Below are 56312 nucleotides of genomic sequence, written 5' to 3'. Positions count from 1 at the left end.
GTCCGCGTTCATTTACAGCACCAGTTCCAGGGAATAAATATCGACCAGTTTCATGTAGTGAAATGGTGCATACGTTAGGATCGTCATAAAAAGACCACTGTACACCATCACCGTGATGAGCATCTGTATCAATATATAAAACGCGTAAACCGTATTTCTTTTGAATATATTTCATTGCGATGGAGCTATCGTTATAAATACAAAATCCAGATGCTTTGCCGCGGAAGCCATGATGTAAGCCGCCTCCTAAGTTAAGCGCGTGTTTTACTTTCCCGGAAAGAACAGCATCGACAGCTGTTAACGTACCACCAACGAGTAATGCGCTTGCTTCGTGCATATTTGGAAACATCGGCGTATCTTCTGTTCCGAGTCCATATGTCATCGCAATTGATTTTTCTAACTTACCTTCTCCAGCACGTTTTACCGCATTTATGTACTCTTCTGTATGAACGTAGGCGATCTCTTCATCTGTAGCCATCCTTGGTGAGATGATTTGAGAAGGAGAGATGAAACCACCCTTTTGTAATAAATCATACGTAAGTGTGACGCGCAGTTGGTTAAAAGGATGATCAGGGCTAAATGAATAGCCCCGAAAGTCATCCGAATAAATAAACGCGCTACTCATGCTTGCATCCCCATAATGTTCGGCCATAATACGCGGTAGCCTTCTGCCTCAAGTGCATCAATCACTTTTAGCGGATTCATCGTTTGAATGCGGAAAACGAGTACTTTATCATTCTCATCTTTTGCTGGGTAGACGAGAACGCTCACGATATTGATTTGTAAATCGCTAAAAATAGCAACGACTTTTCCAAGAATACCAGGTTCATTTTTTACTTGAATTTCAATTTGTGAACTCGGTTGATGAGCCCCTGTTAATTTCACTAACGTATGCAGTACAGTTGATTCAGAAATGATTCCGACTAACTTTCCAGCCTTTGTAACAGGAAGACAGCCAATTTTATTTTCAAAAAATAAAGTAGCAATTTCCTCAACGAAATCGAGAGGATGGCAAGTCATAACAGGATGTTTCATAATCAGTTCAAGCGGTTGCTTCAGCATATCGAGTGAAACTTGTTCATCTAAAATAGACGGACTTGCATCTCTTACATCCCGATCAGAAATAATGCCTACGACATGATTATTTTGATCGACAATTGGAATGTGCCGAATGCCTTTCGTACGTATCGTTCGGATTGCTGTTTCGATTGTATCGTTTGGATGTAATGTCACTACATCTTGATTCATAATTTCTTCTACAATCATTCCAGTTGCCCCCTTTATTAGTACATAAAACGATTGTGAAAACGTAGACGATCAAATGCTTGAATAGAATCCGTATCAACGCGTTTACCGATGCGGACCATTAAACAGTTAGCAGGATGTGAACAAATTTCAGGATCATCTGTAGCCATCCATTGTAACCCGCCAGCATTCATCATCTTTTCCATTACTTTTCGGTACTCCCAAACATTTAAGCCTGTTTGTTTTAAATCCCAGTGCCAATAATATTCAGTCGTCAATATAATGTAATCTTCCATATAATCGTCCATCATGGAAACTTCTAATAAGTTTTTTCCGACAGAGCAACCACGGAAGGCTGGGACAACTTCAATTGCCCCGAGTTCAATTAAGTTTTCCATTTTTCCTTCTGACCATCGTTCAAGTGGATCAGGATACAAGTATGTAACATACCCAACAATCGTTTGGTCATGTCTAGCAATAATGAGACGAGCTTCTGGCAATTTAGAAATTTCGACAATTGCTTTATATTGCTGCTCGGCAGGACGAAACGCAATTAAGTCTGGATGAAACTCATACATTTCTAAGTTATGTGTAGAGACAGGCCCTTCAATAATTAAAGTGCCTTTCGCTGTTTTTAAGTTTCTAGCATTATATATTTTTTTATGAATCAATGTATTGCTCACCACCTTGAGGGTTTGTGAATCTATTCATATCGTACTTTATAATATATGCGATGTGAATCGAAATTTGTCATTAAAAATTTGTCTAAAAATCAACAAATATACTGAAAATTTTAAATAATGTTATTATAATAGATAATAGAATACATAGGAGGGGGATGTAAAGTATGAAAGTAGAAACGCTTCCTGTCATTAAAGGAGAAAATAATTTGCCGAATTATGATGAGGCATACGCAAATTTTAACTGGGAAGAGGTTAATAAAAACTTTACTTGGAATGAAACAGGCCGAGTAAATATGGCGTATGAGGCAATTGATAAGCATGCGAAATCCGATCGAAAGAATAAAGTAGCCCTTTATTATCAAGATGGATCGCGAAAAGAGAAGTATACATTTAAGGAAATGAAGGATTTTTCTAATAAAGCAGGAAACGTCCTGAAAAATTATGGCGATGTAGAAAAAGGCGATCGCGTTTTTATTTTTATGCCGCGTTCCCCAGAGTTATATTTCGCCCTTCTTGGTGCAGTGAAATTAGGGGCAATTGTTGGTCCGTTATTTGAAGCATTTATGGAAGGCGCAGTTCGCGATCGTTTAGAAGATAGCGAAGCAAAAGTGTTAATTACAACGCCTGAATTGTTAGAGCGTGTACCATTAAATGATTTACCAGCTTTAAAAACAGTTTTCCTTGTTGGAGATCATGTAGAAGAAGGCGGTAAGACGGTAGCGTTCAATCCTTTATTTGAACAAGCTTCAAAAGAATTACATATTGAATGGTTAGGCCGTGAAGACGGTTTGATTCTACATTATACGTCTGGTTCTACTGGTAAGCCAAAAGGTGTGCTCCATGCGCAAAACGCAATGGTTCAGCACTATCAAACGGCGAAATGGGTATTAGATTTAAAAGAAGACGATGTATATTGGTGCACAGCTGACCCAGGCTGGGTAACTGGTACAGCTTACGGTATTTTCGCACCGTGGTTAGTCGGAGCATCAAATGTTATTTTAGGCGGACGCTTTAGTCCAGAGGCTTGGTATGAAGCACTGCAAGATTACGGCGTAACAGTTTGGTATAGCGCACCAACAGCTTTCCGTATGTTAATGGGTGCTGGACAAGATGCAATTAAAAAATACGATTTATCACAAGTGCGCCACGTGTTAAGCGTTGGTGAACCGTTAAATCCAGAAGTAATTCGATGGGGTATGAACGCATTTGGACTTCGTATTCATGATACGTGGTGGATGACAGAAACAGGTGGACAAGTTATTTGTAACTACCCTTGTATGGAAATCCGTCCAGGTTCAATGGGTAAACCAATTCCAGGTGTAAAAGCAGCGATTGTTGATAATGAAGGAAATGAAGTGCCTCCATACACAATGGGTAACTTAGCAATTGGTAAAGGTTGGCCAGCGATGATGCGTGGAATTTGGAATAACAAACAAAAGTATGAATCTTACTTTATGCCAGGAGATTGGTACGTATCAGGTGACTCTGCATACATGGATGAAGATGGATACTTCTGGTTCCAAGGGCGTATTGACGATGTAATTATGACGTCAGGTGAGCGCGTTGGACCATTTGAAGTAGAAAGCAAATTAATCGAGCATGCTGCCGTTGCAGAAGCTGGTGTAATCGGTATTCCTGATCCGGTGCGCGGCGAAATTATTAAAGCATTTATCGCGCTTCGTGCAGGTTACGAACCATCTGAAGAATTAAAAGAAGAAATTCGTCAATTTGTAAAGAAAGGTCTAGCAGCTCATGCAGCGCCAAGACAAATTGAATTTAGAGATAAATTACCGAAAACGAGAAGCGGTAAAATTATGCGCCGCGTATTAAAAGCGTGGGAGTTAAACTTACCAACAGGTGACTTATCAACGATGGAAGATTAAGAGAGAAAGGTCTGAACGAAATAATGTTCAGGCCTTTCTTTTTGTAAATAATAAAGGGGGAATGGAGATGAAGATACCTGTTTTAGAAGGAAACATAGTATGCTTACGCTCTGTGGAACCGGAAAAAGATTACAAACAGTGGTATGAGGTAATGAAAGATCCAGATATGCACCATTGGACAGGGAATGTGACTCCAAAAGATAGTAATGAAATTAAGGACTTGTTACATACTTATAAAAATTTAAAAGATATTATGGCTTGGGCAATCGTAATGAAACAATCAAAGGAAATGATAGGAACCTATTGGATTTCTATGCCAATAATGAATGAAAATAAAAAATTAATTGTAACTTCGGAAGCTCAGCGGATTGCGCGTAAGTATTGGCGTACAGGGGTCAATCGAGAAGCGAGAAACTTAATATATAATTACATATTTTTAACTTTAGACGTAGATGAGGTTCATGCACAGGCTTGGGATAATAATATCAATTCATGCAGGTCTATGGAACAAATAGGCTTTAAATTAGAGAAACAAGTGAAACGCTTATTCCTTAAATACAATGAACTATTTTTGGAAAACCATTATGTACTATTAAAAAAAGATTGGCTTGCATAAAAGATTATAGTTAAAAAACTAAAATAATATTTGAACGAAGTACCTTCCTCGTCTGTATACATTTATGAAAGAATAGATGAGGGAGGCTTTTTGTATGTCTAATAAATTCCTCTTTATGGCGTTATAAAGGATTGGCAAGAAGAGAAATCCGCCCCTTATTTGACACGCCTATATAAATGATGGTATAAAGAAAAGTATATGAATAATTGAGCGTGGAAAGGGAGAAGTAGTGATCATTTCCCTGTTTTAGAGAGCTGATGGCCGGTGAAAATCAGTACATAGATGATCGCGAATTACGCCCCTAGAGCATCTTTTTTCGATTGAAATGTATTCAAAAGGGAAGAGACGGTGCTAAGCCGTTATGTAAATAAGGTGGTAGGCTTTTTTTGGTCTGCAACTAGGGTGGTAATGCGATAATCAAAATCGTCCCTTATTTGAAGGGGCGATTTTTTTATGTTTTCAACCTTCACGCCAGTAATGAACTTAAAGGAGAGTATGTAGGATATGGGTATTTTACAAGATCTTGAATTTCGCGGTCTAATTAATCAGCAAACAGATGCTGAGGGCCTTGAGCAATTATTAGAAAAAGAAAGCGTTAAATTATACTGTGGTTTCGACCCGACAGCGGATAGCTTACACATCGGTCATATGTTACCAGTATTAATGTTACGTCGTTTCCAATTAGCTGGTCACCAACCAATCGCACTTGTTGGCGGTGGTACTGGTATGATCGGTGATCCAAGTGGTAAAAAAGCAGAGCGTACATTAAATACGAAAGATACAGTTGCTTACTACACAGAAAGCATTAAAAACCAACTTTCAAACTTCTTAGAGTTCGAAAACGTGGAAAACCCAGCAACAATGGCTAACAACTATGACTGGCTTGGTAACTTAGATGTCATTTCATTCTTACGCGATATCGGTAAAAACTTCGGTTTAAACTATATGTTAGCAAAAGATACAGTAGCATCTCGTTTAGAGACTGGTATTTCATTTACTGAGTTTAGTTACATGATTTTACAATCATACGACTTCTTAAACTTATACCAACACCATAATTGCCGCCTACAAATCGGTGGTAGTGACCAATGGGGTAACATTACAGCTGGTCTTGAATTAATCCGTAAATCAGAAGAAGATGCGAAAGCATTCGGTTTAACAATTCCACTTGTTACGAAATCTGACGGTACGAAGTTTGGTAAAACAGAAGGCGGCGCAATTTGGTTAGACCCAGAGAAAACAACTCCTTACGAGTTCTACCAATTCTGGATTAACACAGATGACCGCGACGTTGTTAAATACTTAAAATACTTCACATTCTTATCTCATGAAGAAATTCTTGAGCTTGAGAAACAAGTAGCTGAAGCACCAGAAAAACGTGCAGCACAAAAAGCATTAGGTGCGGAAATGACAAAACTTGTTCACGGCGAAGAAGCATTAGAGCAAGCGATTAAAATTTCAGCTGCATTATTCAGCGGTTCTGTAGCAGAACTGACTGCAAGCGAAATCGAGCAAGGCTTCAAAGACGTACCATCTGTAGAACGTACTGCAGAAGATACAGTATTAATCGACTTACTTGTAGAAAGCAAAATCTCTCCATCAAAACGTCAAGCGCGTGAAGATGTAACGAACGGCGCAATCTACGTAAACGGTGAGCGTACACAAGCATTAGACTACGTTGTAACAGAAAAAGACCGCATCGAAGGTAAATTCACAATCATTCGCCGCGGTAAAAAGAAATATTTCTTAATTCGTTACTAATCCGAAACGAATGTAAAACAAATAGTGCCCCGAATTGTAAACTGAAAAGTTTATCCCGCTTTAATGGGCAGTAAGACCCCCACCTCAAAATGCAGCGAAAGCAAAGAAGTTAGGTGGGGGATCAACTGCTCATAAAAGCCCGATTGGTTCAACTAATAATCAGTGGGGGATGAAGAAAACCCCCACTGATTAAAGTTTCACTTTATGATTCGGGGTTTTTATGTATGGATTTAAATCGCCGGATCTTTTCTTTTAAATAGAATATAAAGAACTAATATGAGCATATAAAGTAAACTAACTAACATAACGATAAATGCTGTTGGATAAAATTTTGCTGCATATATAAAGAAATCGATTTGATAAATATCTTCGTAATTTGAAACGGTGCCTTTGAAGTAATTCGTAAACTTAGCGCTATATTTCCATTCATCAGGATCATCTATTAAATTACTTCCTTGATACCAATTAATAAGCGCGGAAGTAATAAACAACATACATGCACTGCCTAACTGAACCATTTGGTTTATTGTCAAAATGAATCAACCTCCTATTTTATGGTTATTATAGCGTGCATTCATATACTTGTAACCATTTTGTTGTAATCTCCTTTTCGAGTTCATACGGAAATCACATGTAAGCGGTATGATAAATGTATAACAACTAGAAAGGAGTGGTAAAACGAAATGTCACTAGAAGCGCTCATTATTTTTTCTTTGCTAAACGCGGGTCAGCTTGCAGAGAATTCGAAGGTGGATGTACATAAAGAGCAGAAAGATGCTTATGTATATGTTCAGAAAGAGGAAAATAAATAACTTTAATATATATAAATAAAAGCTACTCGAAATAACTGTTTTAGTTGTCTTCGGTAGCTTTTTACATTATGAATAAATAGGAATTAATTCTCGCTTAAAATCTTCGTACATTTCAAAGGCAATTTTCATGATTTCTTTGAGTTCATCGTAACTGTGGAAGCATGGACGAAGTATTTTTTCTGTATCATTGGATAATACGTCTACAAACATAGCCCAAGATGTTCCAGTTCTAACTTCACCAGTGTGCCATGCCTCCCAAATAAATTCAACGAGTCCATATTTCAAGCTAATATTGAACCTGAAAGTATAGATATCTTTGTTTTTTACTTCTCCTACTCTAAAAAAGTTTTCTTTTTTCATAAAACGAGCTTTATAGCCAAGAGACTCAAATACTTCAATTGCTTTTTCATTTTCATAGTTTTCAAATGTATTTTCTCTATCTGGAAATTGTTTTGATAAGGACTTGTATCTCTCGGTAAAATTAATTTTCTCAAGTACTTCCTGTATTTCTGGTTTCAATGAATATGTCATTAATTATTCCTCCCTAAATCTAATCTCGATATCATATTTGTCTTTTGCTCGCTTTATATATTCATCTATTTTTCTGAAATTTTTATTAGATACTGGAATTTCTAAAATATGTTTTCCTTTTAGTAATTGCCCATCTATTTCTCTATACTTATTTGAACGAATCTTAGTGCCAATAGCATATTTATCCTTCATTTCTTTTAAATACTTCTCAAAAGTTTTAATATCAATATCTTCTAAATCTGTTGCTTTTCTAGAAATGATTTCCCCTTTACGTGGATTATATGAATCTAATCTTTTACCGTTACTTAGTTGAATCTCATCATGTGGATACCATTCGTTTTTTTGAGCAGTTTTATTAAACTTATTTCCTCTTGCCATAGGTGAATCTTTTGTCCAATAATCACTTGCTTCTTTCCAGTTCAATCTATCTTTAGGTACTTTACCGTCTTTTGCTTTTCTAACGCAATATTCCGCATATTTTAATTCTAAATCAGATTCGACAAACTTACCATCTTTTAAAAGATTTTTAGAGGAACCCCCAGAAGAAGACTGAAACCTTTGCAAAGTATCGATACTATTTTGAACGGTATTATACCATACAAAGGTACCATGTGTAGCAACACCTGCTCCAGCGGTTGTAAGAGCTAAATCAGCTGGGATAACAATTGGTGATGCTGCCCCGAAAGTTACTCCTTCTAACAATACGGTTCCAACATTTGATCCTGTTACAATAGCTATACCGCCCAAAATTTCAAAAATAGATCCTACCCCTGATACAAAATTCCCCACAAGATTTCCGACTTGAAAGGTTGTTTTGTTTTCTAATTCATTGCCCATTGGTAATTCTACGCCTGTAAAGTTTTCAGCAGCTGAATTACAAATTCCTTGGAAGAATTCCCAAGCGCCAATAGCTGTTTTTTGGTACCACGGTCTATTAGCTTCTTGTTCCTGCAAAGCCATTTTTTCTTCAATTTCTTTTTTTATTTCGGCTTCTTGAACTCTTTCCTCTGCAATTTTTTGAATAGAGGCTATCCATTCCATATTCAACCTTTGTGTACTAAATGTACCACTGACGGGACTAAAACCTTTTCCGCTTTGTACTTCAGCTAAACCTGTCGTGATACTAGCGGCTAATTGAATCGCTGTAATATAGTTATCACTAGATGTTTGATTAAATTCATATAGGTGCTCTAGCTTTTCTTGCAGTTTACGCCTCATGTCAGCAAATAGATTTACTATAGCATCCATGCCCGAGATTGGCATAGCTTGATTGATTGTTTCCGTACTTGCTATCATTCGGTCAATTTCTCGAATTTGTTCTAATATCTCCTGTTCGATAACATCTGTAGAAGCTACCTGTGATTGAAAGTCTCTTGGAAAAGCATCATTTTGACGGATTAATTCTTCGCATAAGTAAATGATTCCTTGTGCTAACGGACGAAAGGTTTGTAAGAAATATGCTTTTGCACTGCTATATGTTTGTCCTTGTAGAACAGTATCCAATGCAAAAGCGTCAATAGAATGAATAATTTGTTCCATACCTTGAATAGTAGTGCTACAGAAAGAGTTCATACTTTCTGTTTGAGCTTGTACTTCACCGAGATACATATTTAAAGACATGAACTTTCCCTCCTCTTACAAGAAAATAATACCAATTTAAGGAAGGGATTGTAAATGGAATATTCTAATAATTCGGCAGTTAAAGAGATAATTGTTCATTAAGTTTTTTTAATCTTATTCAGATGCTCGGGTGATGAAGAGGTTTTTAAGGTTGAATGTAAATAGAAAAAGGGAAGATATAGATTATGTACAAATAAATACGTTGTAAAAATAATGTTAACAAAAGGAGAGTACAGCAAAGAAAAATAAGTTATGGGATAGAATGTAGTGTTTTTAAGTGTTAGAAGAAGGGAGAGGTTTTTATTAATGTGGATAAAAAACAAATGAAATTCTAGAGAGAGGGTTAAGTTTTATTAACTATAGACTTGCAGTTCTTTTTTATTTTATTACATTAGTCTGTTTCTATACATATAATCGGTTATATTCAATAAAAAAAGCCCAGGCCCCTTGATAAACAAGGTTCCTAAGGCTTTTAATACGACTCTTTTCAGAGCACCGAGATTAACGAGAGTAGAACTCTACGATTAATGCTTCGTTGATTTCAGCTGGTAACTCAGCACGCTCAGCGTGACGAGTGTAAGTAGCTTCTAATTTGTCAGCATCGAAAGTTAAGTATTCTGGTACGAAGTTGTTAACTTCGATCGCTTCTTTAACAACAACAAGGTTGTTAGATTTTTCGCGAACGCTGATAGTTTGACCAGGTTTTACACGGTAAGATGGGATATCTACGCGAGCGCCATCAACCATGATGTGACCGTGGTTTACTAATTGGCGAGCTGCACGACGAGTGCGAGCTAAGCCCATACGGTAAACTAAGTTGTCAAGACGAGCTTCAAGAAGGATCATGAAGTTTTCGCCGTGCTTACCAGGCATTTTACCTGCTTGGTCAAATGTGCGACGGAATTGACGCTCAGTCATGCCGTACATGTGACGAAGTTTTTGTTTCTCTTGTAATTGTAAACCGTATTCTGAAAGTTTCTTACGTTGGTTAGGACCGTGAGGACCTGGTGCGTAAGGGCGTTTTTCTAATTCTTTTCCTGTGCCGCTTAGAGAGATTCCAAGACGACGAGACAGTTTCCAAGCTGGACCTGTATAACGAGCCATAGTTGACTCCTCCTTTAAAATGTTTTTATTTACGTAAAATAAAAACAGACGTAATCGATATTTACGGGCATTTTGTTTTCATGTACCTTCGCTCCAGCAGCAGGGAGTTACGAGATACACCTCCGCAGAGGAACAAAATACAAACGATAAACTCACATTACAAGGCTGCCTTTTTATTTTACACAAACGCTATTATATCTTTTACCCAGAGTTTCGTCAAGCGAGTACGTTTTTGTTTTATGCATATAAATTTTGGAAATAAACAAGAAGGAATTTAAAACGATATAAAAGAAGAGATAGAAACACAAATAAAACGCTTACATAAAATGTAGTAAAAACGTTCATCAAATTTTTGTTGGTGAATATGCGGCAATAAAAACATAAAAGGGGATGTTTTTATGAAAAAGAAGCATATGGAGACAGCGTTAATTCATCACGGTTATACATCAGAGGAACATAAAGGAAGTTTGACACCGCCTTTATTTCAAACGTCTACATTTACATTTGAGACTGCGCAGCAAGGAGAAGCGAGTTTTGCGGGAGTGGATCCATCTTATATTTACTCAAGACTTGGAAATCCAACTGTGAAATTATTTGAAGAACGTATGGCGGTGTTAGAAGGAGGAGAAGAAGCGCTTGCTTTCGGATCCGGTATGGCAGCTATTTCAGCAACTTTAATTGGTTTTCTAAAAGCTGGAGATCATATTATTTGTTCAAATGGATTATACGGATGCACGTACGGCTTTTTGGGAGTGTTGGAAGAAAAATTTATGATTACGCATTCGTTTTGTGATATGGAGACAGAGGGTGATATTGAAAATAAAATTCGCCCAAATACAAAGCTTATTTTCGTTGAAACACCGATTAATCCGACAATGAAATTAATTGATTTAAAACAAGTGATTCAGGTTGCGAAGCGAAATGGTTTACTTGTCATTGTTGACAATACGTTTTGTTCACCTTATTTACAAAGACCGCTTGAACTTGGTTGTGACGCCGTTGTTCATAGTGCGACAAAATATATTGGGGGTCACGGTGACGTTGTAGCGGGTGTAACAATTTGTAAAACGAAAGCGTTAGCTGAAAAGATTCGCCCGATGCGAAAAGATATCGGCGGTATTATGGCGCCGTTTGATGCGTGGTTATTGTTATGCGGATTAAAGACACTAGCGGTAAGAATGGACCGCCATTGTGATAATGCAGAAAAAATTGTATCGTTTCTAAAAAATCATGATGCGGTAGAAGGTGTTTGGTACCCAGAAGGAGAGTTAGCATCTCGCCAAATGAAACGTGGGGGCGGCGTTATATCTTTTTCAATTAAAGGTGGGAAAGAAGAGACGCAGGCGCTTATTAATGACCTTCACTTTATTACAATTGCGGTAAGTTTAGGAGATACAGAAACGTTAATTCAGCATCCGGCAACGATGACGCACGCTGCGATTCCAGCTGCGTTAAGACAAGAAATGGGCATTTATGATAATTTAATACGTTTATCTGTCGGTTTAGAATCTTGGGAGGATATCGTTTCTGATTTAGAGCAAGCGTTAAAGAAAATATCTACTGTTAGTAATCAATAAAAAAAGAGCCAGCTATCGGTTTTGTACGTCATGTACTTAATCGATAACTGGCTCTTTTTTGTTACATATGTTTTAGGAGTGTTTCCACAAACTTTTCTAAATAGCGCTGATCTACTTCGTCGAAACGATTTTTTTCAGGACTATCAATATCAAGTACACCAATGACATTCCCATCCTTAATAATCGGTACGACAATTTCTGAATTTGAAGCACTGTCGCAAGCGATATGCCCTGGGAATTGGTGGACGTCTGCTACAAGCTGCGTTGTTTTTGTTTCAGCTGCAACGCCGCAAACGCCTCGTCCAAATGGAATGCGCACGCAAGCAGGCATTCCTTGGAATGGTCCAAGAACAAGCTGATTTCCTTCTGTTACGTAAAAGCCAACCCAATTAACGCGATCTAAAAATTGGTTTAATAATGCGGACGCATTTGATAAGTTTGCGACTACGTTTGATTCGCCAGTTAATAATGCATCCAGTTGTTTTATTACTGTCTCATATTGTTGCACGCGAGATCCTGCATAACTTTCTTTAGTAAACATGGAAACAGCTCCTTTTTTATCGAGATGTGTAAAATATTAGCAAAATACGATGTATTTCACATGACTTTGTCGATAGAAAATTAAAGGAATTTGTCTTAAAAGTCAAGAAATTTACACTATAGCTGTTCAGTGAGAGGAAGTGAGCGCATGAAACAGACGAAACAAAAAGTAATTGATGCGGCAATATCGTTGTTTAACACGAAAGGGTATGATGGAACGTCGGTGCGAGACATTGCAAAGCGAGCGGATGTGAATGTAGCGAATATTTCATATTATTTTGCTGGAAAGAAAGGCCTATTAGAGCAGCTTATTACTAATTTTTTAGAAGGGTATATTCATGTGATTGAAACGTCCTTTGAACAGAGGGAGTATTTGTCGGCTAAAGATGTGATGGTACAAATGGTGCGCGGGATTTTACGATATCAATTTGATAATAGGGAGCTGACACGTTTCTTTTACCGAGAGCTGTCGCTTGATACGACATTAATTCGCAAAGTGATGACCGTTTATTTTTCTAAAGAAAGATATTATATAGAGCAAGTAATTAGACAAGGACAAATGAAACAAGAGTTTAAGAAGGTATCTTTTACAATGTTTATGACGCAATTAAAAGGCATGATGAATATGCCGTTTTTATATCCGCAATATATATCAGAAGTGCTGCATTCTTTTCCATCTGAGACCTTTTTCTTAGAAATGTACACGAAAGAAATTGAACAATGGATGGAACAAACATTATGTATAACGAATATGTATCAGGAATGGCCAAGAGCTGTTCATATGTGAGAAATCCCCACCTAACGAACGGAGGTGGGGATTTCTGTGCTTTCTTTTCTTTGCCATAAATTGTTGCATAATAGCGCGATAATTGTTAATGAAGCTCCGGCAATTTCAATTTTGTCGACTGTATAACCTTGAAAGATGGAACCGATAAGTGCAAGCACAGGAACTAAATTCATAAATAATATGCCGTTAATAGATGAAATATAGCGATTTCCTGCGTTCCAGCAAAATACTGCGATAACGCCTGCAATAATAGACATATATAAGAGTTCAAAACGAACGTTCATAATTGTAGATAGTGAAGGTACAGTGACAACGTTTGTATAAGTTAAAAAAGTGACGATAGTGATGAGTGAAATTGAGCCAAATAAACAAGTTAACGTCGTATACCTAAGTGGTGACCAAGATTGAAAACTAGCACCACCGTTTGTATAAATGACCCAGCAAGTAACGCCGCACAGCATAAGTATATTTGTTGAGAGGTGACTGGCAGCTCCAAATAATAAGTGAATATTTCCTTTTGAAATGACAAGCATAACACCGATAAGTGCAACGAACATACAAAGGAAAGTGTAGTTTTGTGGGCGTTTGTTTTTAGTTATCCACTGCAATAATAAAGCGATGAGTGGCATAAGAGACTGAATCATCGCGGCATGGATGGCTCCAGACGGTCCGGCAAGTTGTTGTCCGTAGAAAACGAGAAAACCATATCCTGCGAAACCGACTGTTCCGTAAAAAAGTAACGAAAGTGTTTTCTTTTCTAAGCGGAGTGACTTTGTCCCTTCGGTAAGTAATAACAGAATAAGAAAAATAATAGCTGCTGATCCATAGCGAATCGTTGTGAAGAAGAACGGATCGATAAACTGTAAGGCGTTTGCCATGACAGGAAACATAAATCCCCAAGCCGTTACGGCAAGTAAGCATAGGAGGGATCCGAGTAGCATTTGTTTTTTGTTCAAGAGTATCTTTCCCCTTTACATTTCGTTATAGTAAGTTGATGAAATAAGTATAAAGAGTAATTGTTTATAGAAGGAAATATCGATTTTTTATGACAGTTATAACTTTTTGTTAGAGGTGTGTACGATGGATTTAGAGGCAGTACGATCGTTTATTGAAGTGAAAAATACGCGAAGTTTATCAAAGGCGAGTAAAATTTTACATATTTCTCAGCCGGCGCTTAGTAAACAAATTCAAAGGTTAGAGGCCGATTTAGAAGTTACTTTACTGAAGCGTTCCGCGCAAGGAGTGGAGTTAACAGAGGCTGGAGAGTTATTTATAAAAAGAATGTTACCGATTTTGGAACACATACATGAAGTGAAAGCCGAAATGAAGAAATTTCAAGAGAAGAGGAACATTTCAATAGGCATATTGCCAAGTTTAGCAGCACATTACATATCAAAATGTAAAGATACATTAGGTGACGGGTTCGAAATAGAATGGAAAATTGAGCATACGAAAGTACTGATAGGACTTTTTAAAGAACGGAAGATTGAAGCGATGTTCATCGATTCAGTAGTAGAAGGTGCTACGTGTATAAAAGAAATACGAGAAGAAAAAATTGTGTGTGTCGTTTCAAGTGATCATCTTTATAAAGAGAAAACAGTAATTCGAATGGAAGATTTGCAAAATGAAAAGTTAATCGTATACCCAGAAATCTGTGATGTTAGAAAAATGATTACGAATCTGTTTCAAGGGATAGGTGCGAAACCGATTATTGCATTTGAAACTTCTTATGCAGAACCGATGCTTGCGATGGTCAGTGCCGGACTTGGCATCACATTACTTCCAGAAATATCAGTAGAGCAAGCGGTAAGGCAAGGAAATGTGCATGCGATTTCTATTGAACCGCCACTTGTACGTAAAATATATTTCGCATCTCATATGGAAGAAGGCCCTTTGCTGCATTCATTTGATGATGAGAGGTAATCCAAACGGAATATTGAGAAAGATTACAATTGCATTGAAAGAAACATGAAATTTTAAAAAAAACTAGGTCAAAAACAAACCATTACATGGTATGATTAGTACATTGTTAGTTGTTAAATATAGGGGGATTCCCTTTTTATACATAATGCCTTCCATTTCATAAACGGAACGGACAAAAAAAGAGATATAACTAGGAGGCTTTTTTGCATGGATTCTATCCTGACGATCGTTATCATTGTAGTAAGCTCTATTCTAGTGCTGCTCATGATAGAGCTTGTGATAAGAAATCGTTCATATAAAGATATTGAAGCACTTGAGCAGTGGAAACAAGAGATAAAAGATAAACCTGTGGCAGATGAACTGAAGCGGGTGAAAGATTTAAATATGACGGGTCAAACAGAAGAACTGTTTGGTAAATGGCGTGAAGAATGGGATGAAATTGTATCAACAACCATTCCGAAAGCTGAAAAAGATTTAGCGCAAGCGCGAAAATTCGCCTCGCAATTCTCCTTCCGAAAAGCAAAGCATGCGATGAATGAATCCATAAGTGGTTTAGATGACGCTGATAATCGTATTACAGACATTTTAAATGAATTACAGCAATTGTTAGAAAGCCATGAAAAAAATAGCTCGGAAATCGAAGGGTTACGTGATACATATCGTAGTATGAAGAAGAGTGTTCTTGCTCATAGACATATGTATGGAGCAGCAGAGCAGAAAATTGAAGAGATGCTAGACGTTGAATCTGAGAAATTTAAAACCTTTGAAGAAGCAACAAATAATGGTGACTATTTAAAAGCGAGAGAAATTGTTATTAGTTTGGAAGAAGGTTTAGCAGATTTAGAAATCATTATTCACCAAATTCCAGATTTATTGGTAGAGTGTCAAGCGACGTTACCAGTTCAGCTGGAAGATTTATTACACGGACATAATGATATGGTAAGACAAGGTTATGTATTAGAGTATTTGGAAATCCCTAAAGAAGTTCGCGATATGAAGAAACAACTACAAATATGTTTAATGGATATACAGGAGCTTCACATAACGGAAGCGGCTGAAAAAGTAGAAAACTTAAAAACGAGTTTAGATAGCTTCTATGATCAACTAGAACAAGAAGTACATGCGAGACATTATGTGGAGCAAAAAACACTTTCTGTTTATGAAGACTTAGAAGAAATTCGCACTGAAACGATTGAAACAAAAGCAGAAACACAGCTTGTGAAACAAAGCTATCAGTTGCAAGATAAGGACATTGAGTCTCAAAAAGTAATTGAAAAGCAAATGCACATTTTAATGAAACGTTTTGAAATGCTGCAATTACGCGTTGCGGAACAAGATATTGCCTTCTCTATTATTCGTGAGGAACTAGAAGAGATTTATGAGCAATGTGAAACATTAAAAGTACTTCATGCAGAATATAAAGAAATGCTGCAAACGATGCGCAAAGAAGAATTTGAAGCACGTGAGAAGTTACAAGAAATGCGAAATACTATTTTCGAAACGAAACGCTTTATGCAAAAGTCGAATTTGCCAGGGCTTCCAGAGAGCATTATGGAAGATTTAAAAAGAGGACAAATGGCAATGCAAGCTGTATATGAGCAATTAGAAGTGAAGCCGTTAAATATGAATGCTGTAAATAGCAGTTTAGAAGAAGCTTACACAACTGTTAATGGTGTTGCTGAAATGACAGAAGAGTTAATTGGACAAGCGTATTTAGTTGAAAAATTAATTCAATACGGTAATCGTTACCGCAGTCATGATGAAAACCTTGCAGAGAGCTTAAATTATGCGGAGAAATTATTCCGTGAATATCAATACGATGCAGCTTTAGAACAAGCGGCTTCTGTACTAGAGCAACTTGAGCCTGGCGTTGTTCAAAAAATAGCTGAATATGTAGACAATGAACAAACCCTTTCATAAGGGTTTGTTTTTTTGTGTAATTTTGCAGGCGATGTTGCTATAATGAAGAGCGGAATACAGTAAGGTTATTCGTTTTAAAATATAACGGAACCTTTGAGTAGTCTTAGCGTAATGACACGTATTTGTGATATGATTATATGATGTGACAGCGCTGAAAGGGGAAGAACGATGATCTATTTTGATAATAGTGCGACGACAAAGCCATATCCAGAAGCTCTTCAATCGTACGTAACGGTTGCGGGGAAATATTTTGGGAATCCTTCTTCTATTCATTCGCTTGGAGGAGAGGCAGAGCGTCTATTAACACAATCAAGAACAATTGCAGCGCAGCTTCTTCACGTTAAACCTTCTGAAATTATTTTCACATCAGGTGGAACGGAAGGAAATAACCTTGCGATTAAAGGAATAGCGATGAGGAATCGTTCGCGCGGTAAACATATCATTACAACAAATATTGAACACGCGTCTGTGTTTGAAGCATATAAACAATTAGAAGATCTCGGTTTTGATGTAACATATTTACCGGTTAATGAGCATGGTGTTGTATCGGTAGAGGATGTAAAACGAGCGCTTCGTGAAGATACGATTCTTGTGTCAATTATTCACGTGAACAACGAGACTGGAGCAATTCAGCCCGTTGCTGAAATTGGAACTTTATTATCGAATTATCCGAAAATAAGATTCCATGTGGACCATGTACAAGGGATAGGAAAAGTACCGCTTAATTTATACGCTTCTCATATTGATCTTTGCTCAATATCTGGACATAAATTCCACAGTGTAAAAGGAACGGGTCTTCTTTATGTACGTGATGGCGTAAGGTTAGATCCAATTTTATCAGGTGGTCAACAAGAGCTGAAGTATCGCTCTGGTACAGAAAATTTACCTGGCATTGTAGCGATGGTGAAAGCACTTCGCATGACAATGGAACAAGTGAAAGAAAAGGTAGCTCATTTGCAAAGTTTACAAGCAGAGCTTGTTCGTTTCTTTAAAGAAATGGAAGATGTAACGATTAATACGTCGCTTGCATATGCAGCACCGCACATTTTAAACGTATCATTTGTAGGTTTAAAACCAGAAGTGGTCGTTCATGCTTTAGAAGAGCACGGTGTATATGTATCAACGAAATCTGCTTGTTCTTCAAAAGCAAATGAAGTGAGCAGAGTGTTAGTGTCAATGGGAGTACCGCATGCCGCTGCTGCAAGTGCTATTCGCATTAGTTTGGCGCCAGAAAACACGATGGAAGAAGTAAAGCAATTTGAAGGTATTGTGAAAGAGACGATGCCAAAATTATATGAAGTGATGAGGTAAAGGAATATGATGACATATGAATATATTTTAGTTCGTTATGGAGAGATGACGACTAAAGGTAAAAACCGTTCTAAATTTGTAAGCACATTAAAAGATAACGTGAAGTTCAAACTGAAAAAATTCCCGAATATTAAAATCGATGCAACACATGACCGTATGTATATCCAATTAAATGGCGAAGATCATGAAGCGGTATCTGAAAGATTAAAAGATGTATTTGGTATTCATAAGTTTAACTTAGCGATGAAAGTACCATCAGAATTAGAAGATATTAAAAAAGGTGCATTAGCAGCTTTCTTACAAGTAAAAGGCGATGTGAAAACATTTAAAATTACTGTACACCGTTCTTATAAGCATTTCCCAATGAGGACAATGGAATTATTACCTGAGATTGGTGGACACATTCTAGAAAATACAGAAGATATTACTGTAGATGTTCATAATCCAGATGTAAATGTACGTGTAGAAATTCGCAGTGGTTATAGCTATATTATGTGCGATGAGCGTATGGGAGCTGGCGGTTTACCAGTTGGCGTTGGCGGAAAAGTAATGGTACTTCTTTCTGGTGGTATCGATAGCCCAGTAGCAGCGTACTTAACGATGAAACGCGGCGTATCTGTGGAAGCAGTTCACTTCCATAGCCCACCTTTCACAAGTGAGCGCGCGAAACAAAAAGTAATCGATTTAGCACAAGAGTTAACGAAATACTGTAAACGTGTAACGCTTCACCTTGTTCCATTTACAGAAGTGCAAAAAACAATTAATAAAGAAATCCCATCTAGCTATTCAATGACAGTTATGCGCCGTATGATGATGCGTATTACAGAGCGTATCGCAGAGGAGCGTAACGCGCTAGCAATCACGACTGGTGAAAGTCTTGGACAAGTAGCAAGTCAAACATTAGATAGTATGCATACGATTAACGAAGTAACGAACTATCCAGTTATTCGTCCGCTTATTACGATGGATAAATTAGAGATTATTAAAATCGCTGAAGAAATTGGCACATATGATATTTCGATTCGTCCGTACGAAGATTGCTGTACAGTATTCACACCAGCAAGCCCAGCGACGAAGCCGAAGCGTGAAAAAGCGAATCGTTTTGAAGCGAAATACGATTTCACACCATTAATCGATGAAGCTGTAGCAAACAAAGAAACAGTGGTATTGCAAACGGTAGAAGTAGTGGCGGAAGAAGAAAAATTCGAAGAACTTTTCTAAAACCATAAATTACCATATATAAACCGTGTATGAAGTCATGTTATTTATCACACTCTATACTCACAAGGAGGTGATATAACATGTCACGTAGCACAAATAAATTAGCGGTTCCTGGTGCTGAATCAGCATTAGACCAAATGAAATACGAAATCGCTCAAGAGTTTGGTGTTCAACTTGGAGCTGATGCAACAGCTCGCGCTAACGGTTCTGTTGGTGGTGAAATCACTAAACGTCTAGTTTCACTAGCTGAGCAACAATTAGGCGGTTTCCAAAAATAATCTCATATAAGATGGCTTAGAAAGAGCGGGTTCTCCCGCTCTTTCTTTTTTATGTTGTGTCGCCATTTGTCGGTAAGTCGATGTATTTGAAAAACTCTCGATATAATTTCATTTACCAATTCGACAGAACTGAAAAATTTGTCAAAAGAAGAGGGTTCAAAATTTACAGAAAATTCTTTATTATATAAGGGAGGCATAAAGAAAAAGGAGGATGTTTATGAAGAGAGAAGAATTGTTGGCACCGCCGTCTTATAATTTAGTTTCTGAAATAGAGAAATATACAGGTGATAAAGAGAAGCTTGCTTTAATTTGGCAAGATGATAAAGGGAATCGACGAGAAGTTACATACGCTGAGTTAATGAAAGGTGCAAATAAAATTGGAAACGCTTTTATAAAGAGTGGTCTGCAAAAAGGGGACAAGCTCCTCATTATGATGCCTCGCTTAATTGAAGCATACATGACGTATATCGCTGCGATTAAAGCAGGATTTGTCGTAATTCCGAGTTCAGAAATGTTACGTAAAAAGGATATCGAATACCGCATTGGACACGGGGAAGTAAAAGCAATCGTAAGTTATGAGCCGTATATTGGACAGTTTGATGATATAGAAGCGATGGATTCTCTTCAAAAATTCGTTCTGAGCGAGCAGTCAGTAGATGGATGGATTAACTTAAAAACAGCGTTAGAAAAAGAGAGTGATATGTTAGAAATGGCGAAGACAGATAAAGAAGATATGGTCTTTTTATCTTACACGTCAGGAACGACAGGAAATCCAAAAGGTGTTGTGCATACGCATGCGTGGGCATACGCTCATTTGCGTACGAGCGCTCCAAATTGGCTCGGAATTGAAGAGAATGATGTTGTATGGGCGACGGCTAGTCCAGGCTGGCAAAAGTGGATTTGGAGCCCGTTTTTAGCAACTCTAGGCTCAGGGGCAACAGGATTTGTATACCACGGTAAGTTTGAACCGAAAACGTATTTAAATTTATTAGACGATAATAAGGTGAATGTGCTTTGTTGTACGCCGACTGAGTATAGATTAATGGCAAAGGTAGAAAATTTAAGCGAGTACAATTTAGAAGCGTTACATAGCGCTGTATCCGCAGGTGAGCCGTTAAATAGAGAAGTCATTGAAACGTTCCAAAAGCACTTTCATATTACAGTGAGAGATGGCTATGGGCAAACGGAAAATACATTGCTTGTTGGTGTAATGAAAGGGATGGATATTAGACCAGGATCAATGGGAAAACCAACGCCAGGCAACCACGTTGATATCGTAAATGAGGAAGGTATTCCGGTTAAAGTAGGCGAGGTTGGTGATATTGCAGTTCACATTGAAACGCCAGCCCTCTTTAAACAATATTACAAAGACGATGAGCGTACAGCGATGCAATTCCGCAGTGATTATTATATTACTGGTGATAAAGCGAAGAAAGATGAAGAAGGCTATTTCTGGTTTGAAGGGCGCGGTGATGATATTATTATTAGCTCTGGTTATACAATCGGGCCGTTTGAAGTAGAAGATGCGCTCGTAAAGCATCCTTACGTAAGAGAATGTGCAGTTGTCGCAAGTCCTGATGAAATTCGCGGAAGTGTCGTGAAGGCATTTATCGTATTAAGAGAGAATATAGAAAAGAGCGAAGAAACATTAATTCCAATACTTCAACAACACGTCAAAGAACTTACTGCACCATATAAATACCCTCGCAAAATTGAATTTGTAGACGAACTACCAAAAACGATTTCCGGAAAAATTCGCCGTATTGAACTTAGAAAACAAGAGATGGAGATTCCTTCAAAATAATTTTGAAAATAGTGAAATAAATAGTTGAATGAAGTATTAAGCATATGATATTATAAAAACGAACGTAAGTTCGGTTTTATAAATTAAAAAGAAGAGGTGTCCGTATGATTTTAGGTATTAATCCGTACTTAGTTTTAGATGGTAGTGGGCAAGAAGCTGTACAGTTTTATAAAGAGGCGTTAGATGCAAAAGTAGAAGTCATGCAAACGTTTGGTGATATGCCTGAAAATCCAGAATACCCGGTTCCAGCTGAAGCAAAAGAGCGTGTTTTACATGCTACTTTAAAAGTTGGTAATACGGATCTTATGATTTCTGATACATTCCCAGGTCAAGGGCATGCAATTGGATCTCAAGTAACAATTGCAATTCAAATTAGTAACGCGGAAAAAGCGAAAGAAGTATTCAATAAGTTACAAGAGGGTGGCGAAGTTATTATGCCACTTCAAGAAACATTCTGGAGCCCAGCATACGGACAAGTAAAAGATAAATTTAATATTGAATGGCAAATTACAACGTCTACTACTGAACAAAAGTAATGTTTAGAAAAGCACCATGTTTTGAAATGGTGCTTTTTTTTATACAATAAAACAAAGGAGATGGGATATATGGGAGAAATTTGGTACGGCGGCACCATTTACACGATGAGAGAAGAAAATGAAAAAGTGGACGCTGTTTACGTTGAAAAGGGTATGATCGTTGATGTTGGAAGTAAAGAAGAGTTAGAAAGCCGATATGCTGCGGTTACATTGCACGATTTAAAAGGCAAAACAATGATTCCAGGTCTCGTTGATAGCCATATGCATCTTATTGGTCACGGGGAGAGATTACTTCGTCTAGATTTATCAAATTGCACATCGTATAGCGAAGTGCTTACTCACGTTCAGAAGCGCGTAGAAGAAGCCCCAAAAGGTTCTTGGATTATTGGAGAAGGATGGAATGAGAATAACTTTACAGATACGAAAGATGTTCACGCGCGTGATTTAGATGAAATTTCGAAAGACCATCCGATTTTATTAAAGCGAGTTTGTCGTCACGTTACATGGGTGAATTCATACATACTGCAAGAAGCGAATATAACAGAAGCGACAGAAGATCCAAAAGGCGGAAAAATTGGCCGTGATTCATCAAATATGTTAACAGGGCTTTTATATGAACAAGGACAAGAGTTAATTAAACATGTGCAGCCTGAAATTGATGAAGCCTATTTACAAAGAGCTCTGCAAACAGCGATTAAAGATTGCTGGCAATATGGTCTCGTTGGTGGGCATACGGAAGATTTGAATTATTACGGTGGTTTTAGAAAAACGCACAATGCGTTTTCTCATGTTATAAAGGAAATGCCATTTAAAGCACATTTACTCGTTCATCATGAAGTAGCACAGGAACGAAAGGAATATGAAAATGAGCATTATATTGAATTTGGGGCAATGAAAATTTTTTCTGACGGTTCTTTTGGCGGAAGAACAGCATTATTAAGTGAACCGTATGAAGATGCGAAGGAAACGAATGGGGTTGCGATTTTCTCACGTGAAGAACTTGCGAAATTAGTGAAGAAAGCACGAGATTTACATATGCCAGTTGCGATTCATACTATCGGCGACTTATCGCTTGAATATGTCATTGATGCACTTGAATTATATCCGCCAGCAGAAGGATTACGTAACCGCATTATTCATTGTCAGTTAGCTCGTGAAGAGTTGATTGAAAGAATGAAAAAATTACAAGCCATTATTGATATACAGCCAGTCTTTGTTTCATCGGATTTTCCATCAGTCATTGAAAAACTAGGCGAGCATCGTCTTCGTTATGCGTACGCTTGGAAGACGTTACTGGAAGCGGGATTACACTGTAACGGGGGCTCGGATGCTCCGATTGAGCAAGTGAATCCGTTTCTAGGCATATATAGCGCTGTTACACGTAGAAGTTTTATTGACGATGTGTGCTATATGCCAGAGGAAAGGTTAACGGCATATGAGGCTGTCTCTTTATTTACAACAGGAAGTGCCTATGCAATTGGAAAAGAAGAGAAGCGAGGGCAAATTACAAAAGGATATGAAGCGGACTTTACGATATTAGACCGCAATATTTTTGAAATAGAGGCAGAAGAAATAAAAGAAGTACAAGCAGAGATGACCGTAATAGATGGCAAAGTCGTCTATAGAAAAGATGCGTAAAAATATATGAGCGATTATCGGAATATATCGACGGTAACTCGAAATATATCGACTTACCGACAAAAACTGACAAGAATAACGGCCGGATAGCGAGAAGTTGTTGTTCGCGCCAATCGAGGTAAATAAATAACCGTAGAATTATGGGCCACCATAATTCTACGGTTATTTTAATACTATAAAAACGTTCTCTGTACTTTTTCCCAGAAAGAGTTATTTTTTAATTTAACTGTTTTAATTTGTTTATCGCTTAAGCGTACAACAGCTTTTTCCACTTGTTTAATGCTAAGCGCTTCATTATCCATACCGATAACAGGATAATCGTTACCGTCTGGTCTTAGTTTTAAAGTTAATGTACGTTCGTGATTTAAAATGAACGGTGAACCGAGCGTGCGGTATGTGTTGTTATTTAAAGATGCTAATTCACTTACTTGGAAGCAAGGGATAAGCGGGTCAACAACTGCACCACGTAACGATTTATTATAAGCTGTACTTCCTGTTGGGGTAGAAACAACTAAACCGTCACCTCTAAATGTTTCGAAATATAAATTATCAACGTGAACGTCTACAACGAACGTTTTAATAATGCTAGAACGTAATGAGAACTCATTTAAACAATGGAAGGATGTGCTGCCATCCACATCTACCTCAATTGTTGGATATTTTCGCACTTCAATTTCATTTTTTGTAATTTCTTGAAGGGCTATATCAACGTGATCAATATGGAAATCGCAGTAGAATGAAATTTCATCTTTCGTAGAAATCCCTGCGTATAAACAATCTTCCCTAAAACCAGTTTTACGAACGGCTTGTAAGAAAGTTGCATCATCTCCAACACTGACGATAGCGTTTGCATTTTTTGGATGATCTAATATGGTAAATCCATTCTCTTCTAAAATACGATAGATTGGTTTCATTTTTTCAACGAGCTTTGCTTTGTCATCACCATAAAAGAAAAATAAATTGCGACGATCTGCCATTATGTATCCCTCCACTGCAGTTAAATTTTCTATGCTTCGTGCTACATATCATTAGAGTCCGTTCCCTGATGATATGTTCAAATAATATATTTCGATATAAATTGTCAAAATACCTTTTTATTTTTAGAAAAATTTTTATATTCAATCTTATGAAACTCTGTTTAATGATGAATAAAGTTGTCGATAATGGGTACGGAGTGAAAGGATGATACGTATGAAGTGGTTCGTAATTGGAATAATAATTCTTCTCCTTTTTATTTTGCTTATACTATTGTCGAAAATAAAGCTTAAAGTGACATTTTTATATTCAGAAATGGAAAAGCAATGTTTGTTTCAAGTGAAAATATGGATGATTCGCTATACATTTGATGTGTTGGAAAGAATTGAGAAGCAACAGAAGAAAACAGGGCAAAAAATCGAAAAAGCTGAAGAGGATGGCGGGCTCGATAATAAAATTATGGCACAACTTGATAGCATCGGGGAACTGATAAAAAAGCTTCAAGAAGTTCATACTATCGTTAAAGATTTTCTCAAACGAGTGAAAATCAATGGTTGGAGATGGCACACGCAAATTGGTGCAGGTGATGCAGCTAGTACTGGAATTGTTACCGGATATGCATGGGGGACAAAAGGAATGGCTGCTGGAGTTGTAGGACAATATATGCATATTGTCGACGTACCAGAATTTGAAATTACTCCTGTTTTTCAAGGGAAAGGGTTTGCGTCAAGATGTGAATTAACAGCATCCTTTCGTATATTCCGTGCTATAAAAACAGGTATTAAATTAATCGCGTTTATGAGAAAACAAAGATCTGGTACGACTGAAAACTCTGTTCAAGCATAAGGGGGGATATAGAATGGACCATCCAATTCAAGGTTTAATGACAACTGCAATGCAGCATTTAAAACAAATGACTGATGTAAATACAATTGTAGGCGATCCAATTAAAGCGGCAGATGGAAGTGTAATTCTTACCGTTTCAAAAGTTAGCTTCGGATTTGCTGCAGGTGGAAGTGAATTTGGTAAAATAGAACATTCAGGCCGTCATCCATTTGGCGGGGGAAGTGGTGGAGGAGTTTCTATTAATCCTGTTGCTTTTCTCGTTATAAATGGAGAAGGCGTAAAAGTGTTACATTTAGATAAGCAAACACACGTCATCGATAAAATAATTGAATTAGCGCCACAAGCTGTTGATAAAGTGAAAGAAATGATGGATAAACGAAAAGAAGACGATCCGGAATTTCAAATTTAACGAATAAAGAAGCTAATCAATGGATTAGCTTCTTTAATTTTTTTGTAAATAAAGCGATTTTATTTGCATTATCGATAGGGACAAACTATCATTTACATTGTACATATTTTGTTTAAATAAGGGAGGATTTTCAAGTGGCAAACGTAACTTTTAAAGGTAACCCAATGACTTTAGTTGGAACAGAAGTTAAAGTTGGCGATCAAGCGCCAAACTTCCAAGTGTTAGCAAATGACTTATCTCCAGTAAGTTTAGAAACATACAAAGGTGAAGTGAAATTAATTAGTGTTGTACCTTCAATCGACACAGGTGTGTGTGATGCACAAACACGTCGTTTTAACCAAGATGCAGCAGGTATTGAAAACGCGAAAGTATTAACAATTAGCGTTGACTTACCATTTGCTCAAAAACGCTGGTGTGCAGCAAACGGTTTAGAAAATGTTGTTACACTTTCTGACCACCGTGACCTTTCATTCGGTGAAGCTTACGGCTTAGTAATGAAAGAGCTTCGTTTACTTGCTCGTGCGGTATTCGTAGTAGATAGCAACGACAAAGTAGTTTACGTAGAATACGTAAGCGAAGGTACAAGCCATCCAAACTATGAAGCAGCATTAGAAGCAGCAAAAGCTGCAAAATAATGTGAACGAAGATGACCTCTTTGTAAGAGGTCGTCTTCTCTCATATATTGCTATATGGAATCGATATACGAGAGAAGACGTTACATCATACATCACTAAAAAGGGAGCTCTTAAAAAGAGGTCGCTTTTTCTTTTGGGAAAAAATCAGATTATGGTATGATATAAGTTATGTGTAAAAGAGAGAAGGAGGAATGTACGTGAGTCAGACAGTAGAAACTTTATTTTCTATTTTTGATTCTTCTGCGGTAGTTTTACGTAAAGAATTAGATGTAACATATTTAGAGGCGCTTGTAGAAACAGGGGATAACTTGTTTGAAGGAGCGATTTTACAAGAGGAATTATCAGAATCAGCAATTGAAAGGCTGGATCGTGAATATAGTACGTTTAATGAAGAAACATATAAAGGTGAAGAAATTCGTAAAGCATTTCAGTTAGCCATCTTAAAAGGAATGAAAGAAGGCGTACAAGCGAATCACGAAATGACGCCTGATGCAGTTGGTATGTTCATGAGCTACTTATTCCATAAATTTATGAAGGGTCAAAATGAAATTACTGTGTTAGACCCTGCAATTGGAACGGGTAACTTGATGACGACAGTTTTCAATAGTGCTCAAGAAAACATTACGATGAGTGGATTTGGTGTAGAAGTGGACGAAGTGCTAATTAAACTTGCTTTAGTAAATGCGAATTTACAAAAGCATGCAATCGAATTCTTCCATCAAGATGGACTAGCACCGCTTTATATCGATCCAGTTGATGCAGTCGTTTCAGACTTACCGGTTGGTTACTATCCAAATGAAATCGGTGCAAGTGAATATAAGTTAAAAGCAGATGAAGGAATGTCATATGCCCACCACCTATTTATTGAACAAAGTGTGAAGCATACGAAAGAAGGCGGATACTTATTCTTCCTAGTACCGAACTTCATTTTTGAAAGTGATCAAGCACCAAAATTGCATGCATTTATTAAAGAAACATGCTTTATTCAGGGGTTATTACAGCTACCTGTTTCCATGTTTAAAAACGAGAAAAATGCAAAAAGTATATTTGTTCTCCAAAAGAAAGGCCCTAGTGTAACGATGCCAAAACAGGCGTTATTAGTGGAGTTACCTAAATTCTCCAACATGAAGGCGATGGAGGACATTATGGACCAATTAAATACTTGGTTTGCAACGCATAAATAAGGCCAGGTATATGTAACAGGGTTAGTAATTCATGTAGTACAGTTTTATATGATATGTCATATTTTTAAATATATACAAGATTTAACTGAATTTTTTTGAAATCTGTAATATATTTTTTTTCTTGGTGTTACAATTTTTTCACTTGAAATATATGTCGTACGATGTTTAAATTAAAATCGTGAGTATAAAATTTGCTAATGATGAAACGTTTTCATATTTAGTAAATTTGATCAGATAAAATCGAGCGGTTTGTGGAAACATCCACACAACTACCAAGAGAAAAAGGGGCGAAAGACTAGATGTCAAAAATCATCGCGATTAACGCAGGAAGCTCTTCCTTAAAATTCCAATTATTTGAAATGCCAAGTGAAACAGTATTAACAAAAGGTTTAGTAGAACGTATCGGTTTAGAAGATAGTATCTTCACTATTACTGTAGATGGCGAAAAACAAAAAGAAATTACAAACATTCCAGATCACGCAGTAGCAGTTAATATGCTTCTTAAAAAATTAACTGAAAACGGAATCGTTAAATCTCTAGACGAGATTGGCGGTATCGGTCACCGTGTTGTTCACGGCGGCGAAAAATTTGCTGACTCTGTTCTAATTACTGATGAAGTATTAGCTGATATCGAAGAATTAAGCGATTTAGCACCACTTCACAACCCAGCAAACGTTGTTGGTATTAAAGCATTCCAAGAAGTATTACCAAACGTACCAGCAGTAGCAGTATTCGATACAGCATTCCACCAAACAATGCCGGAATCTGCATTCCTATACAGCTTACCATATGAGTACTATGAAAAATTCGGTATCCGTAAATACGGTTTCCACGGAACTTCTCATAAATATGTAACTGAGCGTGCAGCTGAGCTATTAGGTCGTCCACTTGAAAGCTTAAGCTTACTTTCTTGTCACTTAGGTAACGGTGCAAGTATCGCAGCAGTAGAAGGCGGTAAATCTATCGATACTTCTATGGGCTTCACTCCACTTGCTGGTGTAACAATGGGTACACGTTCTGGTAACATTGACCCTGCGTTAATTCCATACATCATGGAAAAAACAGGCCAAACAGTAGAAGAAGTAGTTAACGTATTGAACAAGAAGAGTGGTATGTTAGGTCTTACTGGTTACTCTAGTGACCTACGTGACATCATTGCGAAAGAAGAAGAAGGCGATCACCGTGCGAAAGTAGCACTTGATGTATTCGTAAGCCGTATCCACAAATACATCGGTTCTTACACTGCTCGTATGAAAGGTGTAGACGCAATCATCTTCACAGCTGGTGTAGGTGAAAACAGTGCGATTATTCGTGAACGCGTATTAGAAGGCCTTGAATACATGGGCGTATACTTCGATGCAAAACGCAATAACGTATTCGGTGAGGAAGCATTCATCAACTTCCCACATTCTCCAGTAAAAATTATTGTAATTCCAACTGACGAAGAAGTTATGATCGCTCGTGACGTACTACGTCTTGGAAACATTGGTTAATATATGAAAAGAAAAAAGACGAGATCCTATAGGATTTCGTCTTTTTTCCTTTGAATATAGTTTAAAATTCCATCTGGATATAGTGCTTTTTTCTCCTGAATGAATGCTGTAATGGGAATCCATTTCGCATATGACACTGTTTGCTCATCTTGTATCTTCACTTTTTCCATTCCATATAGTGATGTGTCTAATAAGCGTAAAGAATATAGTTGAATGATTTCATGAGCAATTTCTCCATCAAGATGAAAGATATTTTCTAAGCAACCTAAATAATCGGTGATTTCCACTTCTGTATGAAGCTCTTCTTGAAATTCACGAATAACGGTATGTGCTGATTTTTCACCAAGTTCAATTGAACCGCCAAGAGGCCGGTAATATGTTTCATCGCCTGTATGATATTCTTGTACAAGAAGGCGACTGTCATGTATAGCAAGACCGAAAGCTTTTGCACGTGGATACATATACAATCACTCCTTATTTATCCCGCTTTAACGGGCAGTAAGATCCCCATCTCAAAATTCAGCGGAAGCAAAGAAGTTAGGTGGGGGATCAACTGTCCGTAAAAGTCCGATTGGTGAGGGCTGATAATCAGTGGGGGATGAACAAAACCCCCACTGATTAAAGTTTCACTTTATTTTGTATAAGGATGATTATAATGTATTGCGTAATAAAAGTGTCGTGTATTTAAGAATGTGGTCGAATTACGATGCCATTAAATAAGTCATTCCAAAATGCTTCATTGTACTGAAATACATCCATAATAGGACATTTTATAACGCAAATATTTTGCAATCCCCAATCTTCTTCCGTAACAGTTGGTACATCTTCAGGAATGAGTAATAGGACAGAGAATGTATGTGTAACGATTTGAGATAAAATATGTTCTAAGGAACGTGCTTCTTCGTATGTTCCTCCAGTTCGAATAAACAATATGGATTGTGCCGTTTCAATTGTATTTAGAAAACGAGTAATACGATGCTTATAATTTAGTTTGATTTCTGTATAAGAAGGCCAAGAAGTTGGTGTGTTTACATCTGTTTTAAAGTCGTGGCAGGAGTCGATTTCATATAGATTGTCCCGGAGTCTTAATTTCGCACCATCATCCCAAAATGAGATGAAGGATAAGTTTTCTAACTGTAAAAAACGGTCAAATCGATTTTGTAATAATATATTCACTTTTTCTAATGATGGGCTTAGCATAAAATCAATAACGCCAAAAAATGGTGATAATTTGAATTGATATAATGCCCAAGCAGGCCAGCAGTTTTGTCCTAAACTGAATACTGCATGATATTCTTTTTTTATATCGGATAGATTCATGTGATTTATCTCATCCTTTTTGTTAATATTTTATGTCACTAAAAATGGTATGTGAATAAAGATAGACAAGCATATTTGCAAAGAATAAGCAGAAATATGTTACAATAGAAAAAAATCGAACGAGGTGGTTGTTACGATGCGATCGAAGCGAGAACAAGCCATTTTAGACAATATAAAAGAATGGGAATCGCAATTAGTTGAGCAAGAAGCGACTGATTTTCAAAAACTGTTTGATAAATGGGTACATACTACAATTGCGAAACTACCTGAGAAAAAACGAAAAGATTTCTTTACGAAAGCAGATGGATGGCTCTTTCATTTGCATGCATTGATTCAAAGTTCACAATCACAGTTAGATGCGCGTAATCGTATTTTAGGAACATCGAGATTATTTGATGAATCGATTGAGCAACTAGAGGATTTAAAAGCATTATCTATTGACCAATTAACATACATAGCAGAGCAGCAAACAGCACGCCATCGCCTATATTCATTCGTACAAGGCGGAGCAACGGGTGCTGGAGGTTTATTATTATTAACAGCTGATTTTCCGGTTATGATTGCGTTAAATGTGAAGGCTGTCCAACTTATTGCAACGTCATTTGGGCATGATGTGAACAAGCCGTATGAAATGATGCTTGCGTTAAAAGTATTTCATGCGTCATTACTACCAGGAAGACTTCAGCAATACGCATGGTACAATTTACTGCAAGAGCTAGAACAAGAAGATTCCTTCTTCTACGAAGGAGATGAAGCGGTGTTACAACCAGCTTCTACTGAAATTATTTTAAAACAAATTTTGAAAACATTTTCGATTTATGCTCTTCGTCGTAAATTATTCCAAGGTATTCCGGTAATTGGAATGGCAATCGGGTCTACAGTAAATTATCGTTTAACAAGAAACGTTACTGAATTTGCAAATAGATTTTATCAAGTGCGCCACATAGTCGAGAAGGAAAAACGGGCATAAAAAAAGCGAGAGGCCGAAGCCTTTCGCTTTTTTAATTTGTTGCATGCTTTTTGGACATTGGAATAGATACTGGCTGCTTTTCTTCTGCTTTTTCTGTTTTTGGATAATAAATTAAATCCAATGTTTTTGCCTGTACGGCAATTGAAAGAATAGTAAAAGCAATTTCTGTCCAATTTAAATAATATAATGAAAGCGCAAGAACAATCGCGTCAAAGACGAAGAAAATTTGCCCAATTGTAAAACGTGTTTTTTTACTTAATACAATTGTTAAAATGTCGTCTCCACCGGTTGCACCGCCAAATCGCAATATAAAACCGAGTCCAATACCAGCTAACGCACCGCCAACTACTGCAGCTATAAATAAATTGTTTGATAAATCGACCGTAAATGGAGAATAATTTTCCATAAGAGAATAAAATACTCCGAATGAAATTGAACCTAAAAATGAATAGCCAACCATTTTTCTACCTAACAATGACGCACATAGTAAAATAATTGGGATATCCATCATTACAGTTGAAATAGATGGTGAAATATCATAAAAATTTTGGATGAATAGTGCGATACCTACAAAGCCACCTTCTGTTAAGTGGTTTTGGAAGTGAATGTGATATAGCGCTGCTGCTAAAATAAATGAACCGATTAAAACCATAAAAACTTCTTTAATAATTTGTCGACTTTGGATGTTCCTCATCGTTATTCCTTCTTTCCGTAGTTAGTAGTCCTTTTTTGTGTTGTAAACTAACTACGAGCTCACATGTAGCTTCAGTTAGTTTACGAAAAAACTAACTACGCTATATGTCGCTGAAGAAATAACGAATAATCCTCTCGTCCATCAATTCTCCCTACTTTCGTTTTAGTTTAAGTCTTAAAACGACTAAACAAAACGTGGAGTAGGATTCTTCATTTAGCAATCCTGCTCTTCTTTGTTTTGTTTAGCTAGTAACAATTAAGCCCTAAACAAAACGCTATGTGTAAGAAGAGTCTTTTTTTTGCCAAATTATCCTTCGGGCAATCATAATTTCCCCACTCTCGTATTTTTTTCGCTAGACTAAAGTATCTGAGCTGGAAAATACGCTACGTGTATGATTCGTCAATACGATGCCACATGCTCCTTCGAGCGATCATGATATCAAAATCCCTTCCTTCAAGATTTATATTATTATATCATACTTTCAAAAAATGTATGCGGATGGAAACCGACAATAAACGGAGGAAATCTACAAAAATTGTTATGTTTAAATATTTTTGTAGAAAAGCCTAAGTTATTTTGGAGAATTGGACAGTTTTTTTAGTTTGTCCAATAAGTAAGAAAAGAAGAGTTTCTATTCAGTTGTATTTTTATCATCATTTTTATCTTTAAAAAACGCATCCCAGCTAATCACACTTAAAAAAGTTAAAGCGATAATAACGAAAGCGCGCATAAGTGTAAGGCCTCCTTTTGTACATAGTATATGAATCATTTACTTTATAATGTGTCATATTTTTACAAATTTTAACTATTATGAGAGTATATTAATATAGATAGATAAAGAGGAGAGTGAAAATATGCTAAAAGACATGTTTAAAAGAAAAGAGTTAACATGTGTTTCATGTCAGAAAAAGATTCAATATGAAGAAGAGCTTGTTGCTTTTGTAAAGTTGCCGAAAGAAAGAAGTATATTAGTTGGTCCATTTGATGCGTGTTTGGCAAAAACAGCACAAGAAATATATTGTAAATCGTGTTACGACAAAAAAGCATGACCCAAAGTAATTGAGGGGCATGCTTTTTTTATTGGTGTGCTTTCCCCTCAGATACATTTTGAGTGAGTCGATACCAAAGCCAAAGGTCATTAATGATGGAAGCGAGATCGGCAATTTCTGAATTCAGTTTGCAAGAAATTTCGAAGTCTTCTTCGTTATTTAAATGATGCTGTTTTGCATTAATATAATGTTCGAGTTCTTTTATACGATCAGGAATCTTTCCGCGAACTTGTTCCCATTTTAATAAAATCGCATGTTGCACTTTTTCGGGGATATCTTCCCAGTCTTCTTGTAAATGCGGAATTTCAATTCCGAGATGATTATCGTATAAGAAATACTTTTCCATAAGTTCACCCCCGTTTTCCTGCTTATATTGTACAAAAAAATAGAAAGAAGTTCGACGAAATTGTTTGAAAAAATTTGAAAATGACTCTTGATACATTTTGTAAAAGGTGTTAAAGTGTGAATTATTATAAAGTAAAATGAATATTTATTCTTTAGGGGGATGCAAAATGGAGAAGAAAAAAGTTGTATTAGCATATTCCGGAGGTCTTGATACTTCCGTTGCAATTAAATGGTTACAAGAGAAGAATTATGATATTATCGCGCTTTGTTTAGACTTAGGGGAAGGTAAAGACTTAGCATTTGTAAAAGAAAAGGCACTTTCAGTAGGTGCAATTAAATCATATATGATTGATGTTCAAGAAGAATTTGCAAATGAATATGCATTGATGGCGATGCAAGCGCACACGTTATACGAAGGGAAATACCCTCTCGTTTCAGCGTTATCACGCCCACTTATCGCGAAGAAATTAGTGGAAATTGCAGAACAAGAAGGTGCGACTGCAGTGGCACACGGATGTACAGGGAAAGGGAATGATCAAGTTCGTTTTGAAGTTTCTATTCAAGCGTTAAATCCTTACTTAGAAGTGATTGCGCCTGTACGTGAATGGAAATGGTCACGTGAAGAAGAAATTGCCTATGCAAAAGAAAACGATGTACCAATTCCGATTAATTTAGATAGCCCGTTTTCAATCGATCAAAATTTATGGGGACGTAGCAATGAATGTGGCATTTTAGAAGATCCATGGGCAGCGCCGCCAGAAGATGCATATGAGATGACATTAGCATTAGAAGATACACCGAATAAACCAGAGTTTGTAGAAATCGGCTTTGAAGCAGGCGTACCGACGACTTTAAATGGTACTGCATACCCACTTTCAGAACTTATTAAAACGTTAAATGCACTTGCTGGAAAACATGGCGTTGGACGTATCGATCACGTAGAAAATCGCCTTGTTGGTATTAAATCGCGTGAAGTATACGAATGCCCAGCAGCGATGACATTAATTACGGCGCACAAGGAACTGGAAGATTTAACACTCGTAAAAGAAGTAGCTCACTTTAAACCGATGATTGAGCAGAAAATAACAGAACTTATTTATAACGGTTTATGGTTCTCGCCTTTAAAACAAGCGCTGAATGCTTTCTTACAAGAAACGCAAAAGAATGTAACAGGCATGGTGCGTGTGAAATTATTTAAAGGCCATGCGATTGTAGAAGGACGTAAATCTGAGTACTCTTTATACGATGAAAAATTAGCAACGTATACTGCTCAGGATGAATTTAATCATGATGCAGCAGTTGGATTCATTTCATTATTCGGTTTACCGACGAAAGTATACAGCCAAGTGAATCAAAAGAAGGTGGAAGCGTGAGCAAACTTTGGGGCGGACGTTTTACAGAAGAAGCGGAAGCGTGGGTTGAAGAGTTCGGAGCATCCATCTCCTTCGATCAACAATTAGTAAATCAAGATATAAACGGAAGTATTGCACACGTAACGATGCTAGCAAAGCAAGGCATCGTTACGAAAGAAGAAGCAGAGAAAATAAAGATAGGTCTTCAATATTTATTAGAAGAAGCGAAACAAAATAAATTGCATTTTTCCGTTGAAGCGGAAGACATTCATTTAAATATCGAAAAGATGTTAATTGAAAAAATCGGTGAAGTAGGCGGGAAACTTCATACTGGCCGAAGTCGTAACGATCAAGTAGCGACAGATATGCATTTATATTTAAAAGAAAAAGTAGAACATATTATAAAAGCTACAAAACAATTGCAAACTGTTCTTGTTCATCAAGCAGAAAATAATATTGAAACAATTATGCCTGGTTATACGCACTTGCAGCGTGCCCAGCCAATTTCATTTGCGCATCATATTCTCGCTTATTTTTGGATGTTAGAGCGTGATGTGAATCGTTATGAAGATTCATTAAAGCGTATTAACATTTCCCCATTAGGAGCAGGAGCGTTAGCAGGAACGACATTCCCAATTGACCGAGAATATAGTGCGGAGCTTCTTGGATTTAATGGAATGTATGAAAATAGTTTAGACGCAGTAAGCGATCGTGATTTCATACTGGAGTTCCTAAGTAACTCCTCTATGCTTATGATGCACTTATCACGCTTTTGCGAAGAACTTATTTTATGGAGTAGCCAAGAGTTTCAATTTATTGAAATGAGCGATCAATACGCAACGGGAAGCAGCATTATGCCGCAAAAGAAAAATCCAGATATGGCGGAACTAATCCGTGGTAAAACAGGCAGAGTATACGGTAATTTATTTAGTTTACTTACAGTAATGAAAGGATTACCGCTCGCTTACAATAAAGACTTGCAAGAAGATAAAGAAGGAATGTTTGATACAGTAAAAACAGTAGAAGGATGCCTTCATATTATGGCAGGCATGCTAGAGACAATGACTGTAAACAAAGAAAAAATGGGGCAAGCTGTAACGCAAGATTTCTCTAACGCAACAGAAATTGCCGACTACTTAGCAAACAAAGGACTACCGTTCCGTCAAGCTCATGAAATTGTTGGAAAGCTAGTGCTGCACTGCACACAAAAAGGAATTTATTTAGTAGATGTACCACTTGCAACGTATAAAGAAATGAGCTCGTTATTTGAAGAAGATTTGTATGAAGTGCTGTCACCGTATGCGGCTGTAAAGCGCCGTAACAGTGCTGGCGGGACTGGGTTTGAACAAATTGAAAAGGCTTTGGAGAAGGCGAAGGGGTTAGTTGGAGAGTTTGTGGGAAGTTGATTGATAAGAAAGAAGGTACGCTAACCTTAGTAGAGGGAAGTGTACCTTCTTTTGTAATTTTTATAGCCTAAAATTAATCATACTTATGCCGATCTTCCGTAATTCGAATATACTCAATATCCATCAAATCTCTAAGCAATGCACCGTTACTTAGTTCCACACCATGTTTCTCTTTAAAATGAGTACGAATCGTATCTAACATTTCGATTTCTTTTCCATTCACATCTAAAATAATACGTTCAGAATCATCCATATAGCATCCTCCTTTTTTAAACATATATATTTTGTCCGTCTATTTCTAAAAAATGTATGTTAACCTAATGTTAGGAAATAAGAAAGGGATGGAAAATGAGACGTATTTATTTTATAGGTTTAATTTTGTACACATTAATTGTATTACACAGTGCATTCCCAAATATCTTTTCATTTGAGGATGTAGAGACAGTACACGTTGGGATATTTATCTGTATTCTATTTGTAGTAGATTGCTGTATTTCGATATGGCTTTCGAAAAGAAAACATGTACATGATAAAAAAGAGATAGAACGAAAAAAGAGAAAACGTTCATTTTGGATGATGACGTACTGTTTATCCTTAGCGCTTACTGCTGTCTTTTTTAGTGAGCATGTTCCATTAGAAAGATTAAATATTGGCTTTGGAGCGTTCGTATTTGCATACTATTTTTTCATGCACTTTCTTCCTTATATGAAAGAAAAGCGAGGAGAAGAGGAAGATCCGCTTGTAGAAGAAGCGAGAGAACAAGAGCATAAGAGAATAGAAGAAGATATAAAGAAACTAGGGGAACAAAAATGGTATTTGAAATCTAAAATCATATATGTTCTTTGCTTTATTACGCCGCCAATTGGTTATTTGTATGTATTCTGCCTTCGTAAAAAAATGACAGAAGATGCAAGGCAATCTTATTTAACAGTAGCTACGATTATGATGGCATTGTGGTCTTTGAAGTTTCTTCCGCCTTATGTGTTGGCAGTAGCTATTAGTGTGCTAGTTTGTCTTGTATTTATAGTGAAGTATGTGAAATAAGTTGTAGTTATATAGACTACAGCTATATAATTATAATTGTAATAATATTATATAATGATTTATTTAAAAAAGGGGATGCGGTATGGGTTTAATAAAATCAGTAACTGGAGCAGTGTCTAAAGCTGCAGCTGAAGTAGTGGGCGGTGCGATAGAAGTAGTAGGCGAAGTTACGAACAGTAATTTCATAAAGGATGTTGGAAAAGGGGTTAATAAAGCTACGGTTAAAACTGGAGAAATCGTTGGGAATCTTGCTGATGGGACGTATGATGCTATAGGCGGTCTCATTACAGATGATAAACAGCAAGCGAAGCGAGGATACAAAGAAATACTGGGAACGGTTCAAGATACGGCAACGACAATTGGGAAAGGTATTGTACATGTTTCAGAAAAGGGAGTTGAAACGGTGCAAGCGATACGGGAGGGAGATACTGATAAAGCGATAGAAGCAGGAAAAGAATTAGCGAAGGTTGCAGCTGTAGGCGTCTTCTCAGTTGGAGTTATTGATATAATTGATGGTGTGGATGGAATCGCCGACGGAGTAGAAGGCGATAGTGTAGCACAAGCATCAGCTCCAGAAGCAATGGATGTAGAATATGCAGCGGAGGAAAACCCGAATACTCATCATGTAACACCCCATGAAAGAGTTTTACCTGACGGGAGAACAATATGGGTAGATGGTGATGGCGATACGAGTGTAAATACACAAGGAGGCTGGGAACAGCATAATCCAGATTACAGAATTCTTAAAGTGTAAATGAAAATAGGGTAGATAAGAGGAAGCCTCTTATCTACCCTATTTATTTTTATAAATTAAAGCTCACCTTGCTCCTCATCACCACGAACAACAAGGACATCGCATTTCGCATAGCGAATAATATGTTCAGAGACGCTACCAATTAGGAAACGCTCAACAGCATTTAAACCAGTTGCACCACACATAATTAAATCTACTTTATGATTTGGAGCAATTTCTTTTGAAATTTTTGATTTAGGATTACCAAATTCTAATACAGTTTCAATTTTTTCAAGGCCAGCTTCAAGCGCAGTTTTTTTGTAGTCTTCTAATAAGTCTTCTGCAAATAGATTTGCACGTTCAGCAATTGCACGGCTATAAGCTTCTACTGCTGAGTATGCTTTTACATCAACGATATGAGCAATAGTTAATGTTGCATTGTTGCGTTTTGCGACTTGAATTGCTTTTTTAAAGGCTTTTTCTGCTTCTTTAGAACCATCCACCGCGATTAAAATATTTGTATATGTATTATTCATAGTAAATTCCTCCCAATCATTTTTATTACCGTTTACAACTTTATTATAAAACAAATTTTGGTAATGTGCTTGTCGGAAACGTTACAGAATTTCGAAAACTCTGTTTTGATTCATTTTAGTTGTAATTGGCGCAAGAACTTGTTACATATGAACTATAGCAATTTAAAAGGGGGCCGTTTTGTGAGACACGCGCTCATTACAGCCGGTACGAAAGGTTTAGGAAAGCAAGTAACAGAAAAATTATTGGCTAAAGGCTATTCAGTAACAGTAACATATCATAGCGATATCACGGCTATGGAAAAGATGAAAGAAACATATAAAAATATGGAAGAGCGTCTACAATTCGTGCAAGCGGATGTCACGAAAAAGGAAGATTTACATAAAATAGTAGAAGAAGCGATAAGCCGTTTTGGCAAAATTGATTTCTTAATTAATAATGCTGGTCCATATGTATTTGAACGAAAAAAGTTAGTCGATTATGAAGAAGATGAATGGAATGAAATGATTCAGGGTAATTTAACAGCGGTATTTCATTTGTTGAAACTTGTCGTTCCAGTTATGAGAAAACAGAACTTTGGCCGTATTATTAATTACGGATTCCAAGGGGCAGATAGCGCACCGGGATGGATTTATCGTTCAGCTTTTGCGGCAGCGAAAGTAGGACTTGTTTCATTAACGAAAACAGTTGCTTACGAAGAAGCGGAATATGGTATTACTGCAAACATGGTATGTCCTGGTGATATTATTGGTGAAATGAAAGAAGCGACAATTCAAGAAGCACGTCAGTTGAAAGAACGTAACACACCAATTGGTAGATCTGGAACAGGCGAAGATATCGCAAGAACGATTTCGTTTTTATGTGAGGACGATTCCGATATGATTACCGGTACAATTATTGAAGTGACTGGTGCAGTAGATGTTATTCATAGACATCGATAGAGAAAAATAAAGTGAAGTTTCGAATGATTGGACAGTTTATCCTGTATGCAAAGAGGTGCGGATAATACTGTCCTTTCATGTAAGATTAAATCTATCGGAAAACTTGTATTATTTTTTGTCAAATATTGAGATATTATGTTAAAATATAAGAGCGTAGAAAGCGCTTTAAAAAATGATTCAGGGGTCATTTCATAACTCAAGGGGGAACTAATCATGCGTATCGGTATTCCAACAGAAATTAAAAACAATGAAAACCGCGTGGCAATGACGCCAGCGGGAGCAGTACATTTAGTACAAAATGGTCATGAAGTTTTTGTTCAAAAAGGAGCAGGTTTAGGATCTGGCTTTACGGATGAAGAATACGTACAAGCTGGTGCAAAACTTGTTGAAACTGCTGAAGAAGCATGGAATCAAGATATGGTTATGAAGGTAAAAGAGCCAGTTGCAAGTGAATACGGCTATTTCCGTGAAGGTTTAATTTTATTCACATACTTACACTTAGCTCCAGAACCAGAATTAACGAAAGCATTAATTGATAACAAAGTTGTATCAATTGCATACGAAACAGTACAATTAGACAATCGTTCACTGCCATTACTTGCACCTATGAGTGAAGTAGCTGGTCGTATGTCTGCACAAATTGGTGCACAATTCCTTGAAAAAAACAAAGGTGGTAAAGGTATTTTACTGGCAGGCGTTCCAGGGGTAAAACGCGGCAAAGTAACAATTATCGGCGGTGGTCAAGCTGGTACAAACGCAGCGAAGATTGCAGTAGGTTTAGGTGCAGATGTAACAATCATCGACTTAAGTGCAGAACGTCTTCGTCAATTAGATGACATTTTCGGTAACCAAGTAAAAACGTTAATGTCTAATCCATACAACATCGCAGAAGCTGTAAAAGAATCTGACCTTGTTATTGGTGCAGTATTAATCCCAGGTGCAAAAGCGCCAAAACTTGTAACAGAAGAAATGATTCAATCAATGGAGCCAGGTTCTGTCGTTGTAGATATCGCGATTGACCAAGGTGGTATTTTTGAAACAACTGACCGTATTACAACTCATGACAACCCGACTTACGAAAAACATGGCGTTGTTCATTATGCAGTTGCTAATATGCCAGGTGCGGTTCCACGTACATCAACTCTTGCATTAACAAACGTAACAGTACCATATGCAGTACAAATTGCGAACAAAGGCTACAAAGAAGCTTGCCTAGGCAACACTGCATTATTAAAAGGTATTAACACATTAGATGGATATGTAACATTCGAAGCAGTTGCAGAAGCTCACGGCTTACAATACGCTGATGCGAAAGAGCTACTTGAAAAAGCTCCTGCTTTATCATAATAGAAATACATGTAAGCCCCTCCTTACGCAAGGAGGGGCTTTTTGTTTAGATTAATTGTCTAGTTTCTTTACAATTTTCAATCCAAACATCATTGTAAAGAAAAGAATGCCGAACAAGTAATATAAGGCATACTCAACTCGTATCATCGAGTTTTTGTCAGTGATATATAAAATAAATAGTATCGCAGATCCGACTAAATGAGAGAGACCGAAAATTTGTGCCATAAGTTTTAAACTCATCTTCTCGATTCTTTCATCCATTTCGGGTAAGGGATATTTCTCTGCATCGTTCTTTTTTTTTCTTAAAGAATATTCGTTTCACTACGAATAGTATCAAGGAGAAGAGTATGTATACGCCAGCGAATAAAAGGACAGAACTAATCTTTTCTTCGTCATTACTATTGAAATAAAGAAGAGCTGAACCTAACAGCAAAATGGTAAGATGCGAAATGAACTTTTGATTAAAAGTATTTTTCATTCTTTTTCCTCCCCAGTTTTATCTAATTGAAATAAATCTTCTACTTTACAGTTGAAAAACTCACATAATTTCAATGCTAATTCTAAACTTGGGTTGTATTTGTTTTTTTCGATAGCGATGAGGGATTGTCTAGTGATTTGAACAGAGGAAGCTAATTGTTCTTGGGTGATGTCTCTAACGACGCGGAATTGTTTTACCTTATTTTTAATCAAATATACAAAGTCTCCTTTTTGTAAATTTGTTACATTTATTATATCCATTTTTAGGTAATAAGTAAATAAAACTTTACAAAAAGTAAATAAAACTTTACGTGAAATATAGCTTGTTATAATGTTATTTTTTGTGATAATTTGGAATTAAATGAAAAATGAAAGTCAAAAGAGGGGATTGGGTGGGAAGTAAAAAGAGGAGGAAAAAGCAAGCAAAGAGACAAGAGTATATAAAGAAAAAACAGGAACAGAACATACCTCTTTCTAAAAAAATAGTCATTATGATAGAGAAAACATTTCGGTATATTTGTATGTTCTTGTACGTAATTTTTTGTGTGTTTTTATGCGGAATGGTTAAAAGTTTGGGGATCACCCCTAATTTTATTGAAGGTATTTTTGGCGTTACACTTGTTATGGTAGAAGGAATCTTATTCTTTATATTATTTAATAAAGTATGGCCTAGTCATGAAAGTAAGAAAGATAAGCAAAGAAAAATGAGCAAAAAATCTTCATACGCCTCAAGTTCATCAAGTGGATTCGGTGACTACAGTAGCAGTGATTGTAGTAGCTCAAGTGATGGCGGAGGAGATTGCGGAGGCGGTGGAGATTAAATTAGTTTTTTCAGAAGAACGATTAATGAAAGGGTGGGACGAAATATGGAGACTGTGAATTTATTAGAATTAACAAAAGACATTCAAGATCAACATAAAAACTTCGTCGTTTCAAATGTAAATAGTCATTGCCTACGAATTGCTGTATTTACTGGTGAATACGATTGGCACTATCATTCTAATTCGGATGAATTATTTATTGTACTAGAGGGAGAATTACTTATCGATTTTGAAGATGGAGAAACAGCGGTTTTAAAGCCGAATGATTCTATCTTAATTCCAGCATGCACGATTCATAGAACGAGAGCATTAAAGAGAACGGTAAATCTTTGTTTTGAAAATATAGAGGCGGATACGATTAAAGTGGAGCAATTATGAAAAAATTATCTGTAGCCGAGTATAGAAAAATCCTTCCGATTTTAGAAAGTCATACAAAAACGACGACGTTTGCTTATGCGGTATGTGATCAAGTAATAGATGGTGAGGTTTTTGTAAACGAGAAGTTAACAGCAGGACTAATTCGTACAGCGAATGGCATTTATTATGTATTTGGTCATACGGATGATCAAAATTATAACGAAGATTTATTTTCGTTTATAAAAAAGGCTATTGAAAAAACAGAGAAGAGATTTACATTGTTCACTTCGAGTGACGAGTGGGAAATGATGATTGACGAGCGTTTTAGTCATGTACTTCGGGACATTCCGCGAATGAAATTTCAAAGTGTAACCTTTGAAGGGAGAAAACGAGATTGTAACAAAAATACATATGAAGTGAAGCGTATTGATAGAAGAGATATAGAACGAAGCAGTGAATTTACAGAGGAGTATTACAAAGAATATTGGGGATCAAAAGAAACATTTTTAAACGGTGGTTTTGGATTTTGTATAGAACAAGAGGGAATGATTGTAGCGGAATGTGTTTCAATATTTAGTGGGAATGGATTCGCTGAAATTGATATTGTGACGCATAAAGCATATCAAGGGAAAGGATTAGCCCAAGCTGTTGCAACACGGTTCATTGAACATTGCATGCAAAATGATATTACACCGTGCTGGGATTGTTATGTAGACAATATTTCTTCGCGAAAATTAGCTAGCAAATTAAGTTTTCATAATCCAATAGAATATAGATTATTTGTACGGAAGAAAACGGGGGAATAAAAATGAATGTGGAATTAACGAGATTTAAAGTAAAGCCTGGTAAAAGTCATCGTGTAGATGAATGGATGCAGCTTCTTAATGACAATATGAAAGAAGTACTTTTGACATTAAACGACGAAAAGATGTACGTTGAGACAATTTTCCGGGAAATAAGAGATGGAGAAGAGTACTTATATTGGTATTCTGTGCAAGGAGAAGGCGGGGCTCTTGTCGAAAATTCTCATCATGAAATTGATAAAAAGCATTTGGAATTTTGGTATGAATGTATTGATGAAGAAGCACCCGCTGTTGATATGAAAACAGAAGTCGTTATGATTCAAGAAGTTGTGAAGGATGCGATGAAATAATAGATTGGTATTTTGTAACCGTAACATGGTCATCTTTTTGGTTGGAATATATATTATTGGAGATGCTGTAGGATGAGAATTAATAATAAATATATCACTCTCGATGAAATAGAAATAGTAAGAGAACCTTTAAATAAATTGCATGAATATCATAACAATAAATCAAAATATTTTTCTGGTGATTATCCAAGAATGACATTTGAGGAACGTATTGAAAATTATAAACAAAATTCAAAGTACGGAGAATATAGAATTGAATTATTAGTTGAGTCGGAAACAGATGATATATTAGGATTTTGTATAGCGTATAGTAAAAGAGCAAGTGGGAAGATTGAAGTTTTATTCGTTGATGAAAAATACCGAAGAAACGGATTTGGTTTGAAATTAATGAATAGTGCAGTGGAATGGTTTAAAGCGAAGAAGATAGATGAAATTGAATTAACAGTAGTGTACGGAAATGAAGCTGTATCGTTTTATGAAAAGCTGGGGTTTTATCCTCGTTCAATTATTATGGCGACTAAGTCATAACTATAGTGTGAGGAGAGATGAGTGGGAGTTTTTGTTTCAAAAAATGATTCATATGTTACTAAAGTATATGCGTAGAGCACATCAAAATAGATGTGCTTTTTATTATAATAAACATTTAGAAAGCTGTATTTAGATATCTTTAAGTGAAAATAAAAGGGGATATCACGAATCTTTTAGGACAAACTATAAAGAAATAAAAAACACAAAACCAAAAGACCTACCAATATACGGTGTAGTCGTAACAGGAAAAACAGAGGATTTACAAAGTTTACAAGGAGCACCATATATTAAGGCTGCTGTTAGAGGTGTAACAGTTGAGAAATATTAATTACAGTCTATTAATGTGAATAATCAGAAAATTTATGGTATACTATGTGAAAAGGAGGTTTATATGAGGCAAATACATGGAGCAATTTATATTTACATAACAATGTTTTTCGTGGCAATATCTTATGGATTAGGGCACGTGTATTCGCATCCTATACTAACTTTTTTAAGCGGAGCATGTATGGCGTTTGCGCTTCTTGTCCACCTTTTCTCAGTTTGGATCGTGAAATTTCAATTAAATATTAGTGAAATAGAAGAAGGCACTTTTTAAGTGGCCTTCTTTTTTTTATAATATTTTGGAAGTTCTTGTAGCAATTTTTCAACTTCACATTCAGTTTCTTCACATATAGAAAGCTTGCGCAGTCTGAAAAATAAGCTGCGTAAGAAAGATTTTATGTTCCCATATAGAAACTCGTACGATTCAATATGTAATGTTTGTTTTTTGACGGGTAATTGAGCCACTAATTCATGAAGGGCTAATAGTAGTTTCTGTAATTGCGTGTGTAAAAGGTATTCCTTTTTGATGAAATGATAAAAAGTAGAGTAAATAAGTTTGTCTCTTAAATAGCTATCAGTAACACCGATATGTTTAAGCATTTTGGAATTTAAAGAATCCATGTTAATTGTATTATCCATTACGTAATTATTATTACGAAGTTCTTCTAACTGTTGTTGTAACATATAAATCTCCTATTTTAGAAAAATCTGTATCCTTACAGCATAATAAGAGGAAGAAATAGACAATAAAGTGAAACTTTAATCAGTGGGGGCATCCCAAACTGATTATTAGTTGAACCAATCCGGGATCTTACTGCCCGTTAATGCGGGATAAATAAGTGCATTTGAATGGAGGGGCATGATGAAGAGAGCATTATTCTTTTTCATTAGTATTTTCTTTTTAGGGAGTTGTTCGATTTGGTATGTTACTTTTTCAAGCGAGAGCAAAAGTTGGACGGGGCAATATAAAGGATATATTAAGGATGACAGTGAAGATGGAATGTTTAAGTTTCAGTATAAGGGCGGAGATGGAAATACAGAATTCAAAAATTTGGAGATTTCTATTAGTGAAGCGTTTCGTACAATGACACAAACGTCAGAAGTTCATAAAGGAGCAAGGGTTGAAATGAAATCTTCTTGTGTAAGTTGCGCGCCTCTATCTAAAGATGAACCGATAGAGATTGTGATTAAATGGGATGATAAGTATGAGGAGAAGATGGTTTTAAAGCGGAAATAGAAAAAGGCAGCACTCAAGCTGCCTTTTTGTTATTTTACAAATTGTAATTCTTTCGGGAATTTTGTTAAACTTTCTGATCCGTCTTTTGTGATGTAAATATCATCTTCAATACGAACGCCACCTACGTTTGGTACGTAAATACCTGGCTCGATTGTGAAGACCATACCTTCTTTTAATGGAGATTCGTTACCAGCTTTTACATCTGGGTATTCGTGCACGCTAATTCCAAGTCCGTGACCAAGGCGGTGCGGGAAGAAGTCGCCGTAACCTGCATCTGCGATAACAGAACGAGCAGCGTTGTCGATTGCGCCAAGTGTAACACCTGGTTTACATGCTTCAACTGCTTGTAGTTGTCCAGCAAGTACAGTGTTATAAATGCGAGTTTGTTCTTCAGAAATGTCACCGAATGCTACTGTACGTGTAATGTCAGAGCAATAACCATCAATGATTACGCCTAAATCAAATAGTACGAAATCGCCGCGTTTCATTTTGTTTGCACCTGGAATACCGTGTGGAAGGGCAGAGTTTGCACCTGCTAATACCATCGTATCAAATGACATTTTATGTATGCCTTCTGTTTTTAATTCGTGTTCAATAATTGCTAATACTTCTAGTTCGCTACGATCTTCTTTAATTGCATTTACACCAACTTCAACAGCATAGTCTGCCATTTTAGCTGCTTCGCGTAAAATAGAAAGTTCTTTTTCGTCTTTAATTAAACGAAGTTCACGAACTTTTTCCTCAGCTGACGTGAAAGCTGCATTTGGGAATAGTTTTGTTAATTCTTCGTAGCGCTCTACGTTTAAATGTTCTTTTTCAATTGCAACTGCATTTGCATTGATACCGCGGTCTTTAATTGCTTTTGCAATCATATCCCATGGTCTGTCAGTATCAGTAAAACCGATAATTTCATGTGCCCAGCCAGCGTTACGTGCTTGGCCTTCTTCCATTTTAGGGCAAATTAAAATAGGTTCTTTCTCTTGGAATACAAACATACCAAGAAGTCTTTCGTGTGGTTCACAGTGGAAGTTTGTCATGTAGAAGACGTTCGGTGTAGAAGTTAAGAATGCAGCTTCAACGTTTTTTTCTTTTAGCCATTGCATTAAATTTTCTAATCTAGCATTCATCGATTGGCACCCCCGAGATATTTAATTACAACTATAACTTTAACTCGGAAGAAAGCGTTATGACAAGTAAATCGATGTTAGAAAAGACAGGGAATTGAAAAATCATGTAGAATAAAAAGTGAGAATGTAATAAGGGGAGGAATGTAATAATGAAAGTATCTTATCATGGGCATTCAGTTGTAAAGATTGAAACGAATGGAAAAGTAATTTTAATTGATCCGTTTTTAACAGGAAATCCGAAAACAGATTTAAAGGCTGAAGATGTAAAAGTAGATGCGATTCTTTTATCGCATGGACATGGTGATCATGTTGGAGATACAGTAGAGCTTGCGAAGAAAAATAATGCAGTTGTAGTGGCACCATTTGAACTAGCGACATTTTTAAATTGGCAAGGTGTAAAAACACATCCGATGCATATTGGTGGTTCACATGAATTTGACTTCGGAAAAGTGAAGTTTACACAAGCATTCCACGGCTCTAGTTATATTGATGAAGAAAATAAGACGATTACATATACAGGTATGCCAGCGGGTATTTTATTTACAGCAGAAGAGAAGACTTTGTACCATGCAGGGGATACCGCTCTATTCTCTGATATGAAATTAATTGGGGAATTAAATAACATTGATGTAGCATTTTTACCAATTGGTGATAATTTCACAATGGGACCAGAAGATGCTGTTTTAGCAGCAAAATGGGTTCAGGCGAAAACTGTTGTACCGATGCATTACAATACGTTCCCAGTAATTGAACAAGATCCATATCAATTTGTAGAAAAGCTACAAAATTGTACAGGGAAAGTATTAGAAGCTGGAGAAAGTATTACACTATAGAAAAGAAACCCTTCATTTGAAAAGACAAGTGAAGGGTTTTTTACGTGTGTAGAACAGCTTGTAAAGGTTGTACTTGTTTTGATGATTCTTTTCTTTTTGGAAGTGGCTGTTCAGGTGTTTCATTCAATTCCATTGCAACTTTTTTCCCGTCTACGAAAGCTAAAAATACAGCACCTACAACTTCTAATAATTTTTTCATCATGTATCCGCTCCTTTGTTTTATTTCTTGTCTTCATTGTATATGGAAGCGGCTGGACAAACTATCGAACGAGATGACAATACCATTACATTGTTGTAATGGAAGCGGTGGTGTAATGTAAGGCGTATTTTGTTATAAAAAAAATAGTACAGATATATAAAGAGAGAGTGTAACAGTTTTGAAAATATAGTATACTGAAAATACAACACATGAAGAATTTAGGGAAAAGAAAGTATGGTGAAACCATTTGGCTACCAAGCATAACCAAATTTTAGAACATATTAATAGCCTGCCAGTAGGGCATAAAATTTCTGTAAGGCAAATTGCAAAAGATTTGAGTGTAAGTGAAGGTACAGCTTATCGTGCAATTAAAGATGCAGAAAATAAAGGGTATGTTAGTACGATTGAACGTGTCGGAACAATTCGAATTGAACAAAAGAAGAAAGAAAATATTGAAAAGCTGACATATGCAGAAGTCGTTAACATTGTCGATGGTCAAGTACTTGGAGGCAGAGAAGGACTACATAAAACGTTAAATAAATTCGTAATCGGAGCAATGAAATTAGAAGCGATGATGCGCTATACAGAAGCTGGAAACTTACTTATTGTCGGTAATCGTACGAACGCACATCAACTAGCGTTAGAAACTGGAGCTGCGGTGTTAATTACGGGCGGATTTGATACGGAAGATCATGTGAAGAAATTAGCAGATGAATTAAAACTGCCGATTATTTCAAGTAGTTACGATACATTTACAGTTGCAACATTAATTAACCGTGCGATTTACGATCAGCTTATTAAGAAAGAAATTGTACTCGTTGAAGATATTTTAACGCCAATTGAAGAAACGTTATATTTAAAGCCAGATGATACAGTGCAGCAATGGCATGCGTATAACGAAGAGACGATGCACGGAAGATATCCGATTGTTGATGAAAATAAAAAGGTATTAGGTATTGTAACTTCAAAAGATATGATCGGTGTAGCGAAAGAAACACCAATTGATAAAGTGATGACAAAGCATCCGATTACGGTAAATGGAAAAATGTCTGTCGCAGCTGCGGCGCGTATGATGGTATGGGAAGGTATTGAGTTACTTCCTGTTGTTGATGAAGGAAATAAGTTGCAAGGTATTATTAGCCGTCAAGATGTACTTCAGGCGTTGCAAATGATTCAGCGTCAACCGCAAGTCGGCGAAACAATCGATGATATTGTAACGAATCAATTTATGACGCCGAAAGAAGCGAAAAATGAACACTTATATCAATTTTCAGTGACACCGCAAATGACGAATTCAATCGGAACGCTATCTTACGGTGTATTCGCAACGATTGTGACGGAAGCAACGAATCGCGTTATTCGTGCGCAAAAGAAGAGTGATTTAATTGTTGAGAATTTAACAATCTATTTCGTAAAACCAGTTCAAATTGACAATGTTGTATCCGTTCATCCGAAAGTATTAGAAATTGGACGTAAATTTGGTAAGGTTGATGTAGAAGTACATCATGAAGGTAATGTTGTTGGAAAAGCATTGCTTATGGTGCAGTTAATTGATAAATAAGAAGATGGAGCAAGCCGCTTTGGTTTGTTCCATTTTTTTTAGAACGCTACAATACTACAATAGGGAGTTTGTAAATTTAGTTTGCAATCGAATCTATCGCGTTCTGTTTCATATTCATAAGTATGTGCACGCAATCGTTTGAAGATGCTTGAACAATAATTGTGGAGGTGTCGAATGGGAGTAATAATTCTCTTTTTAGGGGTAGTATTTGCAATAACTTTTCATGTGTTAACACATAGAAGAATGGATATAAAGAAAAAGAAATTGTATGTAGTAAGTTTGATTTTCGCTATTGTTTGTTCCTTTATCTCTACAGCTGGAGAAAATAAGGGCGATTTTCTATACTTTGGTGTACCAGCTGAAACATTTGTTTATTATGGCGGATGGGAAATTTCGTTTCATCCCTTAGGCTTTTTCTTTAACTTTATTTTGTTTTATTTTGTTTTGAATTTATTATTTAAGCTACGTAAGGGCTCGGGTAGAGAAGTAAAAAAATAGCAGGATATGTATCGGTACGGATAGAAAATTGGTGATTACTCGATAAGAAAGTTTAAGCTATTAATTATTACTATGCTTCACTATACGAACTAGGGGGATAGGAATGGATTTTCACACTAAAAAATGGTTATGTAAGCAATATAATTTAAATAGTTTTACGAAAGTTTCATTGTTGCATGGGGGAGAAAATCAAACATATATATTTGAATCGGACAAAAATAAATTTGTAGTGAGGCAGTATAGAGAAGGTCGTTATACAGCCGAGCAAATAGAAGCTGAAATACATTGGTTAATAGCAATACAAAAACAAATGTTAGTACCAGAAGTAGTTGTAAATAAAGATGGTGACTGGGTCACACCTGTTATGAAAGATGAGGGAAGTATCCAGTATTTTGTTGTCTTTAGGTTTATAAATGGAAATGAAATTATAGAACCAAAGGATAAAGATTATGAAAAACTTGGATCATTCATGCGAAAGTTTCATGAAAAAACAAATGGAGTGCTTAAAAGTGTGCCGCAAACTTGGAGGGGGTATGAAAGACCTATATATAGCGAGAAAAAGATGATTCATGAGCCTTTACAATGTTTATTACATGCTTCTTTTTTATCTTATGAGGATAAAAATAAATGCTTGAGAATTGCAGAAAGAATACAAGAACTTACAAACTCAATTCAATTGGGAGAAAAACAATTTGTTCACGGAGATATGCATTTTGGAAATATTCTTGTAGACAAAGAGGATTGGTATTTACTCGATTTTGATGAATGTGGATTTGGGTATAAAGAGTTTGATATTGGTGTTCCTAGATTGCATTTAATTGCTTCGGGACAGTTAGAAGAGGCATGGGGAAACTTCATGATGGGATATGGGGAAAATATTTCAGAATCAGCCATTCGACTTGGAGCTGCTTCAAGAATCTTTTATATGGCAGGGAAAATACCATTAAGACTTGATATTGAACCTATTAAAAAGAATCCTGATCATTTCATTCGCCGATATATTCAGTATGCGGAAGAGGAATTATGCGGTGAGACAATTGTCTGATAAAAAAACAGAATATTAATTCATTTAAATTTTAGACTATGGTATAATTATATTGTAAGAAAATGGATTTCTGGAAGGTGGTATGCATTATGTCATCAACAGTACTCTTTTTTGGTAGTATCGCACTATTTTACTTCGTTGTGATGATACCAATTCAATATTTATACTTACAAGGTTTACATGAAAAAAAGAAAAAAACAGGATTATCTCAGCGAGAGCTATATGAAAAAATGTCTTTTGGGGAAGAACAATTACACCTTCATGTGCAAGGCAACCCATTCAATATCCCTTCTGCGTTTGTTGCATATATGATTTTAAAAGTTAGAGGACGTAAAAAAGCATCACAATGTTGATGCTTTTTTACGTTGTTTCATAGACTTCGGCTTCTTCAACTGCTAATGGTAAGAAATGTTTATATTGGCGAAATCCATTAAATACACTTGCACTACCAAATAGAACAAATAAAACACCAACGATAATACGAGCGGTTGAAAGTTCTAAAAAGAATTGGTTTATCCCGAAGAATAAGACGAATGAACCGAGTGCCATTGCGGATTTTCCTGAGAGCCAACCTTTCTCCATTGGGCGGTTTGTACGAAAGTATTTTGTTTTGTAGAAGAGATACAACATAAATGAGACGATAATACAGAAGACTAATACTGGCATCATGCACACTCCCATCGTTTTATGAAAAATAATAGTGGAGAAAAAAGAAATATCTAAACTTTCTAACTTTTATTATAAAGCAATTGTTCGCATGTATGAAATACTTTCCGTTATAATGGAGAATAAAGTGAGACTTTCATTAGTGTGGGGATGTTTCCGCGCGCTAATGATTAGCCTACATTTATTGGGCTTTTACTGCACGTTGAAGTGAAGAAGTTGAATAAAAAGGAGATTATACATATGCATGAGCAAATTTTAGGAGCAATTAAAGAGTTTGATACAATTATTATTCATCGTCATGTGCGTCCGGATCCAGATGCGTTAGGTTCACAAGGCGGTCTTAGTACAATTCTACAAGAATCGTTTCCAGAGAAAAATATTTATACGGTTGGGTACAATGAACCGTCATTAGCATATTTACGAGTAATGGATGAGATTGAAGATAGTGTATACGAAAATGCGCTTGTTATCGTTTGTGATACAGCAAATCAAGAACGTGTTGACGATCAACGCTATACAAAAGGGAAGATGTTAATCAAAATTGATCATCATCCAAATGAAGATCCATACGGAGACATTACGTGGGTAGATACGACAGCGAGTTCTACAAGCGAAATGATTTATGAGTTTTATAATTATGGAAAAGATAAAGGATTACAAATAACGAAAGAAGCAGCTCGTCTTATTTTAGCAGGTATTGTTGGGGATACAGGTCGTTTCTTATTCCCGAATACAACAGCGAAAACACTTCGTTACGTAAGTGAGCTTGTTGATATGGATGTGAAATTCACAGATTTATACAATGAAATGTATAAAACAAAAGAAAAAATCGCTCGTTTAAACGGTTATATTTTACAAAACTTTACGATGGTAGAAGAAGGAGCAGCTTACATTAAATTAACGAAAGAAGTATTAGAAAAGTTTGATGTACTTCCTTCTGAGGCATCTGGCGTTGTTGGAGCACTTGGTAATATTGATGGATTAAAGGCATGGGTTCTATTTTTAGAGGAAGACGATGTGATTCGTGTTCGCCTTCGTTCAAAAGGACCAGTTATAAATAAATTAGCAATGCAATATAACGGTGGAGGACATCCGATGGCTTCTGGTGCAAAAGCATCTTCTTGGGAAGAAGCGGATCGTCTATTTGCTGATTTACGTGAGATTTGTAAATAAGAAATTATATGTTAGAACGAAAAGAAGGAGTGGCGCTAAAGCCCTCCTTCTTTATCCCGCTTTAATGGGCAGTAAGACCCCCACCTCAAATTTCAGCGAAAGCAAAGAAGTTAGGTGAGGATCAACTGCCCATAAAAGCCCGATTGGTTCAACTAATAATCAGTGGGGGATGAAGAAAACCCCCACTGGTTAAAGTTTCACTTTATTTTTCTTTCTCTATCGTAATGCTAATTTCAAGCACGGTATCAAAAGATATTGTATCGACTTTAAAACGGTATAGCCGATCGTAATGTTTGTATGTCTTGTTTTCGATTACTTTTTTGAGTAGGTCTTTATTTTTTGCGATACTTTGTATGTTTTTCGTTAAAAGATGCTGGAGGTCATTATGGATAGATGTAGTCATATTTTCGAGTGTAAGGTTGTCTAAATCGTATTTTTCTCGATTTATAAGTTTTATTTTAATCTCTTGAATGGTTAAGAGCCGTTTATTTTCAGTATTCAATTTTTCTTGATCTTCGAGAAGGACGTGGAGCTTTGCTTCTTGTTTTTCTATAATTTCTCTTTGTTCTGCTATTTTACTAGCTTGTTCTTCTTGAAAAACACCGTATATGTACAAAAAAATAAACCAGCTCAACACACCTCCAACAGCAGCGCCAGCTAAAACTAAGTACCATCTTTTCGCTGTATTGGCACTTGGTACTCTCATACATGCTCCTGCGTTAGCCATTTAATAATAATAAGACCAGTTTGCATACCACCTGTTGCGAAAAAAATAAGGAGAATTTGTTTTACGATATCTTTCATATCCCCGCCAAAGAAACTTCTTTCAAAACTATAAAACGTATCAAATGTTCCGCCAATCGCTGCAACGAGTGCCCAAATTCTTAAATTTTGGGCGAATTGATTAATGTAAGTGAGAGTTGGTTTTCCGATAAGAAATGCACCAAATCCACCAATTAATGAACCACCAAGTATAACCCCAAAGGCAATAAAATAACTAATAATAAGCAGAGAGAAAAAAGTGTGTTCTCTTACATCCATCGTCATTCCCCTTTCTTCTTCATATATATGGACAAAGTATAAGAAGTATGTTTTGATTTCCTCTTTCCTCTTCACCTATAATAAAAGTAGTCAAATAGGTAAAGAGAGGGTACAACAGTGAAGTTTGTGCATTTACAATGTCAAACCGTTTTTAGTTTATTAAAAAGTGCTTGTAAAATTGATGAACTTGTAGTTAGGGCGAAAGAGCTCGGTTATTCATCACTTGCTATTACGGATGAAAATGTGATGTATGGCGTTATTCCGTTTTATAAAGCATGTAAGAAACATGGTATACATCCTATTATCGGCTTAACAGCTTCTATTTTTAGTGAAGAAGAAGAAAAGTCTTATCCGCTTGTCTTACTTGCTGAAAATGAAATAGGTTATCAAAATTTATTAAAGATCTCTAGTAGCATTATGACGAAGTCAAAAGAAGGTATTCCTAAGAAATGGCTTGCACATTATGCGAAAGGATTAATTGCTATTTCACCAGGTAAAGATGGGGAAATCGAACAATTATTATTAGAAGACAAAGAGAGTCAAGCTGAAGAAGTAGCTCGTATGTATCAAAATATGTTCGGCAATTTTTATATGAGTTTACAGCATCATGCGATTCAAGATGAACTGCTTCTGCAAGAGAAATTACCTGCATTTATAAGTAAGATAAATATTCCAGTCGTCGCAACAAACGATGTACGCTACATCAATCAAAGTGACGCACTTGTTCATGAATGCTTATTATCTGTTGAAAGTGGAACGAAAATGACGGATCCAGATAGGCCGAGGCTGAAAACAGATCAATATTATTTAAAATCATCAGATGAAATGGAAGCACTATTTTCTCACGTAGAAGAAGCGATTTATAACACAGTAGAAATTGCAGAACGTTGCAGAGTAGAAATACCGTTTCATGTAAATCAATTACCGAAATTCCCTGTTCCATCTAACGAAACGAATGATATGTATTTACGCCGCGTTTGTGAAGAAGGATTGCAGAAACGTTATGGTACGCCGAAAGAAGTACATATAAAGCGTTTGAATCATGAATTAAACGTGATTTCTAGCATGGGGTTTAGTGATTATTTCCTCATTGTCTGGGATTTTATGAAGTACGCGCATGAAAATCATATTTTAACAGGACCAGGTCGTGGATCGGCGGCTGGCTCACTCGTTTCTTACGTATTAGAAATTACAGATATTGATCCAATTGAATACGATCTATTATTTGAAAGATTTTTAAACCCCGAACGTGTGACACTTCCAGATATTGATATCGATTTTCCAGATATAAGACGTGATGAGATGATTCGATATGTGAAAGATAAATATGGTCAGCTTCGTGTTGCTCAAATTGTAACGTTCGGGACGCTGGCAGCGAAAGCGGCAATTAGAGATATTGCGCGTGTAATGGGGCTTCCGCCACGAGATATCGACATATTTTCAAAACTTATCCCATCAAAGCTTGGCATAACGTTAAAAGATGCATATGAGGAATCGCAATCACTCCGGGAGTTTATACAAGGAAACCTTTTGCATGAGCGTGTGTTTGAAATTGCAAAACGTGTAGAAGGCTTACCACGTCATACGTCTATTCATGCAGCTGGCGTTATTATGAGCCAAGAGCCATTAACCGGAAGTGTTGCAATTCAAGAAGGGCATAACGATGTATATGTTACGCAATACCCAGCTGATGCATTAGAAGAACTTGGGTTGCTCAAGATGGACTTTTTAGGATTACGGAATTTAACGTTACTTGAAAATATTATAAAGTTTATCGTGCAAAAAACAGGAAAAGAAATCGATATAAGAAATTTACCACTGCAAGATGAAAAGACATTCCAATTGTTAGGTAGAGGGGATACAACAGGTGTATTCCAGCTTGAATCAGGTGGTATGCGAAATGTACTTCGCGGGTTAAAGCCGAATGAATTTGAAGATATTGTTGCTGTTAACTCGTTATATAGACCAGGACCGATGGAGCAAATTCCAACCTTTATTGAATCAAAGCATGGAAAAAGAAAAATTGAATATTTACATCCGGACTTAAAACCGATTTTAGAAAGAACATACGGTGTAATTGTATACCAAGAACAAATTATGCAAATTGCGTCGAAGTTGGCGGGCTTCTCGCTCGGAGAAGCAGATTTATTACGCCGTGCAGTGAGTAAAAAAAATCGTGATATTTTAGATCAGGAACGTAAGCAT

The 56312-nt window shown here is 36.5% G+C and carries 64 protein-coding genes, 2 pseudogenes and 1 other annotated feature (2 of these 67 running past the window's edge); of the genes and pseudogenes, 42 read left to right on the top strand and 24 right to left on the bottom strand.

What is annotated here, in order from left to right; genetic code table 11:
* The 3 genes in view from acuC to acuA are tightly spaced (at most 17 nt apart) and all read right to left on the bottom strand, a layout consistent with a single transcriptional unit that may run on beyond the window.
* Positions 1-625 carry the 5' portion of an acetoin utilization protein AcuC gene (acuC, locus tag PDQ68_RS05425; RefSeq protein ID WP_016718677.1) on the bottom strand. The gene continues 542 nt to the left of window position 1, outside the view, so the window shows 625 of its 1167 coding nt (coding positions 1-625); it begins with the start codon at positions 623-625; its stop codon lies beyond the left edge, outside the window.
* Positions 622-1266, bottom strand: coding sequence for an acetoin utilization AcuB family protein (locus tag PDQ68_RS05420; protein WP_000634566.1), 645 nt, complete (start codon positions 1264-1266; stop codon positions 622-624). The genes acuC and PDQ68_RS05420 overlap by 4 nt, the downstream gene beginning before the upstream one ends.
* Positions 1267-1283: 17 nt before the next feature.
* The gene (gene acuA / locus PDQ68_RS05415) at positions 1284-1916 is read right to left on the bottom strand and encodes an acetoin utilization protein acetyltransferase AcuA (protein WP_061183828.1); all 633 of its coding nucleotides are present in this window, start codon (positions 1914-1916) and stop codon (positions 1284-1286) included.
* A 176-nt stretch (positions 1917-2092) separates the two neighbouring features.
* Here acuA and acsA point away from each other — a divergent pair, with 176 nt between their 5' ends.
* The 3 genes from acsA (at position 2093) to tyrS (ending at position 6188) form a co-directional block, all read left to right on the top strand.
* Complete coding sequence (gene acsA, locus PDQ68_RS05410; protein ID WP_000862042.1) at positions 2093-3811, top strand: acetate--CoA ligase; 1719 nt, start codon at positions 2093-2095, stop codon at positions 3809-3811.
* Positions 3812-3878: 67 nt separating this feature from the next.
* Positions 3879-4427: a GNAT family N-acetyltransferase gene (locus PDQ68_RS05405; RefSeq protein ID WP_061183829.1), complete on the top strand. Its 549-nt coding sequence runs from the start codon at positions 3879-3881 to the stop codon at positions 4425-4427.
* A gap of 204 nt (positions 4428-4631) precedes the next feature.
* Positions 4632-4861: a binding site (T-box leader), on the top strand.
* 70 nt (positions 4862-4931) lie between these two features.
* Entirely contained in the window at positions 4932-6188 is a 1257-nt protein-coding gene (gene tyrS / locus PDQ68_RS05400; protein ID WP_000512096.1) for a tyrosine--tRNA ligase, read from the top strand.
* 230 nt (positions 6189-6418) lie between these two features.
* On the opposite strand, the gene PDQ68_RS05395 is transcribed toward tyrS, so the two are convergent.
* Positions 6419-6721: a YjdJ family protein gene (locus PDQ68_RS05395; protein ID WP_016718675.1), complete on the bottom strand. Its 303-nt coding sequence runs from the start codon at positions 6719-6721 to the stop codon at positions 6419-6421.
* 150 nt (positions 6722-6871) lie between these two features.
* Here PDQ68_RS05395 and PDQ68_RS05390 point away from each other — a divergent pair, with 150 nt between their 5' ends.
* The gene (locus PDQ68_RS05390) at positions 6872-7000 is read left to right on the top strand and encodes a hypothetical protein (RefSeq protein WP_000050944.1); all 129 of its coding nucleotides are present in this window, start codon (positions 6872-6874) and stop codon (positions 6998-7000) included.
* 66 nt (positions 7001-7066) lie between these two features.
* Here the strand turns inward: PDQ68_RS05390 and PDQ68_RS05385 are convergent, their stop codons facing one another.
* The 3 genes from PDQ68_RS05385 to rpsD all read right to left on the bottom strand — a co-directional run bounded on the left by PDQ68_RS05385 (position 7067) and on the right by rpsD (position 10255).
* Positions 7067-7531: a hypothetical protein gene (locus tag PDQ68_RS05385; protein WP_000222511.1), complete on the bottom strand. Its 465-nt coding sequence runs from the start codon at positions 7529-7531 to the stop codon at positions 7067-7069.
* Positions 7532-7534: 3 nt separating this feature from the next.
* Complete coding sequence (locus tag PDQ68_RS05380; protein ID WP_016718672.1) at positions 7535-9151, bottom strand: T7SS effector LXG polymorphic toxin; 1617 nt, start codon at positions 9149-9151, stop codon at positions 7535-7537.
* A 501-nt stretch (positions 9152-9652) separates the two neighbouring features.
* The gene (gene rpsD / locus PDQ68_RS05375) at positions 9653-10255 is read right to left on the bottom strand and encodes a 30S ribosomal protein S4 (protein WP_000135311.1); all 603 of its coding nucleotides are present in this window, start codon (positions 10253-10255) and stop codon (positions 9653-9655) included.
* Between the two features lie 398 nt (positions 10256-10653).
* Here rpsD and megL point away from each other — a divergent pair, with 398 nt between their 5' ends.
* Positions 10654-11832, top strand: coding sequence for a methionine gamma-lyase (gene megL, locus PDQ68_RS05370; protein WP_061183830.1), 1179 nt, complete (start codon positions 10654-10656; stop codon positions 11830-11832).
* Positions 11833-11893: 61 nt separating this feature from the next.
* Here megL and PDQ68_RS05365 read toward each other — a convergent pair whose 3' ends face one another.
* A complete protein-coding gene (locus tag PDQ68_RS05365) occupies positions 11894-12373 on the bottom strand; it encodes a GAF domain-containing protein (protein ID WP_000494335.1) in 480 nt (159 codons plus the stop codon).
* Between the two features lie 147 nt (positions 12374-12520).
* Here PDQ68_RS05365 and refZ point away from each other — a divergent pair, with 147 nt between their 5' ends.
* On the top strand, positions 12521-13159 hold the full coding sequence (refZ, locus tag PDQ68_RS05360; RefSeq protein WP_061183831.1) for a forespore capture DNA-binding protein RefZ: 639 nt from the start codon (positions 12521-12523) through the stop codon (positions 13157-13159).
* 11 nt (positions 13160-13170) lie between these two features.
* Here the strand turns inward: refZ and PDQ68_RS05355 are convergent, their stop codons facing one another.
* Positions 13171-14115, bottom strand: coding sequence for a DMT family transporter (locus PDQ68_RS05355; protein ID WP_016718671.1), 945 nt, complete (start codon positions 14113-14115; stop codon positions 13171-13173).
* 124 nt (positions 14116-14239) lie between these two features.
* Between PDQ68_RS05355 and PDQ68_RS05350 the strand changes: the two genes are divergently transcribed.
* The 8 genes from PDQ68_RS05350 (at position 14240) to PDQ68_RS05315 (ending at position 23790) form a co-directional block, all read left to right on the top strand.
* The gene (locus tag PDQ68_RS05350; RefSeq protein WP_016718670.1) at positions 14240-15082 is read left to right on the top strand and encodes a LysR family transcriptional regulator; all 843 of its coding nucleotides are present in this window, start codon (positions 14240-14242) and stop codon (positions 15080-15082) included.
* 207 nt (positions 15083-15289) lie between these two features.
* Positions 15290-17002 (top strand): septation ring formation regulator EzrA, encoded by a 1713-nt coding sequence (gene ezrA, locus PDQ68_RS05345; protein WP_016718669.1) that lies wholly within the window; start codon positions 15290-15292, stop codon positions 17000-17002.
* 168 nt (positions 17003-17170) lie between these two features.
* Positions 17171-18313, top strand: coding sequence for a cysteine desulfurase family protein (locus tag PDQ68_RS05340; RefSeq protein WP_000638965.1), 1143 nt, complete (start codon positions 17171-17173; stop codon positions 18311-18313).
* Positions 18314-18319: 6 nt separating this feature from the next.
* Complete coding sequence (gene thiI / locus PDQ68_RS05335; protein ID WP_000989284.1) at positions 18320-19534, top strand: tRNA uracil 4-sulfurtransferase ThiI; 1215 nt, start codon at positions 18320-18322, stop codon at positions 19532-19534.
* An 80-nt stretch (positions 19535-19614) separates the two neighbouring features.
* Complete coding sequence (locus PDQ68_RS05330) at positions 19615-19812, top strand: alpha/beta-type small acid-soluble spore protein (protein WP_000091639.1); 198 nt, start codon at positions 19615-19617, stop codon at positions 19810-19812.
* A 217-nt stretch (positions 19813-20029) separates the two neighbouring features.
* Complete coding sequence (gene mbcS, locus PDQ68_RS05325) at positions 20030-21616, top strand: acyl-CoA synthetase MbcS (RefSeq protein ID WP_270786600.1); 1587 nt, start codon at positions 20030-20032, stop codon at positions 21614-21616.
* Between the two features lie 104 nt (positions 21617-21720).
* Entirely contained in the window at positions 21721-22152 is a 432-nt protein-coding gene (locus PDQ68_RS05320) for a VOC family protein (RefSeq protein WP_016718666.1), read from the top strand.
* Positions 22153-22221: 69 nt separating this feature from the next.
* Positions 22222-23790, top strand: coding sequence for an amidohydrolase (locus PDQ68_RS05315; RefSeq protein ID WP_270786599.1), 1569 nt, complete (start codon positions 22222-22224; stop codon positions 23788-23790).
* Positions 23791-23963: 173 nt separating this feature from the next.
* Here the strand turns inward: PDQ68_RS05315 and PDQ68_RS05310 are convergent, their stop codons facing one another.
* Entirely contained in the window at positions 23964-24767 is an 804-nt protein-coding gene (locus tag PDQ68_RS05310) for an NAD kinase (protein ID WP_000785165.1), read from the bottom strand.
* A gap of 205 nt (positions 24768-24972) precedes the next feature.
* Between PDQ68_RS05310 and PDQ68_RS05305 the strand changes: the two genes are divergently transcribed.
* From PDQ68_RS05305 to ackA, 5 genes are all read left to right on the top strand, one after another.
* Positions 24973-25611, top strand: a complete 639-nt coding sequence (locus tag PDQ68_RS05305; RefSeq protein ID WP_014893477.1) for a DUF2953 domain-containing protein — start codon at positions 24973-24975, stop codon at positions 25609-25611.
* Between the two features lie 13 nt (positions 25612-25624).
* Positions 25625-26020: a GerW family sporulation protein gene (gene ytfJ / locus PDQ68_RS05300; RefSeq protein ID WP_000350002.1), complete on the top strand. Its 396-nt coding sequence runs from the start codon at positions 25625-25627 to the stop codon at positions 26018-26020.
* 134 nt (positions 26021-26154) lie between these two features.
* A complete protein-coding gene (gene tpx, locus PDQ68_RS05295; RefSeq protein WP_000024530.1) occupies positions 26155-26655 on the top strand; it encodes a thiol peroxidase in 501 nt (166 codons plus the stop codon).
* 197 nt (positions 26656-26852) lie between these two features.
* A complete protein-coding gene (locus tag PDQ68_RS05290) occupies positions 26853-27839 on the top strand; it encodes a class I SAM-dependent methyltransferase (protein ID WP_016718664.1) in 987 nt (328 codons plus the stop codon).
* A 299-nt stretch (positions 27840-28138) separates the two neighbouring features.
* Positions 28139-29332, top strand: a complete 1194-nt coding sequence (gene ackA, locus PDQ68_RS05285; protein WP_000034576.1) for an acetate kinase — start codon at positions 28139-28141, stop codon at positions 29330-29332.
* 26 nt (positions 29333-29358) lie between these two features.
* Here ackA and PDQ68_RS05280 read toward each other — a convergent pair whose 3' ends face one another.
* Positions 29359-29793 (bottom strand): NUDIX hydrolase, encoded by a 435-nt coding sequence (locus PDQ68_RS05280; RefSeq protein WP_016718663.1) that lies wholly within the window; start codon positions 29791-29793, stop codon positions 29359-29361.
* 223 nt (positions 29794-30016) lie between these two features.
* Complete coding sequence (locus tag PDQ68_RS05275) at positions 30017-30652, bottom strand: DUF1796 family putative cysteine peptidase (protein WP_061183833.1); 636 nt, start codon at positions 30650-30652, stop codon at positions 30017-30019.
* Positions 30653-30788: 136 nt separating this feature from the next.
* Between PDQ68_RS05275 and PDQ68_RS05270 the strand changes: the two genes are divergently transcribed.
* The gene (locus PDQ68_RS05270; RefSeq protein WP_001256870.1) at positions 30789-31622 is read left to right on the top strand and encodes an EcsC family protein; all 834 of its coding nucleotides are present in this window, start codon (positions 30789-30791) and stop codon (positions 31620-31622) included.
* A gap of 31 nt (positions 31623-31653) precedes the next feature.
* Here PDQ68_RS05270 and PDQ68_RS05265 read toward each other — a convergent pair whose 3' ends face one another.
* On the bottom strand, positions 31654-32316 hold the full coding sequence (locus PDQ68_RS05265) for a YitT family protein (RefSeq protein WP_001244531.1): 663 nt from the start codon (positions 32314-32316) through the stop codon (positions 31654-31656).
* Positions 32317-33170: 854 nt separating this feature from the next.
* On the opposite strand from PDQ68_RS05265, the gene PDQ68_RS05260 reads away from it, so the two are divergent.
* Positions 33171-33365, top strand: a complete 195-nt coding sequence (locus PDQ68_RS05260; RefSeq protein WP_000910290.1) for a hypothetical protein — start codon at positions 33171-33173, stop codon at positions 33363-33365.
* Positions 33366-33393: 28 nt separating this feature from the next.
* Here PDQ68_RS05260 and PDQ68_RS05255 read toward each other — a convergent pair whose 3' ends face one another.
* Positions 33394-33711, bottom strand: a complete 318-nt coding sequence (locus PDQ68_RS05255) for a hypothetical protein (RefSeq protein WP_061183834.1) — start codon at positions 33709-33711, stop codon at positions 33394-33396.
* A gap of 166 nt (positions 33712-33877) precedes the next feature.
* Here PDQ68_RS05255 and PDQ68_RS05250 point away from each other — a divergent pair, with 166 nt between their 5' ends.
* Both PDQ68_RS05250 and argH read left to right on the top strand, forming a co-directional pair.
* Complete coding sequence (locus tag PDQ68_RS05250; RefSeq protein WP_000412314.1) at positions 33878-35083, top strand: argininosuccinate synthase; 1206 nt, start codon at positions 33878-33880, stop codon at positions 35081-35083.
* Positions 35080-36468, top strand: coding sequence for an argininosuccinate lyase (gene argH, locus PDQ68_RS05245; protein ID WP_016718661.1), 1389 nt, complete (start codon positions 35080-35082; stop codon positions 36466-36468). The genes PDQ68_RS05250 and argH overlap by 4 nt, the downstream gene beginning before the upstream one ends.
* 73 nt (positions 36469-36541) lie before the next feature.
* Here argH and PDQ68_RS05240 read toward each other — a convergent pair whose 3' ends face one another.
* Positions 36542-36721 (bottom strand): hypothetical protein, encoded by a 180-nt coding sequence (locus tag PDQ68_RS05240; protein ID WP_000342760.1) that lies wholly within the window; start codon positions 36719-36721, stop codon positions 36542-36544.
* Positions 36722-36816: 95 nt separating this feature from the next.
* On the opposite strand from PDQ68_RS05240, the gene PDQ68_RS05235 reads away from it, so the two are divergent.
* Positions 36817-37512, top strand: coding sequence for a hypothetical protein (locus PDQ68_RS05235; RefSeq protein ID WP_016718660.1), 696 nt, complete (start codon positions 36817-36819; stop codon positions 37510-37512).
* Between the two features lie 82 nt (positions 37513-37594).
* Complete coding sequence (locus PDQ68_RS05230) at positions 37595-38266, top strand: hypothetical protein (protein ID WP_016718659.1); 672 nt, start codon at positions 37595-37597, stop codon at positions 38264-38266.
* A gap of 56 nt (positions 38267-38322) precedes the next feature.
* Here the strand turns inward: PDQ68_RS05230 and PDQ68_RS05225 are convergent, their stop codons facing one another.
* Positions 38323-38781 (bottom strand): universal stress protein, encoded by a 459-nt coding sequence (locus tag PDQ68_RS05225; RefSeq protein WP_001066673.1) that lies wholly within the window; start codon positions 38779-38781, stop codon positions 38323-38325.
* Between the two features lie 147 nt (positions 38782-38928).
* On the opposite strand from PDQ68_RS05225, the gene PDQ68_RS05220 reads away from it, so the two are divergent.
* Both PDQ68_RS05220 and ald read left to right on the top strand, forming a co-directional pair.
* On the top strand, positions 38929-39720 hold the full coding sequence (locus PDQ68_RS05220) for an SDR family oxidoreductase (RefSeq protein ID WP_061183835.1): 792 nt from the start codon (positions 38929-38931) through the stop codon (positions 39718-39720).
* 213 nt (positions 39721-39933) lie between these two features.
* Positions 39934-41067 (top strand): alanine dehydrogenase, encoded by a 1134-nt coding sequence (gene ald, locus PDQ68_RS05215; protein ID WP_016718657.1) that lies wholly within the window; start codon positions 39934-39936, stop codon positions 41065-41067.
* Between the two features lie 51 nt (positions 41068-41118).
* On the opposite strand, the pseudogene PDQ68_RS05210 reads toward ald, so the two are convergent.
* Together PDQ68_RS05210 and PDQ68_RS05205 are read right to left on the bottom strand one after the other, a co-directional pair.
* Positions 41119-41545, bottom strand: a pseudogene (locus tag PDQ68_RS05210) (hypothetical protein).
* Positions 41542-41805, bottom strand: a complete 264-nt coding sequence (locus PDQ68_RS05205) for a helix-turn-helix transcriptional regulator (RefSeq protein ID WP_002003636.1) — start codon at positions 41803-41805, stop codon at positions 41542-41544. The pseudogene PDQ68_RS05210 and the gene PDQ68_RS05205 overlap by 4 nt, the downstream one beginning before the upstream one ends.
* 131 nt (positions 41806-41936) lie before the next feature.
* Here PDQ68_RS05205 and PDQ68_RS05200 point away from each other — a divergent pair, with 131 nt between their 5' ends.
* The 7 genes and pseudogenes from PDQ68_RS05200 to PDQ68_RS05170 all read left to right on the top strand — a co-directional run bounded on the left by PDQ68_RS05200 (position 41937) and on the right by PDQ68_RS05170 (position 45001).
* The gene (locus PDQ68_RS05200; protein WP_061183837.1) at positions 41937-42365 is read left to right on the top strand and encodes a hypothetical protein; all 429 of its coding nucleotides are present in this window, start codon (positions 41937-41939) and stop codon (positions 42363-42365) included.
* A 45-nt stretch (positions 42366-42410) separates the two neighbouring features.
* Positions 42411-42743 carry a cupin domain-containing protein gene (locus PDQ68_RS05195; protein ID WP_000450952.1) on the top strand — a complete coding sequence of 111 codons (333 nt, stop codon included), beginning with the start codon at positions 42411-42413 and terminating at the stop codon, positions 42741-42743.
* Positions 42740-43528 carry a GNAT family N-acetyltransferase gene (locus tag PDQ68_RS05190; RefSeq protein WP_061183838.1) on the top strand — a complete coding sequence of 263 codons (789 nt, stop codon included), beginning with the start codon at positions 42740-42742 and terminating at the stop codon, positions 43526-43528. The genes PDQ68_RS05195 and PDQ68_RS05190 overlap by 4 nt, the downstream gene beginning before the upstream one ends.
* A gap of 2 nt (positions 43529-43530) precedes the next feature.
* Positions 43531-43875 carry a DUF6176 family protein gene (locus tag PDQ68_RS05185; protein WP_016718654.1) on the top strand — a complete coding sequence of 115 codons (345 nt, stop codon included), beginning with the start codon at positions 43531-43533 and terminating at the stop codon, positions 43873-43875.
* A gap of 72 nt (positions 43876-43947) precedes the next feature.
* Positions 43948-44403 (top strand): GNAT family N-acetyltransferase, encoded by a 456-nt coding sequence (locus tag PDQ68_RS05180; protein ID WP_001222303.1) that lies wholly within the window; start codon positions 43948-43950, stop codon positions 44401-44403.
* A gap of 136 nt (positions 44404-44539) precedes the next feature.
* A pseudogene (locus tag PDQ68_RS05175) lies at positions 44540-44731 on the top strand (anti sigma factor C-terminal domain-containing protein); the annotation flags it as partial.
* A gap of 63 nt (positions 44732-44794) precedes the next feature.
* Positions 44795-45001 carry a hypothetical protein gene (locus PDQ68_RS05170; RefSeq protein WP_001248905.1) on the top strand — a complete coding sequence of 69 codons (207 nt, stop codon included), beginning with the start codon at positions 44795-44797 and terminating at the stop codon, positions 44999-45001.
* Here PDQ68_RS05170 and PDQ68_RS05165 read toward each other — a convergent pair.
* On the bottom strand, positions 44998-45411 hold the full coding sequence (locus PDQ68_RS05165; protein ID WP_016718653.1) for a hypothetical protein: 414 nt from the start codon (positions 45409-45411) through the stop codon (positions 44998-45000). The genes PDQ68_RS05170 and PDQ68_RS05165 overlap by 4 nt on opposite strands.
* A gap of 178 nt (positions 45412-45589) precedes the next feature.
* Between PDQ68_RS05165 and PDQ68_RS05160 the strand changes: the two genes are divergently transcribed.
* On the top strand, positions 45590-45964 hold the full coding sequence (locus tag PDQ68_RS05160) for a hypothetical protein (protein ID WP_061183839.1): 375 nt from the start codon (positions 45590-45592) through the stop codon (positions 45962-45964).
* Positions 45965-45993: 29 nt separating this feature from the next.
* Here the strand turns inward: PDQ68_RS05160 and pepQ are convergent, their stop codons facing one another.
* The gene (gene pepQ, locus PDQ68_RS05155) at positions 45994-47091 is read right to left on the bottom strand and encodes a Xaa-Pro dipeptidase (protein WP_061183840.1); all 1098 of its coding nucleotides are present in this window, start codon (positions 47089-47091) and stop codon (positions 45994-45996) included.
* A 149-nt stretch (positions 47092-47240) separates the two neighbouring features.
* Between pepQ and PDQ68_RS05150 the strand changes: the two genes are divergently transcribed.
* A complete protein-coding gene (locus tag PDQ68_RS05150; RefSeq protein WP_061183841.1) occupies positions 47241-47924 on the top strand; it encodes a metal-dependent hydrolase in 684 nt (227 codons plus the stop codon).
* Positions 47925-47964: 40 nt separating this feature from the next.
* On the opposite strand, the gene PDQ68_RS05145 is transcribed toward PDQ68_RS05150, so the two are convergent.
* Positions 47965-48126 carry a hypothetical protein gene (locus PDQ68_RS05145; protein ID WP_000976302.1) on the bottom strand — a complete coding sequence of 54 codons (162 nt, stop codon included), beginning with the start codon at positions 48124-48126 and terminating at the stop codon, positions 47965-47967.
* Positions 48127-48370: 244 nt separating this feature from the next.
* Here PDQ68_RS05145 and PDQ68_RS05140 point away from each other — a divergent pair, with 244 nt between their 5' ends.
* From PDQ68_RS05140 to PDQ68_RS05125, 4 genes are all read left to right on the top strand, one after another.
* Positions 48371-49684 carry a CBS domain-containing protein gene (locus tag PDQ68_RS05140; RefSeq protein ID WP_000201583.1) on the top strand — a complete coding sequence of 438 codons (1314 nt, stop codon included), beginning with the start codon at positions 48371-48373 and terminating at the stop codon, positions 49682-49684.
* A gap of 174 nt (positions 49685-49858) precedes the next feature.
* Positions 49859-50182 (top strand): hypothetical protein, encoded by a 324-nt coding sequence (locus tag PDQ68_RS05135; RefSeq protein ID WP_016718651.1) that lies wholly within the window; start codon positions 49859-49861, stop codon positions 50180-50182.
* A gap of 103 nt (positions 50183-50285) precedes the next feature.
* A complete protein-coding gene (locus tag PDQ68_RS05130; protein ID WP_016718650.1) occupies positions 50286-51227 on the top strand; it encodes a phosphotransferase enzyme family protein in 942 nt (313 codons plus the stop codon).
* 89 nt (positions 51228-51316) lie between these two features.
* Entirely contained in the window at positions 51317-51580 is a 264-nt protein-coding gene (locus PDQ68_RS05125) for a DUF3949 domain-containing protein (RefSeq protein WP_000099741.1), read from the top strand.
* Positions 51581-51587: 7 nt separating this feature from the next.
* Here the strand turns inward: PDQ68_RS05125 and PDQ68_RS05120 are convergent, their stop codons facing one another.
* The gene (locus tag PDQ68_RS05120) at positions 51588-51893 is read right to left on the bottom strand and encodes a YtpI family protein (RefSeq protein ID WP_001144773.1); all 306 of its coding nucleotides are present in this window, start codon (positions 51891-51893) and stop codon (positions 51588-51590) included.
* A gap of 240 nt (positions 51894-52133) precedes the next feature.
* Here PDQ68_RS05120 and PDQ68_RS05115 point away from each other — a divergent pair, with 240 nt between their 5' ends.
* Positions 52134-53066 carry a DHH family phosphoesterase gene (locus PDQ68_RS05115; protein WP_000545151.1) on the top strand — a complete coding sequence of 311 codons (933 nt, stop codon included), beginning with the start codon at positions 52134-52136 and terminating at the stop codon, positions 53064-53066.
* 202 nt (positions 53067-53268) lie between these two features.
* On the opposite strand, the gene ytrI is transcribed toward PDQ68_RS05115, so the two are convergent.
* The gene (ytrI, locus tag PDQ68_RS05110; protein ID WP_001265736.1) at positions 53269-53772 is read right to left on the bottom strand and encodes a sporulation membrane protein YtrI; all 504 of its coding nucleotides are present in this window, start codon (positions 53770-53772) and stop codon (positions 53269-53271) included.
* Positions 53769-54182 (bottom strand): YtrH family sporulation protein, encoded by a 414-nt coding sequence (locus PDQ68_RS05105; RefSeq protein WP_001998397.1) that lies wholly within the window; start codon positions 54180-54182, stop codon positions 53769-53771. Before PDQ68_RS05105 ends, ytrI begins: the two co-directional genes overlap by 4 nt.
* Positions 54183-54224: 42 nt before the next feature.
* Here PDQ68_RS05105 and dnaE point away from each other — a divergent pair, with 42 nt between their 5' ends.
* A protein-coding gene (gene dnaE, locus PDQ68_RS05100; RefSeq protein ID WP_000673748.1) for a DNA polymerase III subunit alpha crosses the window boundary here: on the top strand, positions 54225-56312 show its 5' portion. It continues 1239 nt past the right edge of the window; the window shows 2088 of its 3327 coding nt (coding positions 1-2088); it begins with the start codon at positions 54225-54227; its stop codon lies beyond the right edge, outside the window.

The organism is Bacillus cereus group sp. Bc010 (assembly GCF_027716745.1).
GTDB classification, from domain to species: domain Bacteria; phylum Bacillota; class Bacilli; order Bacillales; family Bacillaceae_G; genus Bacillus_A; species Bacillus_A pacificus.
The sequence above is the reverse complement of the archived record's forward strand: the minus strand, read 5'-3'. Positions and strand labels throughout refer to the sequence as shown.

Coding starts and splice junctions, on each gene's coding strand:
- PDQ68_RS05420 (WP_000634566.1), bottom strand. CDS start 1,266: ATGATTGTAGAAGAAATTATGAATCAAGATGTAGTGACATTACATCCA.
- acsA (WP_000862042.1), top strand. CDS start 2,093: ATGAAAGTAGAAACGCTTCCTGTCATTAAAGGAGAAAATAATTTGCCG.
- PDQ68_RS05405 (WP_061183829.1), top strand. CDS start 3,879: ATGAAGATACCTGTTTTAGAAGGAAACATAGTATGCTTACGCTCTGTG.
- tyrS (WP_000512096.1), top strand. CDS start 4,932: ATGGGTATTTTACAAGATCTTGAATTTCGCGGTCTAATTAATCAGCAA.
- PDQ68_RS05390 (WP_000050944.1), top strand. CDS start 6,872: ATGTCACTAGAAGCGCTCATTATTTTTTCTTTGCTAAACGCGGGTCAG.
- PDQ68_RS05385 (WP_000222511.1), bottom strand. CDS start 7,531: ATGACATATTCATTGAAACCAGAAATACAGGAAGTACTTGAGAAAATT.
- PDQ68_RS05380 (WP_016718672.1), bottom strand. CDS start 9,151: ATGTCTTTAAATATGTATCTCGGTGAAGTACAAGCTCAAACAGAAAGT.
- rpsD (WP_000135311.1), bottom strand. CDS start 10,255: ATGGCTCGTTATACAGGTCCAGCTTGGAAACTGTCTCGTCGTCTTGGA.
- megL (WP_061183830.1), top strand. CDS start 10,654: ATGAAAAAGAAGCATATGGAGACAGCGTTAATTCATCACGGTTATACA.
- PDQ68_RS05365 (WP_000494335.1), bottom strand. CDS start 12,373: ATGTTTACTAAAGAAAGTTATGCAGGATCTCGCGTGCAACAATATGAG.
- refZ (WP_061183831.1), top strand. CDS start 12,521: ATGAAACAGACGAAACAAAAAGTAATTGATGCGGCAATATCGTTGTTT.
- PDQ68_RS05350 (WP_016718670.1), top strand. CDS start 14,240: ATGGATTTAGAGGCAGTACGATCGTTTATTGAAGTGAAAAATACGCGA.
- ezrA (WP_016718669.1), top strand. CDS start 15,290: ATGGATTCTATCCTGACGATCGTTATCATTGTAGTAAGCTCTATTCTA.
- PDQ68_RS05340 (WP_000638965.1), top strand. CDS start 17,171: ATGATCTATTTTGATAATAGTGCGACGACAAAGCCATATCCAGAAGCT.
- thiI (WP_000989284.1), top strand. CDS start 18,320: ATGATGACATATGAATATATTTTAGTTCGTTATGGAGAGATGACGACT.
- PDQ68_RS05330 (WP_000091639.1), top strand. CDS start 19,615: ATGTCACGTAGCACAAATAAATTAGCGGTTCCTGGTGCTGAATCAGCA.
- mbcS (WP_270786600.1), top strand. CDS start 20,030: ATGAAGAGAGAAGAATTGTTGGCACCGCCGTCTTATAATTTAGTTTCT.
- PDQ68_RS05320 (WP_016718666.1), top strand. CDS start 21,721: ATGATTTTAGGTATTAATCCGTACTTAGTTTTAGATGGTAGTGGGCAA.
- PDQ68_RS05315 (WP_270786599.1), top strand. CDS start 22,222: ATGGGAGAAATTTGGTACGGCGGCACCATTTACACGATGAGAGAAGAA.
- PDQ68_RS05310 (WP_000785165.1), bottom strand. CDS start 24,767: ATGGCAGATCGTCGCAATTTATTTTTCTTTTATGGTGATGACAAAGCA.
- PDQ68_RS05305 (WP_014893477.1), top strand. CDS start 24,973: ATGATACGTATGAAGTGGTTCGTAATTGGAATAATAATTCTTCTCCTT.
- ytfJ (WP_000350002.1), top strand. CDS start 25,625: ATGGACCATCCAATTCAAGGTTTAATGACAACTGCAATGCAGCATTTA.
- ackA (WP_000034576.1), top strand. CDS start 28,139: ATGTCAAAAATCATCGCGATTAACGCAGGAAGCTCTTCCTTAAAATTC.
- PDQ68_RS05280 (WP_016718663.1), bottom strand. CDS start 29,793: ATGTATCCACGTGCAAAAGCTTTCGGTCTTGCTATACATGACAGTCGC.
- PDQ68_RS05275 (WP_061183833.1), bottom strand. CDS start 30,652: ATGAATCTATCCGATATAAAAAAAGAATATCATGCAGTATTCAGTTTA.
- PDQ68_RS05270 (WP_001256870.1), top strand. CDS start 30,789: ATGCGATCGAAGCGAGAACAAGCCATTTTAGACAATATAAAAGAATGG.
- PDQ68_RS05265 (WP_001244531.1), bottom strand. CDS start 32,316: ATGAGGAACATCCAAAGTCGACAAATTATTAAAGAAGTTTTTATGGTT.
- PDQ68_RS05260 (WP_000910290.1), top strand. CDS start 33,171: ATGCTAAAAGACATGTTTAAAAGAAAAGAGTTAACATGTGTTTCATGT.
- PDQ68_RS05255 (WP_061183834.1), bottom strand. CDS start 33,711: ATGGAAAAGTATTTCTTATACGATAATCATCTCGGAATTGAAATTCCG.
- PDQ68_RS05250 (WP_000412314.1), top strand. CDS start 33,878: ATGGAGAAGAAAAAAGTTGTATTAGCATATTCCGGAGGTCTTGATACT.
- PDQ68_RS05240 (WP_000342760.1), bottom strand. CDS start 36,721: ATGGATGATTCTGAACGTATTATTTTAGATGTGAATGGAAAAGAAATC.
- PDQ68_RS05235 (WP_016718660.1), top strand. CDS start 36,817: ATGAGACGTATTTATTTTATAGGTTTAATTTTGTACACATTAATTGTA.
- PDQ68_RS05230 (WP_016718659.1), top strand. CDS start 37,595: ATGGGTTTAATAAAATCAGTAACTGGAGCAGTGTCTAAAGCTGCAGCT.
- PDQ68_RS05225 (WP_001066673.1), bottom strand. CDS start 38,781: ATGAATAATACATATACAAATATTTTAATCGCGGTGGATGGTTCTAAA.
- PDQ68_RS05220 (WP_061183835.1), top strand. CDS start 38,929: ATGAACTATAGCAATTTAAAAGGGGGCCGTTTTGTGAGACACGCGCTC.
- ald (WP_016718657.1), top strand. CDS start 39,934: ATGCGTATCGGTATTCCAACAGAAATTAAAAACAATGAAAACCGCGTG.
- PDQ68_RS05205 (WP_002003636.1), bottom strand. CDS start 41,805: ATGGATATAATAAATGTAACAAATTTACAAAAAGGAGACTTTGTATAT.
- PDQ68_RS05195 (WP_000450952.1), top strand. CDS start 42,411: ATGGAGACTGTGAATTTATTAGAATTAACAAAAGACATTCAAGATCAA.
- PDQ68_RS05190 (WP_061183838.1), top strand. CDS start 42,740: ATGAAAAAATTATCTGTAGCCGAGTATAGAAAAATCCTTCCGATTTTA.
- PDQ68_RS05185 (WP_016718654.1), top strand. CDS start 43,531: ATGAATGTGGAATTAACGAGATTTAAAGTAAAGCCTGGTAAAAGTCAT.
- PDQ68_RS05180 (WP_001222303.1), top strand. CDS start 43,948: ATGAGAATTAATAATAAATATATCACTCTCGATGAAATAGAAATAGTA.
- PDQ68_RS05170 (WP_001248905.1), top strand. CDS start 44,795: ATGAGGCAAATACATGGAGCAATTTATATTTACATAACAATGTTTTTC.
- PDQ68_RS05165 (WP_016718653.1), bottom strand. CDS start 45,411: ATGTTACAACAACAGTTAGAAGAACTTCGTAATAATAATTACGTAATG.
- PDQ68_RS05160 (WP_061183839.1), top strand. CDS start 45,590: ATGAAGAGAGCATTATTCTTTTTCATTAGTATTTTCTTTTTAGGGAGT.
- pepQ (WP_061183840.1), bottom strand. CDS start 47,091: ATGAATGCTAGATTAGAAAATTTAATGCAATGGCTAAAAGAAAAAAAC.
- PDQ68_RS05150 (WP_061183841.1), top strand. CDS start 47,241: ATGAAAGTATCTTATCATGGGCATTCAGTTGTAAAGATTGAAACGAAT.
- PDQ68_RS05145 (WP_000976302.1), bottom strand. CDS start 48,126: ATGATGAAAAAATTATTAGAAGTTGTAGGTGCTGTATTTTTAGCTTTC.
- PDQ68_RS05135 (WP_016718651.1), top strand. CDS start 49,859: ATGGGAGTAATAATTCTCTTTTTAGGGGTAGTATTTGCAATAACTTTT.
- PDQ68_RS05130 (WP_016718650.1), top strand. CDS start 50,286: ATGGATTTTCACACTAAAAAATGGTTATGTAAGCAATATAATTTAAAT.
- PDQ68_RS05125 (WP_000099741.1), top strand. CDS start 51,317: ATGTCATCAACAGTACTCTTTTTTGGTAGTATCGCACTATTTTACTTC.
- PDQ68_RS05120 (WP_001144773.1), bottom strand. CDS start 51,893: ATGCCAGTATTAGTCTTCTGTATTATCGTCTCATTTATGTTGTATCTC.
- PDQ68_RS05115 (WP_000545151.1), top strand. CDS start 52,134: ATGCATGAGCAAATTTTAGGAGCAATTAAAGAGTTTGATACAATTATT.
- ytrI (WP_001265736.1), bottom strand. CDS start 53,772: ATGAGAGTACCAAGTGCCAATACAGCGAAAAGATGGTACTTAGTTTTA.